At 40.4% G+C, this 55,250-nt stretch carries 57 protein-coding genes and 2 pseudogenes; 48 read left to right on the top strand and 11 right to left on the bottom strand.

Translation table 11 applies throughout. The features are described 5' to 3' along the window. Positions 1–142: 142 nt before the first annotated feature. From AC6CIF_RS30975 to AC6CIF_RS30900, 16 genes and pseudogenes are all read left to right on the top strand, one after another. Complete coding sequence (locus AC6CIF_RS30975; protein ID WP_498202662.1) at positions 143–778, top strand: chloramphenicol acetyltransferase; 636 nt, start codon at positions 143–145, stop codon at positions 776–778. Between the two features lie 105 nt (positions 779–883). Then, positions 884–1,258, top strand: a complete 375-nt coding sequence (locus tag AC6CIF_RS30970; RefSeq protein ID WP_498202661.1) for a hypothetical protein — start codon at positions 884–886, stop codon at positions 1,256–1,258. A 111-nt stretch (positions 1,259–1,369) separates the two neighbouring features. Beyond that, a complete protein-coding gene (locus tag AC6CIF_RS30965; RefSeq protein ID WP_498202660.1) occupies positions 1,370–3,169 on the top strand; it encodes a serine hydrolase domain-containing protein in 1,800 nt (599 codons plus the stop codon). Between the two features lie 128 nt (positions 3,170–3,297). Then, the gene (locus AC6CIF_RS30960; RefSeq protein WP_498202659.1) at positions 3,298–3,609 is read left to right on the top strand and encodes a hypothetical protein; all 312 of its coding nucleotides are present in this window, start codon (positions 3,298–3,300) and stop codon (positions 3,607–3,609) included. A 198-nt stretch (positions 3,610–3,807) separates the two neighbouring features. Continuing rightward, positions 3,808–3,939 carry a hypothetical protein gene (locus AC6CIF_RS30955; protein ID WP_283945719.1) on the top strand — a complete coding sequence of 44 codons (132 nt, stop codon included), beginning with the start codon at positions 3,808–3,810 and terminating at the stop codon, positions 3,937–3,939. Then, entirely contained in the window at positions 3,887–4,426 is a 540-nt protein-coding gene (locus AC6CIF_RS30950) for a tyrosine-type recombinase/integrase (protein ID WP_498202658.1), read from the top strand. Before AC6CIF_RS30955 ends, AC6CIF_RS30950 begins: the two co-directional genes overlap by 53 nt. A 190-nt stretch (positions 4,427–4,616) precedes the next feature. Continuing rightward, positions 4,617–5,165: an ATP-binding protein gene (locus AC6CIF_RS30945; protein WP_498202657.1), complete on the top strand. Its 549-nt coding sequence runs from the start codon at positions 4,617–4,619 to the stop codon at positions 5,163–5,165. A gap of 217 nt (positions 5,166–5,382) precedes the next feature. Beyond that, complete coding sequence (locus AC6CIF_RS30940; RefSeq protein WP_498202656.1) at positions 5,383–6,318, top strand: hypothetical protein; 936 nt, start codon at positions 5,383–5,385, stop codon at positions 6,316–6,318. A 167-nt stretch (positions 6,319–6,485) separates the two neighbouring features. Continuing rightward, positions 6,486–7,517 carry a DUF4917 family protein gene (locus AC6CIF_RS30935; RefSeq protein ID WP_498202655.1) on the top strand — a complete coding sequence of 344 codons (1,032 nt, stop codon included), beginning with the start codon at positions 6,486–6,488 and terminating at the stop codon, positions 7,515–7,517. 221 nt (positions 7,518–7,738) lie between these two features. After that, positions 7,739–8,200: pseudogene (locus AC6CIF_RS30930) on the top strand (NUDIX hydrolase); the annotation flags it as partial. Further along, positions 8,186–8,761, top strand: a complete 576-nt coding sequence (locus AC6CIF_RS30925; RefSeq protein WP_249911840.1) for a nucleoside-triphosphatase — start codon at positions 8,186–8,188, stop codon at positions 8,759–8,761. The pseudogene AC6CIF_RS30930 and the gene AC6CIF_RS30925, both read left to right, overlap by 15 nt. Positions 8,762–8,854: 93 nt before the next feature. After that, entirely contained in the window at positions 8,855–8,977 is a 123-nt protein-coding gene (locus tag AC6CIF_RS30920; RefSeq protein WP_498202654.1) for a hypothetical protein, read from the top strand. A gap of 40 nt (positions 8,978–9,017) precedes the next feature. Beyond that, positions 9,018–9,521: an NUDIX domain-containing protein gene (locus AC6CIF_RS30915; protein ID WP_498202653.1), complete on the top strand. Its 504-nt coding sequence runs from the start codon at positions 9,018–9,020 to the stop codon at positions 9,519–9,521. Between the two features lie 208 nt (positions 9,522–9,729). Beyond that, entirely contained in the window at positions 9,730–10,125 is a 396-nt protein-coding gene (locus AC6CIF_RS30910) for a contact-dependent growth inhibition system immunity protein (protein ID WP_498202652.1), read from the top strand. 164 nt (positions 10,126–10,289) lie between these two features. Next, positions 10,290–10,691 carry a DUF4279 domain-containing protein gene (locus AC6CIF_RS30905; RefSeq protein WP_498202651.1) on the top strand — a complete coding sequence of 134 codons (402 nt, stop codon included), beginning with the start codon at positions 10,290–10,292 and terminating at the stop codon, positions 10,689–10,691. A 208-nt stretch (positions 10,692–10,899) separates the two neighbouring features. Next, positions 10,900–12,705 carry a serine hydrolase domain-containing protein gene (locus AC6CIF_RS30900; RefSeq protein ID WP_498202650.1) on the top strand — a complete coding sequence of 602 codons (1,806 nt, stop codon included), beginning with the start codon at positions 10,900–10,902 and terminating at the stop codon, positions 12,703–12,705. Between the two features lie 193 nt (positions 12,706–12,898). Here AC6CIF_RS30900 and AC6CIF_RS30895 read toward each other — a convergent pair whose 3' ends face one another. Beyond that, positions 12,899–13,285 carry a hypothetical protein gene (locus AC6CIF_RS30895; RefSeq protein WP_498202649.1) on the bottom strand — a complete coding sequence of 129 codons (387 nt, stop codon included), beginning with the start codon at positions 13,283–13,285 and terminating at the stop codon, positions 12,899–12,901. A gap of 376 nt (positions 13,286–13,661) precedes the next feature. On the opposite strand from AC6CIF_RS30895, the gene AC6CIF_RS30890 reads away from it, so the two are divergent. The 6 genes from AC6CIF_RS30890 (at position 13,662) to AC6CIF_RS30865 (ending at position 19,905) form a co-directional block, all read left to right on the top strand. Then, positions 13,662–14,306 (top strand): GIY-YIG nuclease family protein, encoded by a 645-nt coding sequence (locus tag AC6CIF_RS30890; RefSeq protein WP_498202648.1) that lies wholly within the window; start codon positions 13,662–13,664, stop codon positions 14,304–14,306. Between the two features lie 192 nt (positions 14,307–14,498). Then, positions 14,499–15,143, top strand: coding sequence for a GIY-YIG nuclease family protein (locus tag AC6CIF_RS30885; RefSeq protein WP_498202647.1), 645 nt, complete (start codon positions 14,499–14,501; stop codon positions 15,141–15,143). Between the two features lie 171 nt (positions 15,144–15,314). After that, positions 15,315–16,337 (top strand): site-specific integrase, encoded by a 1,023-nt coding sequence (locus AC6CIF_RS30880; protein WP_498202646.1) that lies wholly within the window; start codon positions 15,315–15,317, stop codon positions 16,335–16,337. A 174-nt stretch (positions 16,338–16,511) separates the two neighbouring features. Then, entirely contained in the window at positions 16,512–17,234 is a 723-nt protein-coding gene (locus AC6CIF_RS30875; protein WP_498202645.1) for a hypothetical protein, read from the top strand. A 360-nt stretch (positions 17,235–17,594) separates the two neighbouring features. After that, a complete protein-coding gene (locus AC6CIF_RS30870) occupies positions 17,595–18,755 on the top strand; it encodes a hypothetical protein (protein WP_498202644.1) in 1,161 nt (386 codons plus the stop codon). A gap of 64 nt (positions 18,756–18,819) precedes the next feature. Then, on the top strand, positions 18,820–19,905 hold the full coding sequence (locus AC6CIF_RS30865; RefSeq protein WP_498202643.1) for a hypothetical protein: 1,086 nt from the start codon (positions 18,820–18,822) through the stop codon (positions 19,903–19,905). Positions 19,906–20,432: 527 nt separating this feature from the next. Here AC6CIF_RS30865 and AC6CIF_RS30860 read toward each other — a convergent pair. Both AC6CIF_RS30860 and AC6CIF_RS30855 read right to left on the bottom strand, forming a co-directional pair. Continuing rightward, positions 20,433–22,676: a restriction endonuclease gene (locus tag AC6CIF_RS30860; RefSeq protein WP_498202642.1), complete on the bottom strand. Its 2,244-nt coding sequence runs from the start codon at positions 22,674–22,676 to the stop codon at positions 20,433–20,435. A gap of 396 nt (positions 22,677–23,072) precedes the next feature. Beyond that, positions 23,073–23,324 carry a helix-turn-helix domain-containing protein gene (locus AC6CIF_RS30855; protein WP_498202641.1) on the bottom strand — a complete coding sequence of 84 codons (252 nt, stop codon included), beginning with the start codon at positions 23,322–23,324 and terminating at the stop codon, positions 23,073–23,075. 164 nt (positions 23,325–23,488) lie between these two features. On the opposite strand from AC6CIF_RS30855, the gene AC6CIF_RS30850 reads away from it, so the two are divergent. From AC6CIF_RS30850 to AC6CIF_RS30835, 4 genes are all read left to right on the top strand, one after another. Further along, positions 23,489–23,674, top strand: a complete 186-nt coding sequence (locus AC6CIF_RS30850) for a hypothetical protein (RefSeq protein ID WP_036610538.1) — start codon at positions 23,489–23,491, stop codon at positions 23,672–23,674. Between the two features lie 31 nt (positions 23,675–23,705). Continuing rightward, the gene (locus AC6CIF_RS30845) at positions 23,706–24,014 is read left to right on the top strand and encodes a hypothetical protein (RefSeq protein ID WP_498202640.1); all 309 of its coding nucleotides are present in this window, start codon (positions 23,706–23,708) and stop codon (positions 24,012–24,014) included. A 192-nt stretch (positions 24,015–24,206) separates the two neighbouring features. Continuing rightward, complete coding sequence (locus AC6CIF_RS30840) at positions 24,207–24,806, top strand: hypothetical protein (RefSeq protein WP_498202639.1); 600 nt, start codon at positions 24,207–24,209, stop codon at positions 24,804–24,806. Between the two features lie 322 nt (positions 24,807–25,128). Further along, positions 25,129–25,497 (top strand): hypothetical protein, encoded by a 369-nt coding sequence (locus AC6CIF_RS30835; RefSeq protein WP_498202638.1) that lies wholly within the window; start codon positions 25,129–25,131, stop codon positions 25,495–25,497. 126 nt (positions 25,498–25,623) lie between these two features. Here the strand turns inward: AC6CIF_RS30835 and AC6CIF_RS30830 are convergent, their stop codons facing one another. The 3 genes from AC6CIF_RS30830 to AC6CIF_RS30820 form a co-directional block, all read right to left on the bottom strand. After that, a complete protein-coding gene (locus AC6CIF_RS30830) occupies positions 25,624–27,303 on the bottom strand; it encodes a type 2 periplasmic-binding domain-containing protein (protein WP_340016232.1) in 1,680 nt (559 codons plus the stop codon). 287 nt (positions 27,304–27,590) lie between these two features. After that, positions 27,591–29,201 (bottom strand): response regulator transcription factor, encoded by a 1,611-nt coding sequence (locus tag AC6CIF_RS30825; protein ID WP_498202637.1) that lies wholly within the window; start codon positions 29,199–29,201, stop codon positions 27,591–27,593. 310 nt (positions 29,202–29,511) lie between these two features. Then, entirely contained in the window at positions 29,512–31,323 is a 1,812-nt protein-coding gene (locus tag AC6CIF_RS30820; protein WP_498202636.1) for a sensor histidine kinase, read from the bottom strand. Between the two features lie 169 nt (positions 31,324–31,492). Between AC6CIF_RS30820 and AC6CIF_RS30815 the strand changes: the two genes are divergently transcribed. The 4 genes from AC6CIF_RS30815 to AC6CIF_RS30800 all read left to right on the top strand — a co-directional run bounded on the left by AC6CIF_RS30815 (position 31,493) and on the right by AC6CIF_RS30800 (position 36,088). Further along, a complete protein-coding gene (locus AC6CIF_RS30815) occupies positions 31,493–32,455 on the top strand; it encodes an ABC transporter permease (protein ID WP_372238352.1) in 963 nt (320 codons plus the stop codon). 16 nt (positions 32,456–32,471) lie between these two features. Then, entirely contained in the window at positions 32,472–33,344 is an 873-nt protein-coding gene (locus tag AC6CIF_RS30810) for a carbohydrate ABC transporter permease (protein ID WP_149846479.1), read from the top strand. A 188-nt stretch (positions 33,345–33,532) separates the two neighbouring features. Continuing rightward, complete coding sequence (locus AC6CIF_RS30805; protein WP_498202635.1) at positions 33,533–35,152, top strand: xylulokinase; 1,620 nt, start codon at positions 33,533–33,535, stop codon at positions 35,150–35,152. A gap of 294 nt (positions 35,153–35,446) precedes the next feature. Beyond that, positions 35,447–36,088 carry a FusB/FusC family EF-G-binding protein gene (locus AC6CIF_RS30800; RefSeq protein ID WP_498202634.1) on the top strand — a complete coding sequence of 214 codons (642 nt, stop codon included), beginning with the start codon at positions 35,447–35,449 and terminating at the stop codon, positions 36,086–36,088. A gap of 128 nt (positions 36,089–36,216) precedes the next feature. On the opposite strand, the gene AC6CIF_RS30795 is transcribed toward AC6CIF_RS30800, so the two are convergent. Next, positions 36,217–36,804: an NAD(P)H oxidoreductase gene (locus AC6CIF_RS30795; RefSeq protein WP_498202664.1), complete on the bottom strand. Its 588-nt coding sequence runs from the start codon at positions 36,802–36,804 to the stop codon at positions 36,217–36,219. 247 nt (positions 36,805–37,051) lie between these two features. Here AC6CIF_RS30795 and AC6CIF_RS30790 point away from each other — a divergent pair, with 247 nt between their 5' ends. From AC6CIF_RS30790 to AC6CIF_RS30780, 3 genes are all read left to right on the top strand, one after another. After that, positions 37,052–37,450 (top strand): winged helix-turn-helix transcriptional regulator, encoded by a 399-nt coding sequence (locus AC6CIF_RS30790; protein ID WP_074094132.1) that lies wholly within the window; start codon positions 37,052–37,054, stop codon positions 37,448–37,450. Then, the gene (locus AC6CIF_RS30785) at positions 37,447–37,938 is read left to right on the top strand and encodes an NUDIX hydrolase (RefSeq protein ID WP_498202633.1); all 492 of its coding nucleotides are present in this window, start codon (positions 37,447–37,449) and stop codon (positions 37,936–37,938) included. The genes AC6CIF_RS30790 and AC6CIF_RS30785 overlap by 4 nt, the downstream gene beginning before the upstream one ends. Before the next feature lie 78 nt (positions 37,939–38,016). Next, the gene (locus AC6CIF_RS30780) at positions 38,017–39,138 is read left to right on the top strand and encodes a hypothetical protein (protein WP_498202632.1); all 1,122 of its coding nucleotides are present in this window, start codon (positions 38,017–38,019) and stop codon (positions 39,136–39,138) included. 194 nt (positions 39,139–39,332) lie between these two features. Here the strand turns inward: AC6CIF_RS30780 and AC6CIF_RS30775 are convergent, their stop codons facing one another. The 3 genes and pseudogenes from AC6CIF_RS30775 to AC6CIF_RS30765 all read right to left on the bottom strand — a co-directional run. After that, positions 39,333–39,761 carry a hypothetical protein gene (locus AC6CIF_RS30775; RefSeq protein WP_076209360.1) on the bottom strand — a complete coding sequence of 143 codons (429 nt, stop codon included), beginning with the start codon at positions 39,759–39,761 and terminating at the stop codon, positions 39,333–39,335. Positions 39,762–39,878: 117 nt separating this feature from the next. Then, positions 39,879–41,216, bottom strand: coding sequence for a SpoIID/LytB domain-containing protein (locus AC6CIF_RS30770; RefSeq protein WP_498202631.1), 1,338 nt, complete (start codon positions 41,214–41,216; stop codon positions 39,879–39,881). 318 nt (positions 41,217–41,534) lie between these two features. Then, positions 41,535–42,161, bottom strand: a pseudogene (locus AC6CIF_RS30765) (IS30 family transposase); the annotation flags it as partial. Positions 42,162–42,219: 58 nt separating this feature from the next. Here AC6CIF_RS30765 and AC6CIF_RS30760 point away from each other — a divergent pair. The 11 genes from AC6CIF_RS30760 to AC6CIF_RS30710 all read left to right on the top strand — a co-directional run bounded on the left by AC6CIF_RS30760 (position 42,220) and on the right by AC6CIF_RS30710 (position 49,774). Further along, a complete protein-coding gene (locus tag AC6CIF_RS30760; RefSeq protein ID WP_498202630.1) occupies positions 42,220–42,537 on the top strand; it encodes a hypothetical protein in 318 nt (105 codons plus the stop codon). Between the two features lie 60 nt (positions 42,538–42,597). Next, positions 42,598–42,987 carry a hypothetical protein gene (locus tag AC6CIF_RS30755; RefSeq protein ID WP_498202629.1) on the top strand — a complete coding sequence of 130 codons (390 nt, stop codon included), beginning with the start codon at positions 42,598–42,600 and terminating at the stop codon, positions 42,985–42,987. A gap of 152 nt (positions 42,988–43,139) precedes the next feature. Then, positions 43,140–44,003 carry a DUF4085 family protein gene (locus AC6CIF_RS30750; protein ID WP_498202628.1) on the top strand — a complete coding sequence of 288 codons (864 nt, stop codon included), beginning with the start codon at positions 43,140–43,142 and terminating at the stop codon, positions 44,001–44,003. Positions 44,004–44,017: 14 nt separating this feature from the next. Beyond that, positions 44,018–44,311, top strand: coding sequence for a hypothetical protein (locus AC6CIF_RS30745; protein WP_498202627.1), 294 nt, complete (start codon positions 44,018–44,020; stop codon positions 44,309–44,311). 281 nt (positions 44,312–44,592) lie between these two features. Then, positions 44,593–45,141 (top strand): HAD-IIIA family hydrolase, encoded by a 549-nt coding sequence (locus AC6CIF_RS30740; RefSeq protein WP_498202626.1) that lies wholly within the window; start codon positions 44,593–44,595, stop codon positions 45,139–45,141. 20 nt (positions 45,142–45,161) lie between these two features. Next, complete coding sequence (locus AC6CIF_RS30735; protein ID WP_498202625.1) at positions 45,162–45,635, top strand: NUDIX domain-containing protein; 474 nt, start codon at positions 45,162–45,164, stop codon at positions 45,633–45,635. Between the two features lie 179 nt (positions 45,636–45,814). Next, positions 45,815–46,369, top strand: a complete 555-nt coding sequence (locus tag AC6CIF_RS30730; protein WP_498202624.1) for a MepB family protein — start codon at positions 45,815–45,817, stop codon at positions 46,367–46,369. Positions 46,370–46,634: 265 nt separating this feature from the next. Further along, the gene (locus AC6CIF_RS30725; protein WP_498202623.1) at positions 46,635–47,051 is read left to right on the top strand and encodes a MerR family transcriptional regulator; all 417 of its coding nucleotides are present in this window, start codon (positions 46,635–46,637) and stop codon (positions 47,049–47,051) included. Positions 47,052–47,076: 25 nt separating this feature from the next. Further along, positions 47,077–48,048, top strand: a complete 972-nt coding sequence (locus AC6CIF_RS30720; RefSeq protein WP_498202622.1) for an aldo/keto reductase — start codon at positions 47,077–47,079, stop codon at positions 48,046–48,048. A gap of 163 nt (positions 48,049–48,211) precedes the next feature. After that, positions 48,212–48,595, top strand: coding sequence for a hypothetical protein (locus tag AC6CIF_RS30715; RefSeq protein ID WP_498202621.1), 384 nt, complete (start codon positions 48,212–48,214; stop codon positions 48,593–48,595). A gap of 141 nt (positions 48,596–48,736) precedes the next feature. Beyond that, positions 48,737–49,774 carry a UCP032817 domain-containing protein gene (locus AC6CIF_RS30710; RefSeq protein ID WP_498202620.1) on the top strand — a complete coding sequence of 346 codons (1,038 nt, stop codon included), beginning with the start codon at positions 48,737–48,739 and terminating at the stop codon, positions 49,772–49,774. Between the two features lie 196 nt (positions 49,775–49,970). On the opposite strand, the gene AC6CIF_RS30705 is transcribed toward AC6CIF_RS30710, so the two are convergent. Next, positions 49,971–50,954, bottom strand: coding sequence for a cation diffusion facilitator family transporter (locus tag AC6CIF_RS30705; protein WP_498202619.1), 984 nt, complete (start codon positions 50,952–50,954; stop codon positions 49,971–49,973). A 290-nt stretch (positions 50,955–51,244) separates the two neighbouring features. Here AC6CIF_RS30705 and AC6CIF_RS30700 point away from each other — a divergent pair, with 290 nt between their 5' ends. The 4 genes from AC6CIF_RS30700 (at position 51,245) to AC6CIF_RS30685 (ending at position 55,167) form a co-directional block, all read left to right on the top strand. Continuing rightward, positions 51,245–51,922 carry a response regulator transcription factor gene (locus tag AC6CIF_RS30700; RefSeq protein ID WP_498202663.1) on the top strand — a complete coding sequence of 226 codons (678 nt, stop codon included), beginning with the start codon at positions 51,245–51,247 and terminating at the stop codon, positions 51,920–51,922. Further along, positions 51,919–53,295 (top strand): sensor histidine kinase, encoded by a 1,377-nt coding sequence (locus AC6CIF_RS30695; protein ID WP_498202618.1) that lies wholly within the window; start codon positions 51,919–51,921, stop codon positions 53,293–53,295. The genes AC6CIF_RS30700 and AC6CIF_RS30695 overlap by 4 nt, the downstream gene beginning before the upstream one ends. Before the next feature lie 67 nt (positions 53,296–53,362). Continuing rightward, positions 53,363–54,493: an ABC transporter permease gene (locus AC6CIF_RS30690; RefSeq protein ID WP_498202617.1), complete on the top strand. Its 1,131-nt coding sequence runs from the start codon at positions 53,363–53,365 to the stop codon at positions 54,491–54,493. Then, positions 54,490–55,167 carry an ABC transporter ATP-binding protein gene (locus tag AC6CIF_RS30685; RefSeq protein WP_498202616.1) on the top strand — a complete coding sequence of 226 codons (678 nt, stop codon included), beginning with the start codon at positions 54,490–54,492 and terminating at the stop codon, positions 55,165–55,167. The genes AC6CIF_RS30690 and AC6CIF_RS30685 overlap by 4 nt, the downstream gene beginning before the upstream one ends. The last annotated feature ends 83 nt before the right edge of the window (positions 55,168–55,250 follow it).

Below are 55,250 nucleotides of genomic sequence, written 5' to 3'. Positions count from 1 at the left end.
TTAACGAAAAACATTCTGGTATGAAACTTGGCTAAAGATCAATGAAATCTACAGTACATAGTCTAATGAAATTCAACATGATCGCTTAAGAGCCAGTGAAGGTTGATTAATCATTTGGTGAGTAATATTTGGAGGTAATTGAATGACGATAATTTGTCTCGAAGGTGCCAGTTCTGTAGGTAAAAGTACCACTTGTCAGCAGTTCGCTACACAATATGATGCATTTATTGTTCCAGAAACAGGATTCCTTTTTGAAGCTCCTCAACTTGAAGGTAAGGAACTTATGATGTGGTTACTGGAGAGACAAATCGATAGATGGCATATAGCATATGAGAAGAATCAACAACATGAGTATGTGATTTTGGATGGCGATGTATTTAAGATTTGGTACAGCTGGATATATGGTTTTGAGCACTTATCTTTAGATGAAACAGCAAACTTCTTTAGAAAGAAATTATTGGAGAATGAAATATCATTACCTGATGCTTATGTACTATTCTGGGCTGAAGAAGATGAGCTGCGCAAGCGAAAGGAGATGGATCAGACACGATCCAGAAGAAATTTTGATAAACATCTGTGCATGATTGAACCTCAAATGAGATACTTCCATTATCTTAATGAACTGGTACCAGGATATGTGGGGATTCATAAAGCAGAGATTGTTGCAGATAATATACATCATATTGTAAAGCATTGCGAAACGTTACCACACATAAAAAAACGAGAGATCGAAATCTTTGATAGAGTAATTGATTTTTACAAGATTACTACTCCTTAAAATCAGTGTGACTTTTGATATCAAAATACCAAAGCTACTCTAGCTGTGTCTTGGATAACTGACCAAATACTGCGATCAAAGGAAAAGAAATATGCGAGGTGAGTTATGGGCGTAAGAAAAAAATATAAACGTAAAATCGTGCGCTCCAATCGATTGTTTTATTGGTATGTTGAACCGGATATTGACGATGAAGGGATAAGCAAATTACATATCGTTTCTGAGGATAAGAAGTTAATCGTCACTTATGAAGTGGGACAACACAGTATTAAGAACAAGCCCCCATTTATAGTCATCATCGGAGAAGCATTCGAAGGCTGGACCAAAGAATATATAGGATACAGAAGAGTATTAACACCGCAATGGAGCGATGAGATCATCACGCCAAAATGGATAGGTGAAATCATTGATTGGTGCCTCTTGAAAGATAAAGAAATAAACAGCGTTAATTGGAAAGGTGAAATTCTCCGACCTATCTCTTGAATGGAGTGTAATTGCATTTGAGAATAATTTAGATTCATGTGGACTCTTTTGAAAACGCATACGCGAAAACAAGAGATGTAATTAACATTTAATATAAAAGGAGAGAAGCTAATGCAGATGAATCGTGGATATCACACTGTAAACAAAGTAATCACTTGTGTTCTGACATTCATATTTATCATTATGGCAATAGCGGTACCTGCCCACGCTGAAGAGAAACAGGTGGAGACTACACCATCCAGGATTCCTTTATCCAAGTTAGAGGAAACGATTGATGCGTATGTTGCCTCGTATGAGAAGTATACCGCTGCCGTATCGGTTGTGGCTATTAAAGACGGTGAAACCATTGTGAATAAGGCATATGGTTACGCGGATATTGAGAATCAGCGAAAGGCGGATACCTCCACTGTGTTTGAATGGGCTTCAATCTCGAAACTGTTGGTCTATACGAGTGTGATGCAACTTGTCGAACAAGGAAAGCTTGATTTGGATACGGATATCCAAGAATATCTGCCAGAGGGATTTTTCAAAAAGCTGAAATACGATGATCCAATTACCCTAATGAACCTGATGCATCACAATGCGGGTTGGGAAGATCAAACAGCGGCCGAGGTGTTTTATTACTCCGAGGATGAAACGTTAGAATTAGGAGAAACGCTGCGTAGAAATGAGCCGAAACAGATCTATAAACCGAATAGCATAGTGGGTTATTCGAACTACGGTGTTGGTCTAGCCGGTTACATCGTGGAAGTGATAAGTGGCCAACCTTTTTATGAATATGTCAATCAACATATTTTTGAACCCCTTCATATGAACGACACTACGATTCATCCAACGGGGCAAGATCGTCCAGACATAGTGCAAAGAAGGAATGAGATTGAAGGGTATACGAAAGATTTGAAACTGATCCCTGAGAACAGAGTATACGTAACCTTTTATCCTACAGGGGCAGCCATGGGGACAGCAGAAGATTTAGGGAAATTCCTTGCAGCGCTGATGCCTGTCGATGATAGCAATGTATTATTTGCTAAGAGGGACACGTTAGACGAAATGTTGTCAACAAGTCTATATTATGACGGTACTTCTACTCCGCGATTTGCGCATGGGTTCGTTGAGATGGAATACTGGGTACCTACACTGTTGCACGAGGGGAATTTAAAAGGATTTTCAAGCAAAGTTGTCTTTGATCCAGAATCCAAATTTGGGATGGTGGTCATGACAAACCAGTCTTTTGAGGAAATTTATTATTATGGACTTATTAAAGAAATTTTCGGTGATAACGTCAATTCTAATATAATTACTTCGGAGGGAGGAGGATATTTTCAATCCGCACGACGGCCTGCCTCTAGATTTACCGATTTATTCAGGCAGCTTGATATAACAAAATTTTCAAAAGCTGAGTTAAGTAGTCTTTATAATGTGGTCGAGCATAATGGCGTTGTTGAGAAAATTTCCTTCACTCCTTACATGGATTACTTACCTGTATCGAATTTGAAGGTGAACTTGATTGTAATATCTTTTATTCCTGTCATACTAGCCATCCTTTTCAGTGTGACTGCTTTGCTCGTCTATTTTATCCGGATGCTACTTTACAAACTAAATAAACGAGGAAATCCTCGGATAGATTTTAATAAATATCATCTTGCAATTAATGTTGCAGGTGCGGTACTTCCTCTTAACCTTTTAATCATACACACGAGACTTCCAAATTATCCCGCTCATTCTTCGATACGGATCAATTTAATGTTTAACCTACTTTATGTGGTTCTAGCAGTCGCGTATCTTGGCTTGCTTATGTTCAAACTGCGGAAGAGCAGTTACAGCAAAAAGCAAAAGGTGATGTACATCATGTCTGGCATCTCGGCTTTCATCTTGGCTGCTTTTATTGTGGGATGGAATTTGTATGTTTAGAAGGGCAGAAGCTAAATGGATAACTTAAGCATATCGATAGATGCCATGGTTAGACTTCGTAATGCCGATCTCAGGGTAAAGATGTCAAAAGCGAGCTATTCATAGATCAGAGATAAGGTGGGCACAGAATGGAAGCTAAAATGCTGTTTGGCGTTGGCTTAGTCTTCGATACACCCGAATTCGGAACCATCGTTATGGGGGCCAATGAAGAGTTGGATGAACTACTTCCTTCAACAATCAAAGAGATGATCGGTGACCAGATTATCATCAAAAAAACGGATGGGGAAGAGCAAGTATTTGAAGTTGTTTCTACTCAAATTAACCATTCTATAGCTGGCAAGAAGAATATCGGTATATGTTTGGGAAAAGGGATCTCCCCAAACAAAATACCAGCTGGTTCAATCGTCTACTGTTATCCATCAGGACAAATTGATCAGTAGTGTATGCTTTGGTGAAGTTACATGGAGTAGAGGTTTGCTATTGAACTTGCTATGCTCATCTCTACTTTTACAACATCATAAATGTTCCGAAAGCATCGGAAGGTCATCTGATTCCCTATTTGGGATGTAGAGATCCTTCCTTTTTTATTTTTCAAAATTGCGGAGAAAGACGTAGACTCAAACAAAGGAGAGTTTCCTATGAACGATGATACTACAACCGAAGAGACGATCACCATAACAGTATATTCTTCCCAAGAAGCAGACCAAGCTTCCACAAGTGTTGTCCGAAAAGGAAGTTACTCGATTACTCAAATCCGTAACCAACCCTAAACATAAGGCTGTATTGTCTCTGACCTATTCTTCCGGGCTTCGTGTAGGTGAAGTTGTGCGTCTGCGTTGCAGCGATCTGGATATTGAAAGGAAAACACTCGTCGTGAGAGAGGGGGAGGGGCAAAAGGATCGGAGGACGCTTCTTTCAAGCCTCGCCTGGGATATGGTGCAGAAATACATAGCTGAATATAGACCCAATCGTTGCCTCTTTCCGGGGCAATCTTCTGATCGACATCTTACCGAGCGGAGCGTGCAGAAGGTTTTTGAAGAAGCCAGACAACGCGCAGGAATTATGAAAAAGGTAAGTATTCATGCGCTGAGGCATTCCTTTGCCACTCATTTGCTGGAAAACGGGACAGACCTGCGCTACATTCAGGAGTTACTTGGTCATACGAGTGCACGTACAACTCAGCGATATACGCATGTTAGTACGAAAAATATCCAGCGTATTCAAAGCCCGCTGGATCGGATGGATTTGGGAGATTGAGTACTATGCTACCCCTCCCTTTTTTTACGGAATTTTTCTTCGCAAATGTAACAATATGGGTTATCATATACGTAGTTCAGCTAATGGACAGGATGTGTGGTATTCACGAAGTACATAAATTAGATGTTATCTGAAAGATCGGCAAAAAACATTATAGAGATCATTATATCATTGACAGGAGAGTGTTTTTATGAGACGCCTGGTAATCATGACGGTTGGAAAAACGCATAGTGGAAAGACCACTTTCGCTAGAGAATTAGAATCTGTATTACAACAAGCCATTGTCATTGATCAGGATAATCATGCTGAATTTATTAATAGCCATTACAAGAAACTTCGCCCTATAGAGGGTCCTAACACTTTAAAGTTCTCTGTAACTAATGCGATTGTTAAGTATGCTATTGAGGAAAGCAATTTCCATATTATCTTGAGTAATTCAAATTTAAATAAATCTGGAAGAACAAATGTGCTCCGACACTTTCGGGACAAAGGATTTGAAAGCATTATAGTTTACTTTGATCTACCAACTGATTTACTGAAAGAACGTGTAATACAAAGTCAAAGAAGTAAAGCTATATTTAGAAGTGCTTCGAGCTTTTTGGAAGTATTGGAGAGACAAGAAAATTCGACAGAAATACAACCTAGTAAAGATGAAGCTAATTATCTATTTGACATTAAGGACCCCAATAATACCATGGATATTATTCAACAAATAAAAGTTATTAGTGAATTTAGATAATCCGAAGAAGGCCGATCCATCAGATAACAACGTATTCATGCTTCGAACCTGGCGGCTCTCGGTCCGGTAGGAGTGAATAAGCCAGGAAGCAAAATCACCCGGACACATCCATCTCCCTAAGATAAGAGCTATCTAAGGGAGATGGACGTCGTGAATACAAGAACGTTATAAGAAATTAGCGCGGAATTAAATCAAAAATGATAGGTAGGGAACTTTAATGGAACAGAAATCAACGCATAATGATGTTGAATTTGAATTATTTGAGAACGGCTTGAATTTTGTGGTTTCAGCACTAAAGCATTTAGATGAACCCATTAAAGCAACAGACTTGAAATATGCAATCCTGCATTTAAGTTCAGGGATTGAATTGATTCTAAAAGAGCGCTTGAGAAGAGAACACTGGACATTGTTATTTAGTAAAGTTGATAAAGCCAGTTTGCAAGATTATAAAAATGGCAAGTTTTTGAGCGCTACTTTTGATGATTGCATTAATAGATTAATTAATATTTGTGAAGTTGACATTAAGCAACAGGAACGAAAAATTTTAAATAGCCTTAGGGACAAGAGAAATAGGTTTGAGCATTTTGGTATTGTAGATAGCTCCGAAGCTTTAAAAGCTACAGTAGCAGAAGCAATAAATTTCTTGATTGATTTTGTGAATAATGAATTAAAAGATGAAATTGGTGAAGATGAAATGGCTGTTATTAGAGATGAAGCATTGAAATTTAAAGCATTTGTTGACACACGTTGGAAAATGATTGCTAATGACTTGGGACAAATGTCGCCTATTGTAACATGCCCTCGATGTTTACAAAATGCTGGATATGTCTCAGATGGATTTCATTGTTTGTTTTGTGGATATAAAAATGGCGATTCAGATTTGATTGCAAATGAGTACGTATCGGAAGTTTTACGAGAAAGCATGTACGAAGTTGTGACTCAAGGTGGAGAATGGCCGATTGATAGTTGTCCAAATTGCGGTTTAGAAACGTTGGTTAGAACAAAAGAAGAATACATTTGTTTTAACTGTGCGGAAGAATGGGAATTCGATGATATAGATTTATGTATGCGATGTGGAATTAATCTTGTTCAAGTAATTGAAGATAGAGTGTCTTTCTGCAGTACTTGTTTAGAAGACATACACAGTGAGTAGTTGAATCTTTTTGTTTAATCAGAGGAGACGCTAACATCTTATAACATAATATTCACGCTGCGGACATTCGTCCTTGGTCCGGCATACGCCTGACACCCAGCATGCGCTGGGTCGTGAATACAGGAACGTTATATGCAATCGACAAATCATACAGGAGTGATAGAAACATGGAGGAATTAAAAACATTCGAGGAATTAGTAGAGAACGATAAAACATATCTCTCTAACCTACTATTCGGAAATGGCTTTTCCATTAACTTCGGTAGTAGATTTATGTATAGCAATCTTTTTGAAGAAGCAAAAGAACTCTTCATAGATGAAGATATTAATTTATTTGGAGAACTAAATACGACAAATTTTGAGTATGCTCTTCGTGTTTTAGGTACTTCAATTAATACAAACAAAATATTTAATATAGATTTTGTAGGTGTTGCTGAAAGCTATGAGAGAATCAAAAGTGCATTAATAGAAACCGTACGAAAAGTACATCCTGAGCCGCAAGAACTTACTATAGATCAAGATAATGATCTTAAAACAACATTCAGGCTTTTTCAAGAGAAGGTCTTTACCAAGAATTATGATTTATTAGCCTATTGGGCATTGAATAAAGTTAATAAAGTTCGAGCAGTAGGAGACAGCTTTGGGTATGACAAAGACTCTGAAATGATAATTTTTGGTGCCGGGCCAGGAGTCTCGTCAGATAAAAACCCAGTAAGACTTTATTACCTTCATGGATCACTACATTTATATATGGATAAAGGGGAAATTATCAAAATAACTACTAAACGAAATCCAATTGGAAGAACTGATCTACCTTTACTAGATACAATTACGGAAACGTACGAGTCGGGGTACTTTCCTTTATACATATCAGAAGGCACTTGGAAGCAAAAGTTGAATAAGATTTTAAATAACAAATATTTAAGCTTTTGCTATAGTGCATTAATGAAGACGTCTAAAGCTTTAACCATATACGGACAGTCTCTTGATAAAGAGAGTGACAAACATATAATTGATGCGATCAAAAAATCGGATATTCAAAAAATTGCTTACGGTATATACGATGTGAGTAATAAAGAACGGATTATTCATGAGGTAATAGGAAATTTTCAAGGCACCTCAATTCAGGTGGATTTTTTTGACGCAAGGAGTTTTTTTGAATCATTAAAGAATATTGAAATGGAAGAATTATTTGAGTAGCTCTTTGAAGTGTCGACAACATATAACATAATATTCAAGCTACGTCTCCTTTTGAGCCTTGGTCTGCTCTGAATGAATCTCGGGGAGGCATTTCAGCAGACAACCCCTTCGGGGTTCGTGAATACAGGAACGTTATGTGAAATCAGCGCAAACTCTAAATGTTAAACTTCTTTTTTTGATATCGAACAGAATACAAAATACTTGATCGGTGGTGTTTGACAATGCAAGAACAGTCAAAACATTTAGTTGCTGTATCTGCATTTGTTCAGAATAAGATGGGGCATGTATTGATGGTTCGAACACATTTACGAGCTGATACTTGGGAATTGCCGGGAGGATTTGTTGATGCTGGGGAGTCATTAGAACTAGCGGTGTGTCGTGAATTCCTTGAAGAAACCGGAGTTGTCATCCGCCCCATCGGAGTGTCCGGCGTCTACTATAATGAAAGACTTCACGTATTGTCTGTGGTTTTTAATGCGGACTATGTGAGCGGTGAAATAACAATTCAACCCGAAGAGATACTAGATGCGAAGTTTTTACACTTGGATGAAACTACAATGGATGAATACATTAAACGGCCTCATTTAAAATCTCGCATTTTAGATACCCTACGTGTGCCACGCTCTGTCCCCTATGAGACGTGGAATTTGAATCCACCTGACTATAAGTTGTTGTCAAGAATAGACGGGGAACAGCAGAGCTCTAAAAGAGTATTTTTGCTCACGGGAAAGCCAAGAGCAGGGAAATCAACTTTGATAAAAAAACTTATAAATGAGATTGGATCAGAAACTTGGGGTGGATTTTACACTGAGGAAATAACTAATTCAATTAATGAGCGAATTGGTTTCAGATGCGTATCCGTTGATGGAGAGAGTGTGGAAATTGCGCATGTAGAGAGTCCCAGTCAAACTCGAATTGGAAGATACGGAATCGATATAGAAAAATTCGAAGAATTTGCTTTAAGAGTATTACAAGAGGCCATGACATTTAAAAAGATTGTTGTAATTGATGAAATTGGATTCATGCAGAATTTATCCTTATCTTTCCAAAGAAAAGTACAAGAAATCATTTATGATAATCGAATTGTTTTAGGGACAGTTCCGCTAGATAGTCATCCGGGAATTGACAAAATCAAATATAACAAGGAAGTACAGCTAGTAAGTATTAATGAATCTACACGTGATATGATAACAGAATTATTAGTGAAGGATATTTTGAAAGCTTTAGATTCAAATACATTGTAAGGATCTCGAAGAAGGTGCTGACATCCTATAACAACATATTCACGCATCTGGCATTCGCCCTTGGTCCGGCACGAAGTTAGATGAGGATTCGGAGTGGCATTTCAGTTTTCGAGGAAGCAGATTCAGCCGGACACATCCGCACCGAATAACCGCATCGCGGCCGCTCCCGTTGGTCGCTTAAGTCGGTGGGACGTCGTGGATACAGTAACGTTATGAGAAAGTGATGTAGACATTGTATGGAGGGAGATTATTCTAGATGATTCGAAATACAGTAAGAGCATTGATTATCAAGAATGACAATCTTCTATTAATAAAGAAAAGGAGAGCAACTATAGGTATTTATTATGTACTGCCTGGAGGAGCTCAAGAAGAGAACGAAACATTGGAACAGGCTTTAAGTCGCGAGTGTATGGAAGAACTGGGTATTGAAATATTGAGTAGTAGGTTAGTTTGTGTAAGAGAATACATGTCGCGCAATCATGAATACTCCTTCATAATGAAGGAAGTTCATTCTATTGATTTTATTTATGAGTGTAGTACTCAATTCCTAAATAATGAATTAAGAAGCCTACAAGCTGATGTTGGACAGGTTGGGATTGAATGGTTACCCATTAATGAAATTAAGAGGACAGTGTATAGGCTAGAAGAATCTTTAGAACATTATAAATTTCCTGGAACAACCAATGAATTCTTTAAAGAATATTTTTCGGATCAAGTAATAAAACCATATTCTAGCGTAATATTTGAAAGTAGTCTATAGAAGACATCACCATCTCATAACACCATATTCACGCATCGGACATTTGCCCTCGGTCGCCAGGAGGGATTTCGGGGAAGCTGAATCAGGCAGACAACTCTGTACTGGCTAAGTCCGTCTGATCCGCGCTTACGCGCTTAAGCCAGTGAGGGTTCGTGAATACACAACGTATGTGAAATGCCGGAAATCACTTATTTAAGAGGGGGAAGCTATGCAGCAAGTGGATGTAACCAAAACCCTTGAAGACCTAGAAGACGAAAAGTGGGATAAACCGAATTTTGCTTCTCGATTAGTTCTCCGAGCAAATGAATTAAGAAAGAAACCTCTCTGTGAATTGAATAATGAGGATTTAAGGCTTTTGATCGGGCAACAAATGAGTCTAGATCTTCTTTTACCTCTAGTCTTGGAGAAATTAGTGGAGAACCCATTAAGATCAGGAGATTTGTACATGGGGGATTTATTTTGTTCGGTGCTCAAGGTAGGGAAAAAATATTGGGAAGAACATAGAGAACTGAAGAACGAATTAGATGAAGTAATTAGAACATATGAAGAGGCGAGAAAGACATTAGAAGAGTACATAAATAAATACAGAAGTGATCCTATTTAAGGGTATTCAAGGAGGCTAAGTACTTTAGTTAACATTATTTATATTCATGCATCGGTCATACGCCCTTGGTCCGACAGTTGCCGGCCACCCAGCATAAGCTGGGTAGTGAATACAGAATCGTTAGGTGAAAACCTGCTAGACATATAAATTGAGGAGATTCCAAGATGGAAAGAACGAATGTAAAAGTAGAATTCAGTATATTTGGAGATCAATTTGACCTCAATATAATTACAAATACATTGTTAATTCCTCCCACAAGAGCTTGGCTCAAAGGTGATCCTATACAGAGAGATCTATTTCGTAAGGAAACGTGTTGGGAGCTAGCTACAGAGTACGAAGAATCTTTGGATATCAATGATCAGATCGATAAGGTTAAAATTCTAATTCAGGATCGAAAAGATCAAGTTGTAAAATTAATTAGGCAGTACAATCTCGAATGTAAGTTTGAAGTCGTAATTAATATAGAGAATAATGAAAAGCCAGCAATGTATTTAAACAAAGATACCATAAAGTTCATTTATGATTTAGGGGCGGAAATTGATATTGACTTATACATTTATAGCTAAGAATTGATGATAGAAGACTGAAGAAGAGCAGGACAGCGCCTAACATAATATTCACGCTGCGGGCAGTCGCCTGACACCTAGCAAACGCTGGGTTGTGAATATAGTAAACGAGAAAGTTGAATGATTTAGATTCATGTGGACTCTTTTGAAAACGCATACGTGAAAACAAGAGATGAAATTAACATTTCATATAAAAGGAGAGAAGCTAATGCAGATGAATCGTGGACATCACACGGTAAACAAAGTAATCGCTTGTGTTCTGTCATTCATATTTATCATTATGGCAATAGTGGTACCTGCCCACGCTGAAGAGAAACAGGTTGAGACTACACCATCCAGGATTCCTTTATCCAATTTAGAGGAGACGATTGATGCTTATGTAGCCTCGTATGAGAAGTATACCGCTGCCGTTTCGGTTGTAGCTATCAAAGATGGTGAAACCATTGTGAATAAGGCATATGGTTACGCAGATATTGAGAATCAGCGAAAGGCAGATACCTCTACAGTTTTTGAATGGGCTTCCATCTCGAAACTGTTGGTCTATACGAGTGTGATGCAGCTTGTCGAACAAGGAAAGCTTGATTTGGAGACGGATATCCAAGAATATCTGCCAGAGGGATTCTTCAAAAAGCTGAAATACGATGATCCAATTACCCTATTGAACCTGATGCATCACAATGCGGGTTGGGAAGATCAAACAGCGGCTGAGGTGTTATATTACTCTGAGAATGAAACGTTAGAATTAGGAGAAACGCTGCGTAAAAATGAGCCGAAACAGATATATAAACCCAATAATATAGTAGGTTATTCAAACTATGGCGTTGGTTTAGCCGCGTACATCGTGGAATTACAAAGTGGCCAACCTTTTTATGAGTATGTCAATCAACATATATTTAAACCGCTTCATATGAATGACACCTCGATTCATCCAACGGGGCAAGATCATCCAGACCTAGTACAAAGAAGGAATGAGATTGAAGGGTATACGAAAGATTTGAAACTGATCCCTGAGAACAGAGGATACGTAACCTTTTATCCTGCCGGGGCAGCGATTGGGACAGCAGAAGATTTAGGGAAATTCCTTGCAGCGTTGATGCCAGTAGATGATAGCAATGTATTATTTAAGAACAGGGATACGTTAAACGAAATGTTGTCAACAAGTCTATATTATGAAGGTACTTCTACTCCGCGATTTGCGCATGGGTTCGTTGAGATGGAATACTGGGTGCCTACACTGATGCACGAAGGGAATTTGAAAGCATTCTCCAGCAAAGTTGTCTTTGATCCCGAATCTAAATTTGGGGTGGTGGTCATGACAAATCAGTCTTTTGAAGAAGTTTATGGTTATGGACTTATTAAAGAAATTTTCGGTGATAACGTCAATTCTAATATAGTTACTGCGGAGGGGGGAGGATATTTTCAATCCGCACGACGGGCAGCTGCTAGATTTACTAATTTATTTACTGCCCTTGATATAAAGAAATTCACAAAAGCTGAGTTAAGTAGTTCTTATCATGTTGTCGAGCATAATGGTGTTGTTGAGAAAATTTCCGTCACCCCTTATATTGACTATTTGCCTGTATCGAATTTAAAGGTGAAGTTGATTTATATCTCGTATATTCCTGTTGTGCTTGCCATCATTTTCAGTTTAATTGCTTTGATCGGTTATTTAATCCGGATGCTTCTTAAGAAACTACATAAACGAGGGAATCCTCCAACCAGTTTTGATAAATATCATCTTGCAATTAACTTTGCAGGTGTGGCACTCCTTCTTAATCTTTTCATCCTACAAACGAAGTTGAGGTTTCCGAATTATCCTGCTTATTCTTCGTTACGGATCAATTTGATGTTTAACCTACTATATGTTGTTCTAGCAGTGGCGTATCTTGGCTTGCTTATTTACAAACTGCGGAAGAGCAGTTACAGCAAAAAGCAAAAGGTGATGTACATCATGTCTGGCATCTCGGCGTTCATCTTGGCTGCTTTTGTTGTGGGATGGAATTTGTATGTTTAGAAGATTAAACGCTGAATATAGATATTCAAAGCATTGCAATGACTCGCGGATGACTTCTATACATCATTGATATTATAAGTGGGGAAAATTATTATAAAGAGTAAAGGCAGCAGTTCTTTATGTGGGACTGCTGTCTTTGTGTTAGTATGCCCTTTGGCAACTTGTGCCTCGGCATATTGAAGGGAGATCAGGATTATCCTATTTTTTTGTCTCTCAAAATAAATAATTTAATAGAACTGTAAATGACCACTAGAATATTTAATAATAATAGACCTACATATCCATCCGTTAATTTTGTTCGTTCAATCCACTTGTTCACTAACTCTCCAGAGAGAGCTTGTTTTCCTAAATATTTATCTATATCATTCGGATGGATTTCATCCATATATATAAGTGGAAACTCCATGCTGTTGGAGGAAGCAGCTAGCGGCGGATAGAACTCTACCCATTTCTGATCTGCCCATCGATCATACTTATAATGAAAGTCTGCGCTGGACTCAAGATTGTCCCACCTCACTAAACCCAATATGAGTAAAATACAAAGTGTAACGACGCTAAATAATAACATTTTGTTATTCAAATAAACACCATCCTTATGTTGTACTACTGACAATACCGCTTCATGAGAACAACTTGATCATCCGTTATATTTTATCAGCATTTTCCGTTATCTGTAAGTAGATTGTTTCATTCCGTATGAATGGTGCACGATCAATTCAGCGATATACGCATGTTAGTACGAAAAATATTCAGCGTATTCAAAAGCTCATTGAATCGTATGGATATGGGAAATTGAAAGGACTAATAAATCTCCCTTTTTCGCCAATTTTTTCTTCGCAAATATCACGGCATAGGTTATCATATACGTAGTTCATATCTCTGGCAGGATGTGAGGTGTTTACGAAATACATAGATTAGATGTTATGTGAAATATCAGTAGAGAGTGGGTGTAATACATGTCTAATGGATATGTTTATGTACTTATAAATGAGAGTTTCAATGGTTTAATTAAAATTGGAAAGACTTCATTAAGTTCTAGTGAAAGGGCAAAGCAACTATCCAGCAATACTGGAATACCTACTCCTTTTAAAGTTGCATATGAAGTTTTTGCTATTGATTGTGATAGATTGGAAAAAGCAGTACATAATGAATTGAACGATTTTAGAGTGAATGCTAATAGAGAGTTTTTTAATTATCCACTTCATAAGGCGGTTGAATTAATTCAAAAGTTCGCTGAGAGAAAAACGGAATTTGATAGTTTTGAAGCGATAGAAATTTTGCCTAGGATGAAAGAACTGTTTGGAGAGTACATAAATCCTTCTGTTTCTTCTGTTAGGATTTATCAATTTAGCGACAGAGTCTATTTAGAAGTTACACAAGATCACTATATAGCTGATTACTTAAAGGACCAATTAATTAGAAGAACCGACTTAGGCTTTATAACTGATGGACCATATGAAGACGATAAATTATTCAAACCGGAAAGATCTATCAATTATAATGCTGAAGTTTTTCTATCTTCAGGTTTTAATACAATGGCTGTATGCAGTGATGATTTATTTACAGCAGAAGGAATAAATAAAAGGTACAACAAAGAATGAAAAGTTATGAAAGGATTTTTTAAGGAATTCGATGAAGACTGATACATCACATAACATCATATTCAAGCAGCGGCTCCTTTGGAGCCTTGGTCTGCGGATGAATTTCGGGAGGAATTTCAGCAGACAACCCCTGTGGGGTTCATGAATACAGAAAATGTTATGTGAAATATCAGGAGAGAGTAGGTGTAATATATGTCTAATGGGTATGTTTATGTACTTATAAACGAAAGTTTCAATGGATTAATTAAAATTGGAAAGACTTCATTAAGCTCCAGTGAAAGGGCAAAGCAGCTATCCAGCAACACTGGAATACCTACTCCTTTTAAAGTTGCTTATGAAGTTTTTGTTACTGACTGTGATAGATTGGAAAAAGCTGTACATAATGGATTGAACGATTTTAGAGTGAATGCTAATAGAGAGTTTTTTAATTATCCACTTCATAAGGCGGTTGAATTGATTCAAAAATTCGCTAAGAGAAAAACGGAATTTGATAGTTTTGAAGCAATAGAAATCTTGCCTAAGATGAGAGAGTTATTTGGAGAGTATATAAATTCTTTTGTTTCTTCTGTCAGAATCTATCAAATTAGCGACAGGGTCTATTTAGAAGTTACACAAGATCACTATATAGGCGGCTACTTAAAGGACCAATTAATTAGAAGAACTGACTTAGGCTTTATAACTGATGAACCATATGAAGATGATAAATTATTCAAACCGGAAAGATCGATTAATGATAATGCTGAAGTCTTTCTATCTTCAGGTTTTACTACAATGGCTGTATGCAGTGATGATTTATTTACAGCAGAAGGAATAAATAAAATGTACAACAAAGAATAAAAAGAGCAAAATAATTTTTTGAGGAATTCGGTGAAGACGGATACATCACATAACATAATATTCACGCTGCGGACATTCGTCCTCTGTCCGGCATTCGCCGGGGAGTGAATACGGGAACGTTATAAGAAATGGGACACGGATAAAAAAAATGAAAAAAGGAGCGTTGTAAGAATGAGAGAAGAGCTTCTGAGTTTAATTACTGTTTTTAGTTCTGGTTTAACAATTTCTGAAGGAAATCAGTACATTCCTAAAATAAGAGATTATTTTATTGAGTACATTATGCAGAGTAAATCTGGTTCCTCACTCGAGGATGTGTTAAAGTACGAAATCACAAAAAAAGATTTGATTAATTCGACGATTTACTATATTCAAAAGAACGATAATGTCAGAAGTAAATCTGCAATTGACGATTATTTAATCGCAATAAATAGATTCTTTTCCGAGACGATTTTTCACAAGTATCCTAATCAAAACTTGATTACAATTAGACCTTTTACAACGTTAAGCAAAGAAGTAGAACAAGGATTGATTGAACAAGAACAACTAATCAATCTTGAAGAAAGACAAACCTTTCCTCCAATTAATGAGGATCAATATAAATTCATTTTGAATCACATTAAGGAAGATCACAAGGCATCTTTCAAAGAAAAGCAAATTCATATAATAATTAAGCTCGCATTATTATTCGGATTTAGTCCTGAGCGTATTATAAATTTGAAGAGAAGTAATTACTATCATGAGGAGCGTGTACTGGAAATAATTTATTCTAAAAATCCATATAGAAGTCTGAAGCTGGACATACCTTACAAAATACATATAGAGATTACAGAATATTTGAAGAGTGATCTACATGGAAAATTAGAGCATAACAGTTTTTTTGTAAACAGAAATGGAGGACCAATAAAGCATGATTTTCCTGCAGGTTATCTAAAATCACTAAAAGAACAGTATTTTATTTTATATCCTAACGAAGGTGAATTAAGAAATCCATTTACGCCAACAGGATTAGCGAAATATGCAATTATTAAAATGATTTTAAATGGTATCAATCCATCTGTAATATCTGATTTAACTGGATATATGAACGATGTGATTTCAGACTGCCAAGACAAAGTAAATGAAATGAAGGCATTGAATAGAAATAGATACATAAATCACATGATTAGAGGAATACAAACCTATGAAGAGATTTAATCATTTGTGTGTAACTTAATGTAGGCCCAACATCTTATAACAATATATTCAAGCAGCGGCTCCTCGCGCAGCCTTGGTCTGTTGGATGAATTTCGGAGGGGCATTTAAGCAGACACATCCGATTTTGTCGGACGTCGTGAATACGGAAATGTTAAGCTGGAAGGGAAGGTAATCATGAAAGATATTTTCACAGAAGATAATATCAAATGGTTTATTGGAATCACAATACCTGTGATTGTTACAGTATCTGGTTGGATATATGTTTATAAGCTCGGGCAGAAAAACATTAAAAGAGATAAACAAATAACAACTTATATAAATACATTTAATTTCATGAAAGATCCAATAAACGATGTAATTCAAAAATATTCAAAACTATCTACATATTTATTCTTGACTTATACACGAATACAGCAGTTAAACAAAGATAATTTGCTATTAGAATCAGACAAAAAATTTCTTTTAGAATCGTTCAATACAAAGGAATTTGAAACATTAAAGAATGATGCAAGTGAAGCTTTTCTCAAGTTTACATATGCTTGGGAGCAATATGAAATTGTATTACTTCCTCTTGTTGAACAAAGACATGCACTACAAGATGAATTTCAAGAACTAATTCAAATTTCTAGTAACGCACATACAGAATATTTCACATATCTTTATCGCATGAATCAAGGAATAGAGGTCGTGGAAAAGTCAAAGGAACCTCTAATTAAAATTCTTCAAGAGTACCATGATAAGAGTTTAGATTTTTTCGCATGTATTAGGGATGTGAATTTAAACCTACAAAACTTTATTTTTAAAGACTTATTAGGACAAACAGTTGAAAAGAGAACAGTGACTGACTCCAGATACTTAACGATAGATACATTAATGACAAAGCATAACAAATCGTAGGTTGTTCGAGAAGAAGTGTCTTTCAGATAACAACATATCCAAGTATTGGGCATTCACTCCTCGTTCCGGCAGTCGGCGGGCACCCAGCATGGTGCAATCCAAGAAATAGATTTGTCGGAATATGAGTAAGCAGCTGGGTAAAGCGAATTTTAGCTGTAATATATAAAAAACAATAGTATAAGGAGACGTCAAGAAGTAATTCTGTTGTGTAACACAGCATTCAAGCTGCGACTCCTCACGGAGCCAAGGTCTGCGGGATGGATTTCAGAAAGGCAATTCGGCAGATACACCCAGTAATAAACTTGGCGTCATGAATATAGGAACGCTGTGAGAAAAGTCCAAACAAAAGGAGAAAAATAAATGAGTCAATCTAGTTCACAGAGGCTGTTATTAGAATTAAGACTTTACGATAACGCAGTAGATTTCTTAAACAGAAGTATAAATTCGTATTTAGTAGCAATTGAAGATGAAGATTATTTGGAATACAAATATGCAATTTTATTTTTAGCTACAGGAACTGAACTAATATTAAAGAGTCTTTTAGAGGACATACATCCTTTGTTCATTAAAGAGAACTTAGATAGAGACGAAAAAACTGTTTCGGCAGAAAATCTTGTTTCAAGAATTAATAAGGTATTCTCTTATGAAGCTACAAAGCGAACAATTTCAAATCACGATAGAGAAAACTTTGAAGCTATTAGAACCCTTCGAAATAATATTATACATAAAGAAGTGAAATTTGATGAAGGGATAAATCCAAAGAAACTATTTGCTGAAACACTATATTCTTTAGATCGAGTTGTTAAAGAGTTTAAAGAAAAGACATTATCATTAGTCCTTGAAAATTGGTCTTTAGTTGTGAATGTGGACGAAATCAAGAAAACTTATTATAGGCATGCAAAAGGAATTAAAATAGGATCAATTGCCTTGCCATGTGCATTATGTTCAATTGAGAAACTTGTGAGGGACGAAGAAGGTTTGAGGTGCCTTCACTGCGGACAAAAGTATAATACTATTTTTGAAGCAGTTCATACAATCGATGATGAAGATTTGAAAGAGAATTTATTCTTAGCCTTTGTGAATGAAAAGGAAAAAGAAAATTGTAACTTTTGTGATTGTCCTGAATGTGATACTACTGATTATGCATGGTATGATACTAAATCAAATGCTCTGGTGTGTTTTAAATGTGGTAATTTACAAAGTACGGAATGTTCGAAATGCTCTTGTAATTCAGTTATAGAGACTACTTATGACTATGGGAGTGGTATAGTGGAGCACGCCGAATACTGTGTGAATTGTAATGAGTATCTACATTCAGAAACATGTCCTGGTTGTTATAAAGATGATTATAGGCTGGAAATGAATATTACTATAGATGTTAGAAACAATAAGGTTTTCAGAGAATATTTCCCTGAACTAACCTCTAAGAAAGAGTCTGCATTTATTATTACTGATCTTTGCCCTGAGTGCTATAGAATGTCACTGCAATTAGAAGAAGAAGAGATTATCAATTTGGTTTGACCTAAGGTATATCCGATGAAGGCATGTTAACTTTCAAAACTTGAAATTAAAGAGGAGTAACACAATGCATAAATTTAGAAATAGCAATGATAGAAGTCTAAAAAATCAGTATGCTGACAAGTTAGAAAAACATAACGTTGATATCATAGCTAATATAAGAATGTCTTTTGATTCAACAGTAGAGTATATAAGGAAGTTGGCACAAAATATTGATGACGTTTCAAATTATAAAATGTTTATTTTATGTGTGAATAATGCATTAGAATTGCTCTTTAAATTTATGGTATTTAATAGAAATGAATTTCTACTTTATTCTAGTGATAATAGAGAGAATGTCTATAAAAAATATAAGCAAGCTAAACGAGGAGGGTATTCAAACCTAGAGAATTTTTTTGAAGCTGAACCGTTAGAGAATACATTGCACACAATAAGCTTTATCGAAGCATGCAAAATCTTGAACTATGTTTATCAAATTGAAGACTTTGACGAATTATTTCATGAAAGATGTTTAGAATTAGCAAAGGCCAGAAATAGTTTAACTCATTATTCTGCAATTATAAGAAAAGTTGATATTATTTCCTTTTGTGAAATGTTCCGCACTTCTGTCGAGTGGTTTAATCAAGATATAAAAGAATATTATATTGAAAAGACTTTGCCAATTATTTTAGGAGAGAAGCAACGAGAGGATTATTTGTATGATATCGATGGTTTTGAATTATGGTCGAAAATTTATACAATAAAAAATAACTTGATAGAGCAAGAAATTTTTGAAGATGACATGTGCAAGGAAATAATGGGATTTATAATTGATAATAGTTTTACGGATTTATTGTGTGTCAATTCAAGAGATTACAATAAAATCGAAGAATTATTTTTCAAGGAAAATAAAAAAAAGAAAAAAGAACTTGGAATTTATTTTTACCAAAGATATCACATGATGCACCTCGCGGATATGATAATCAATCGAGGTGTAAAAGTTGATTCGCATGATGATGCACCGGAAGTAATGGAGAGATTAGACTTAAGTGATATTACTTACGATATTATAAAAAAAAAGTGGAACAGCGAAGAAATTAAAGTGAACTTGAATATTTCGAGTGATATTTATAATCTCTATGAAAATGATTACGGGTACGAAGAAGAATATTAATTAACTATATTAAAAAAACTAGAGGTAAGAAAGGTGATTGCAAAATCAACCAAAAAGTTAGAAGTATCATTCAAGAATATCGTTATATATTGTGTAGAGCGATCTCATCAGACGGAAAAAAACAACTGGTTCAATCGTCTACTGGTATCAATCCGAAATGATCTGTAGTTTAAGCTTTCATAAAGTTAAATGGAGTGGAAGTTTGCTTGTAAATAGGCTGTGTTCAGCCCTACTTCAGGAACAGCATATATGTTTTATAAGCATCGGAAGATAGTCGAATTTGCTGTTTTTTAGTAAGTGTCTCACTTCATACTAAAATTTTTAATGTTCTTAGATCTAGATTTTTATTTTGTATTTAAGAACTAATAAATTTAATATGTAACAGTTAACTGCTTAGCTTATAGAATGATTTAATACAAAAGGTCTCAGTACCAGGACGAAAAGCAAATAAGTCACCGCTCATGTTTGCTGACGGTGACTTATTTGCTTTTTAGAGATTCGCGATATCTATTACATGTAATTTATATTTATGCATTTAATATATATGGTAATCCTATAGTGCTATCTAGGTTATAACAATCAGTAAAGATAGAGGTATAATCAATTTCGACCTCTGTAAGTTCCACTTGATCGAAGTCAGAACGTGTAACTAATGTGTGATTAAATTTAGAATAAGCGAGGGATGATTCATTGAAAATGCAATTTGTAATATCTGAGTCAGAAAAATCCGATCCTTCAATATCACATTGAATAAATTGGACATTGATTAATTTGCTATTACGGAATACCGAATCAGTTAGAGTACAATTTTGGAATTTTAAATTTTTCAAAGTCGCACTGTGGAAACTAACCCCTAATAAATTTCCTTTTTTAATTGAGCCATTTTCAAAAATAGCTCCACTAAGGTCTATCCCAGTAAAATCATCTATCTGGTTAATGAGATGTGTAATGTTTTCACCAAGCTTAGAATACAGTGAAACAATATTCTTTTTACATGTCAAATCCATAATGCTCAGGTTTATAGTTTTTAATATAGTCGCAATGGTATCTTTGTTGAATCTGTTTACTTCCACAAGATCTCTAATGAAAAAGCCTACTTCATTTGTTAAAAGAGTTTTACCTAAAACTTTTTTTATTTTATTACCGAATTGTTTATCTGTTACTTTTAAAGTCATTAGTTCGCTTAAAATGTATTGAGCAGTAAAGTACTCCATAAAAGATTTGTGAATAAACTTATAACCTTTATTATCATCGTTATGTAAAAAGGAGCAACTCTTTATATCATGACTGAAATGATCTACGTCGTCATAATCAGTAATATTAAAATATTCTTTTACTTCATTTGGGATCTGATTGTACGTTATAGATAGAGTGTTTTTATTAAACATTTTCCAAGATAGTTGTTTGGAAAATAGCATTTTTTGTTCAGATCTTATGAGGGTTTTACCTTTTGCATCCTCTCTTTCCAACCAAAAACCAGTATACTTTTCATATAGTAATGCAGCATTAATTTTTGTTCCTTCTTCAATCACAAGTTGTGGTATTGTCTCAACTATTACATTAAGTAGTACTGGACGTTTAGCTAGATCTGAAAGATCATGAATGCTATTCATTACAAAAATAAAATCATCAACATTATAGCCCTTTGACTTCAATACTGATCGGTAAGTTTGAATGTAGTCATAGATTTGATCTTCATTAAGCTGTTCAATTTCAACTTCTACAAAATCAACTGTGGATAAATTAGGCTCAAAATGTAACGGAGTAGATTTGAATATTTTTTCGAATTCTTCTCTGTGATTAAAGAAGTTTTTCCGACAGGTTACAATTATTTTAGAATTATAATCTGCGAATTTTGATATTTCCGCGAAAACTTTATATTTAGTAGCATAATCAACTCTTCTCGCTATTTCATCAAAACCATCAAATATTAGAACAATGTATCCCATTTGTAATAGTTCGATAAAGGTTTCAAAGTTACCATTTGGTATCTTCCATTTATTCACAAGAAAGCTTGTTATTAAATCTTGAAGGCTAACTGCTCTTTCGTAATCTCTAAGTTGAATAAGAATAGGAATCGGGGAGTCTTTGCCTTCTAATTTTTCATTTGCTAATCTATAACATAAATTAGTGCAGAATGAGGTTTTTCCGGTTCCATAATCACCTAAAATTACTAATGCAGAGTCATCGCTGCGTAAAAATGAATCCACCTCTTCTAACATCGTATTTTCTTTAATTGAATTTAGACTGATGAAATGGTCTTTAAGGTGACTACTTTCATACATTTTAATTGTAGATCTTAAATATGGTGTGAAGTCCATTAAATTTCTTATTAATTCAATTTCAGTAAATAATTCCATAGATAAAGACATGGCAGTTTCATAGGCTTGGGGAGCAAACTGAGCGTTTGTGATAATATAGGCTTTATCGATGTTCCCGTACTTTGCCTCTTTATGAAAAATTTCTTTAGACCCGTAAAACTTTCTTACATCCTCGCTATCCACTTTATGAGTTTCATCAAACTTAAATTTGCATTCAATTAAGATGTTTATGCTAGTTATTCCTATTTTAATTTGAGCTAATATATCATTTTGTGTTCCTGATAGTGAGATATTATTTATAACTTTGTATCCCTGAATTTCAAATAACCTAGAAATTTGATTTTCAAAACTTTTACCGGCACAATTTTTACAGTATGTACTTTTACTTAGATCAAAAGATAGGTTCTCACATATTCCTTCTTTATTTCCAAACCCTTTACAGACCGTCATAAAAATCCCTCCTTAAAATGATAAGAAAATACTAAAAATAATAACATGAAGTGTACTAAATACAAACAAAACCTAAAAGTTAATTTCTAAAAAAAATTGAAAATTAAGGTGTTTAAAACTTGCAATGAATAAAGAATGGCTTATGGTAACATTCAATTATATCTATGAAGAAAGTATTCCATAAGATACCCCAGAAGTCCTCAAGGTCTAATTCTTGAAATTATTACGTCAAATTTCAAACCAAGACATCATTACGGCATTACTGGATAATTATTTTTTAGCTTAATTCGTCAGGTAGAATTTACTCAATCCAATTGGATACCAAAAATTAAAAATAGCGAAACAAGACTACCTAGGTAATAAGCATATAATTATCAGGCTGATTGCTTATAGGTCTCATTCTGTTTCTTCCCCTAGCAAATACCCCACAGAGATTTCTAAAGCTTTCGCAATCATTAAGACTTCATAATCCTGAACAAGACGATATTGACCCTCCAATCGTGAAAGACTTGTCTGACTGATATCCAAACCTAATGTTTGCAATCTAGCGAGAAATTCTCTTTGTTTGATTCCTTTACTTTTACGAATAGCAACCACCCGAGAGCCAATAATATTTCTGTCGCCAGGTGGTTCTTGTCTATGCTTCATTATGTACACCCCTCATTTCAACCAAATTGTATGAGAAATAATGGTTGTTTTAATGCGGATATCGAATTAAAATAAAATAAACCGATATTCGCATTAAAAATGACTGCTCACGTCTAGCATTAACAGAACATGATGCAGTTTAGACCCATCAGAGAGGTGGATGTATGAGCCGGTTGCTTGACTTATTGGAAGAGGAACGGCGCAAGCTTAATCAGCTTGGTGAGGCATCCTTGAAGCAAGCGATTCCGTTGTGGGAGAACCCTGAGGTTCAGGAACAGAGCCGAAGGGTGGACGAACTGGTGGCACGAGTTAGTGAAATGAGGGCGAAGCATAGTCGAGTGGTACGGTGATGAGTACGGTACATATAGGGGAGGAGAAGCAATGAATTTTCCACCGTGGGTGCAACGAGCGATTCAAGCAAGGTTGGATGAGGTGACTGTCCGGATAGAACATGATCCTGAACTGAGTCGAGTACGTGGGAGAACAGACGAAGCGTTTGAAGTTTTGTTTGCAGGTAAAGATGTCGAGCAGACACCTGAATATATCGAGTGGGAGAATCGCTATATTGTCAGCAAAGGCATAGAAAATGAGCGGTTGTATATGCAGGGACTACGAGATGGCATTCAGCTCACAGTATCCTTGCTGGGTCAGTCGAAGTCGATGTCAGAGGAGACCGATACAGAGGCTTGATCCACTAAGGCGAACCCATAAGTCAGGGGAAGCTGCCTAGATTTTAACTTAAAAACCGGAGCCGAAGCGTGAATCCATCGCTTTGGCTCCGGTTTTAATGCTCTATTTTTCCAAATTCTAAATTAAGGAAAGGATGGATTTGAGTATGTGTTAAGCTTAAACAAACAAAGGCAGAAGTGAGGTATGGGTTATATGAAAAAAAGATCTAAATACTTAATCTTGCTTTTTATGTTTATTGCGATTGTGTTTGTTCTACTTTTTTTGAATACCAATATAAATGAAGCCAATGAGCCAGTGGTTAATGGCAATATCATTCACGTCAAAAACTTTGATCTGGATGCTAAATCAACGAAATTAAAGACAATGACAGAAGGATCGATATTTGTTGAAGGTAAGAACGAGCAAATTGATCATATCAAAATAGTAGCCCATGTAGAGATTGACCCCGTTGACTGGGGTGGTGTTGCATTTTATATCCCTGATCAATGGAGTGTCTCAAGTATCACCAGCAGTTACCCTGAACATCAATCGAAGTTAAAGCCTGCTGAGTATGTATCCACCTGGATGAACTCTTCTGATGACTCTTCATGGCGAACGATGATTGAGATTGGGAGAGAACGAAATTACATAGCAAATGGCGGAGGCACTGGAACGATTGTGATTGAGTTAAGTCCAGATCAAAAGGGTATGTTCCCCTCTGAGTCATTAAAAATTGGTATTGAGGTCGGATCAGAAGAGAAAAATGGAAACCGAATTATGGGTACGGATTCTGTTGAAGTTCCTGTATTTTGAAGTATTTAATCGTGATTGTTTTATTTGGGAAATGAAAACTGTACAGACCTATGATAAGTCAAATATAAAAGAGAAATATGGAAATTAAACTTTGGAGGTGCTGACATGAAAAAGTGGATAATAGCAGGAGTTATAGCTGTGATGGGGGTTAGCATTTTTTTTTGGATATAAGCATTTAAATGCACAAGAACTACGTCCAGATGCAGATTACCACAATTATGCTCTTTCTGAGATAGAATCATTAGCTACTGTAATTGTGGAGGCTGATTGGGAAGAGGAAACGAATTCAATCGTTGAATTAGATCAAAAGGATAAGTATCCATTGGACACACGTACATTTTCAAATATAAAAGTGAAGAAAGTATACAAGGGTGAAGTGAAGGAGGGGGAGGAACTAAACGTAGTTGAATACTATGCCAAGTGGAGAGATGTGGCAGGTGCATATGTAAAATATCCAAATGAATTGTATCAACCTTTAACGTCGGGCAAAAACTATCTATTGTTTTTATATCAAAGTCCAGAGGAACCTTCAGGTTCATATGAGATCATCGGCAACCATCAGGGTAAATATGTTTACCCGGAAAGTCAAAGTAATATGAGTATTCAATCCACTAGTGATCTGGATATTGCCGAAAAAGATGAACATTATTCTGCCTTATATAACGAGGTAAGTGAAAAGTATTTTAAGTAGCACAATGGATATTATTTGAATTACAGAGGGCAAGCGACCCTGATCTACACTTAAAAACCCGAGCCGAAGCGTGAATAACTCGCTTCGGCTCGGGTTTTAATGCTCTACTTTTCTAAAATCCAAATCTTACTTCGCACTTACCGATTTGAACCAATCATTCACTTCTTGCGTGATCTGATCTCCGCCATTGGATTTCCAGTTGGCGACGAATTGGTCAAAGGCATCAATTGGCAAATTGCCGTAGATGATTTTGTTGAAGGTTTCCATCTCGGACTGGCGGAGCAGGTTCCATTTGGACACCATGGTTGGTGTGGCTGCGCCAGTGAAATAGTTTTGTTTACGAACGTCGATCTGGGACATCACGACTTTACCTGCATACCAGTTTTCCGGTTTGCGGAATTCGGCCATTTGTTTCTCGTAAGGTGTTTCAGGCTTCTCGCCGTTGGCCAGCTTCACGAGTGTTTTCATGTACAGATCCGGGATACGTGCTGGGCCGGTCAGGAAAGGGAATTCGTTGGAGAAGTCTTTGATCTTCTCTTTGTCACTGGTCGGTTGTCCGTCAATGATATCCCAGTCGTACCCTTTGGCGAAGCCGTATTCATACTCGCTGCCCGCTTTCGGGTTAGCCAGGTTATCGAGCAAGTAGTTGTAGTACAGGAAGATGGCTTCCGGATGCTTCGCATCCTTGTTGATCATGATACTTGCGTTGACACCAGAGTTCTGCCACTTCGTACCGATCTTGCCGTCTGGGCCAGCTGGAACAGGGTAAGCTTTATACTTTGAGCCAGGTACGTTCTTCAGCAGGTCAGGTGCAGGCCAGTCCGGTACCCAGTTTGCGCCAGGCAGAATGCCCGCTTTGCCAGCTGTCCAGCTTTCAGCGGATTTGCCTTCGTCCCACAGAGCGGAGTCAGCGTGGATATAACCTTTATCCATCCATTCAGCCAGCTTGGCAAGGGCTTGTTTGGCACCCGGGTTAACGGAGCCGTACTCGAGGTTGCCGTTTGCGTCTTTGTTCCATTGCTCCTCGATTGTGCCGTATGCACCGAACAACCAGTCGAGCTGACCCATCCAGGTGTTAGTGTTATTTTTCAGCGAGATCGCCAGAGGGAATACTTTGTCTGGAGACAGACCGTCCGGGTTTTCGTTTTTGAATTTGTCCATGATGTTCTCAAGGTCTGCGATGGTTTTCGGAGCTTCCAGGTTCAGCTTCTCCATCCAGTCCTCGCGGAGCCAGAGCAGTGTATCATCGTTATCGGTGTACTCCATGATCGGCATATTGTATTTCTTGCCGTCCTTGGTGAACGGATACCAGAGTTCAGGATGTGCTGCTGCGTGATCTTTCAGGGTCTGACTCGCGTACTTGTCGAACAACTCATCGATGGCGATGAATTGACCAGAGTCGATCAGCTGATTAGTCAGTACCGCATTGGTGGGTACCGTTACGAAATCAGGCAGTTTCTCACCAGAGGCGATAGCCAGTTGCAGCTTTTGTCTGTATTGATCGTCATTGGCCGGATACCAGGTATCTTTATGCTTCATACCCAGCGTTTCGAGCATCCAGCGATCGTGCACGTTGTTTTCTTTGGTATCTCCTTGCACGTATTTCTTCGGCATTAATACCGAACTGAACTCGATGGGTGGGTCATATTTTCCTTTAGCAAAAGCAGCTTCTGCTTCAGCTGAGCCGACTGTTCCCGGCGTATTATTACCATTGTCACTGCCTGTCTCGCCACTGCCGCACGCAGTGATCGTGATGAGCGCGATAACCATGAGCAGTGACCACCATGTTTTTTTGAATTTGATCATTGTTCAATCCCCCTACGGTGTATGATCTTTACAAATGCGTGTTCAAAAAGGCCGGTTTTCAGTACCGAGAAGATGGGATGAAGCTAGAAATGGAGTAGCGGAGCGTAGATAGAGCTACGTGAGCAACGGACATTTCGGCTGAATTCCATATTCGATGCTGATGATGCCGCTAGGCATCCTTCGTAATCAAAAGCGGACTTTTTGAACAACCTCTACAATGTAACTGTACCAATTTGGGCGGGAGGGCATCTATATGAGTTTGTTAGTTTCGATAGGACTCTATTATGTTATTTATGCTGGTCGCGATACTCCTGCGGCGTAACGCCGAATTGACGCTTGAACACTTTGATAAAATAAGCCGGGTCCATATAACCAATCTCCATGCTGATTTCGTACACTTTTTTGGTGGTCGTGACCAGCTTGTGACAGGCCCGATCCATACGCAGGCGCGAGATATAATCACTGATGCCTTCGCCGGTTTCGATCTTATAGATTTTGGACAAATGGGTCGGGTGCAGATTGACATGGTCAGCCAGTACACGCAAAGACACATCCAGATGCAAGTTCTTATCTGTAAAATCCTGAATCTTCTTCACATACTCGGAACGGATGTCCTTGATCTCGTTGGACGTGCCTTCCTTGAGTTTGCTAAGCACGCTGAGCGACCATTTCCGCAATTTGCTGATGGTAGCGAAAACTTCCCCACTTTGCAAACCCTCGACATCATTTCCCATTAAAGTGGTCAGAGTCAGCTTGTTCCGGTGGGCAATATTGGTGAATGAAGCCGTAATAAGAAAACCTGCCTCCATGCAATGCTCCCATGATTCCGACCATTTCTCATCCAGTTCCGCGCAGACCGCGCGTATTTTCTCTTCGGCGGCATCCCACTGTCCGCTCTCTAGCAAACTAATAAAGGTGGGTGGGGTGTACAGTACATCCAAGGGACCTTGTGCCGCAGGTGTCTCGACATCGCTGACACGCATGACAAATTCGCGTTCATCGCCAACGATCTGCCGGAAGTAAGCGGAAGCCTGACGGAAACGATCATAGAGCTGATCCGGAAAGGTGAACCACTCGGTGATAACGATGGAGAGGGAGCCTTTCAGAAACTGTTTTACTTTGGATTGAAGCTGAATTGATAGCTTCTCCAGAATGGTTTCTTTCCCAATATCGCCTTTCCGATCTTTCAACTGAAGCAAAAACACCAGATATCCGTGCTCCTCCTTGACGCCCCACACTTCCATAAACTCACCCATAATCTCTTCCGCCATATTGATGATTGCATATTCGATCAGGGTCTGATCATTGCTGTCATAGTGTCCGAATTCTTCTTCCAAACGAACCAACATTAACGCGGCATCCCCGGTATGAAAGGGGAGATTGTAATTAGCGAGCTTCCGATCCCATTCCGCAGCGGCGATTCGTTGTCCTTGCAAAGCCCCAAGGAGCAGTCTTCCTCGCAAATGGGGGAGATTCTCCCGCAATGTAAACTGCGTTCGTGTCAGTGAACTGACGAGTTCCCATTCGTTGTTCAATTGATCGATGGCTTTCTGCACAGCGCCCATTAATTCCTCGTCTGTCGGGGGTTTGAGCAGATAGTCTACGGCTTCGAACTGGATGGCTTTTTTGGCGTAATCGAATTCGGAATACCCGGATAACAGAATACATTTTATTTTTTTGTCCCGGATGCGGATGCGTTCGATCAGTTCAATGCCTGTCATTTCGGGCATCTGAATGTCCGAGATCACGATATCGATGGGGTGAGTGTCGATCATTTGTAGTGCTTCGTGTGCCGAGTATGCTTTATGCACATGTTCGATCCCCAGTGTGTGCCAGGGCTTGGTCATGGACAGGTTATCGACCCAGTGTGCTTCATCGTCTACGATCATCATTTGCATTATAATGTCTCCCTTGGTGGTTGGTATATAAGGCCAATAATCAAAATCAAAGGATACGTGAAGTGAACAAAATCGCTACGGATTTGAAGGGTTCTTTCGATCGCTGTTCAAGCCCCATTTTCTGAATTGGAAGATTGGATGGTTAAAATGGTGCTTGAAAGGCGAACGCTTCGCTTCTCCAGAATCCCTTCAATCCTTCGCTTGAGTTCACGTAAATTCTAATCATTTATTTTAAACAAGGCCTTATATAAATGTTCACGTGTAAATGGTTCGTTCAAAATCAAATATCAACTTATCGTTAGTATCGAAATTAATTTGTATCGGTATTACCTTTATCGGAATCTGTATCCTCTTTTGGTATCTCCCAGATGATTTCGGTTCGGAATCCGCCAAGTGGGGATGGGCCGAATAGGAGGTAGGAGTGACTGCCGAACAGGTGCGTGATTCGTTGGTGCGTATTCCAAAGGCCGCAGCCCATTTCTTCTTGTAAAGGTTCCTGCATCTTCAAGTTCAGCGCTTCGTACTGTTCCGGGCTTAAGCCTGGGCCGTCGTCGTCGATGTATATTCTGCCAAAACCATTCAAGCGCTCCCCGGTAATTCGGATTTCCCCGGATGAATAGGACTTCGCCACGCCGTGAATTACGGAATTTTCAACCATTGGCTGAAGCATTAATCGTGGCACCGACTGGGAGAGCATATCCTCAGGGATATCGATATGATATTCAATGCGACTATTGCGCAGCTTCTGGATATCCAGATAGTTGATCAGCAGTTTGATCTCTTCTTGTAGCGACGACGTCTCCCGTTCCATACGGGTGGTATAGCGATAATATGCACTAAGGTTATGCGCCATGGAGACCACGGCTTGCTCGTCCTTCATCTGGGCCATGTTGATGATATAACCAAGACAATTATATAGGAAATGCGGATTGATCTGCGCTTGTAATTGCTTCAGCGTAGCTTCCCTGGCTCTAATTTTCTCATGGAATACATTCTCGATCAGATCCTGAATCTGATGGGACATATCGTTGAATCGGCGGAACAGGAATGAGAACTCATTCTGGTTTTTGCTATGCAGTCGGACAGAATAATCCCCTTGCTCGACGCGGCGTAAGCCTTTGATCAGCTTTTTGATCGGATATTGCACATTCCGGTACAGCAAGATTGAAGCAGAGATGCCCACCACTAACAGTAAAATCATACAGGTGTAGAACAGATTCTGACTCAGCGAGATGGGTTTCAAAATCTGATACAGTGGAATCACGTCAACCAGGTGCCAATCCAGATAAGTGGACTTCACAGAGCTAACCAGATAGTTTTTCCCGTTCAGCTCCACGACATCCTGCGTGGTATCTTCGGGAGAGTGCGTATCCAGATACTGAATGAGTTCTGCGGACAACTGCTTGTCCGCGCTACGATTCAGAATGGGTGCATTTCCTTTGTGATATAAGAAAGGATCACCTTGTCCGCCTGCTTTATACGTATCCAGCATATTCTGAATGTTCTCATAGCTGAAGCTGGCTTCAATCACCAGATTGCTTCCAGTGAGCATCCCCGGCTGTGCCAAGGAATCGGTATAGAACCAATAGAAGGAGTTCAGTTCGTCCTGTGATGCGGAACCCTGATCCCCATAGGTCCATCGTCCACTCATATTTTTTTTCAAATACTCTTCATCATATCCTGTCGTTTGGTTGTAGTTGGCGATGACATCCTTATTCTGCTGTGAATGCACCGCATATCGGGTGGGCCATATATCCGTAACGCCGGTTTGCAGCGTCATCTTCTCTTGTATCACATAACGGGTCTGCATCCGGTCATACCGATCATCCCACATGTTAAGGCCGTTGAATGCTCTGACATTTGGATCTCGGGAGAGAATTAGGCTGAAATCCATCATCTGGTTGATGCGGGAGTCGATCTGACTGGACAGAAACGTGAGCTGTTTGGTGTTGGAGATCTGCAGTTCTTTGCTGACGACATCATAGGTGACGTTATTCGAGTAGGTGTACATGATTAGAATGGGGATGAACAAGACCACAATTAACAAGTTTATTTTGGCAAAAAGACTGAATGGGGATCTGGTTTTACCTTGAAAAGGCATTAAGCGCTTCCATATATACATGAAAAGTCTCCTTCTAATTCGTGTGTAAACAACCTCTTCTGATGATACCCTAACAAAACACTATCAAGCCTAACAATGTTATATAGCAGACCTCAGAATGGCTTGATACTATTTATATCAGAGAACCCGATCACACACAAAAACTTTTTTTGGGAACAGGAGAAGCGCTATGGAGGCTAAATTGGAGGGTAAGCGGATCCCGCAGGCAAACGTTGGGAACAAGCTGGATAAAAAGAGAAAAAAACGCTACAAACAGCCATGGATTCTGCACTTTATGGTGTTGCCGGCGGCCATTATGGTCTTTATATTTTCATACATTCCGATGTCCGGGATTTTGATGGCATTTCAAGATTATAAACCTGCACTGGGATTTTTCAATTCCGAATGGGTAGGACTGAAACACTTTAGGTACATGTGGGAAAATGATTATTTCCTGCAAATTACGTGGAACACGTTGTTCTTTGCCTGTTCCAAGATTGTCATGAACCTGATCATTCCGTTTGTATTCGCCTTATTACTTAATGAGGTACGGAAGATGGCGCTGAAAAGAACGATTCAAACGCTCGTGTATCTTCCTCACTTTTTGTCCTGGGTTACGCTATCAGGCATTTTGATCGACATTCTGGCCCAGACGGGTATTGTCAATCAGTTCCTGGTTTCGGTATTCGGCATCAAACCGATCTTCTTCCTGGGGGATGGCAGCTGGTTCCGATTCACGATTATTGCGAGTGATGTCTGGAAAGAGTTTGGATTCAACACGATCATCTTCCTCGCGGCGTTGTCCGGCATTAACCCGGCACTGTATGAGGCGGCTGAAGTGGACGGCGCAGGACGCTGGAAGCAAACGATGTATATTACCATCCCGGCACTTATTCCGATTGGGATCGTCATCGCCACCCTGGCACTGGGGAATGTGCTTAACGCCAACTTTGACCAGATCTTTAACTTATATAGTCCGCTGATTTACCAACAAGGAGATATTATCGATACGTTTGTGTATCGAGAAGGTCTGCTTAGTGGGCAGTTCAGTTTTGCTACCGCTGTGAATCTGTTCAAATCGGTCATCAGCCTGATCCTGATTGTGATCTCGTACCGACTGGCTTACCGATTCGCCGGATACCGAATTTTCTAGAAAGGAGGACGAACAAATGTATCATAAAACGATGCCTTACCGCATATTCAGCATATTCAACAATGTGTTACTGACCCTGCTTTCACTGCTCTGCTTGCTACCTTTGTATCACTTGCTCATGGTATCTCTTAGCGCATCTGCACCTGCAAATGCTGGTCTCGTAACGTTCTGGCCAATTGGATTTACACTGGAGGCGTATGCGAAAACATTCGCCAATACCAACTTCCTCTCCTCCTTATGGGTATCTGTGGAGCGGACGGTACTGGGTACTGGACTTGCGTTAATCGTTAATACGATTGCAGCCTATGCGCTTTCCAAGGAGACGCGGGTGTTCCGCGCACGTAACATCTATCTATGGTATTTTGTCATCACGATGCTGTTCAGCGGTGGCCTCATTCCGGGGTATATCCTGATTCTGAAGCTGGGACTGATGAACACATTGCTGGCCTTGATCCTGCCAGGATTGGTTGCGGTGTTCAACATCATTCTGTTGCTGAATTTCTTCCGTACCGTTCCGAAGGATCTGGAAGAAGCGGCATTTATCGATGGCGCAGGGCACTTTAAGACGTTTATCAAAATCTATCTGCCTGTCTCGGTACCCGTTATTGCAACGGTTTCGCTCTTCATGATGGTTGGGCATTGGAATGCATATTTTGACGGAATCATCTACATCCGTGATGCGGAAAAACTGCCACTCGCGACATTCATGCAGACGATCATCGTGCAGGCCGATATGTCGAAGCTTGATCCAGAAGCGGTGAAGAACCTGTCCCAACGGACCATTCGGGCTTCACAGATCTTTATTAGCGCGCTGCCGATCCTGCTTGTGTATCCGTTCCTGCAACGGTACTTTGTTACTGGGATCGTGGTTGGTGCTGTTAAGGAGTAGTTAAATGTAGGGAATGAATAGGATTGTAAAATGGAGTCACTGAACTGGGGAAGGCCAGGGAGGTGGCTTCTTTTTGGTGTATGGATAAAGAACGTTGCATATATGTAGTGTATTACCTTTATTTGAATAAAATGGTACATTGGAAGTTGATGAAAGAGTTGTTTTATTAAGCCGAGAGGATGAATACGATGGTGAATCAAAACTTGAAACAAGCAATAATCAGGGGAGAAACTTCGCTAGGCATTGAATTTGGATCCACACGAATCAAAGCTGTACTCATGGATCACCATTTTAATACCATCTGTTCCAGCAGTTATGAGTGGGAAAATCAATTGATTGGCGGTTACTGGACTTACCCTATGGATGAAATGATTCATGGGTTGCAACAAACCTATCATCAATTAAAGCAAGAGATTGAAAAAAATTATGGTGTAACGATACAAAAAATTGGCTCAATCGGATGTTCTGCTATGATGCAGGGTTACATTGCACTCGATCAAACAGGGGAGTTATTGGTTCCGTTCCGTACATGGCGCAATGCCACAACGGGTAAGGCTGCATCAGAGCTAACCGAGAAATTCCAGTTTAAAATTCCAGAGCGTTGGAGCATCGCACATTTGTATCAAGCGATTTTGAACGGAGAAGAGCATGTCACTAACATCAATTATATTACGACACTATCAGGTTACATACATCAGCTGTTGACTGGCAGTAAAGCTATGGGTATAGGGGATGCCTCAGGTATGTTCCCAATTGATGAATCCACACTGGGATATCATGAAAAAATGTTGAAGAAGTTTGACGATTTAATTGCCGACAAAGGCTACCCGTGGAATCTTAAAGATATTTTACCTAAAGTGTACACTGCCGGTGAACATGCCGGATATCTTAGTGAAGCTGGTGCCCGACTGTTAGATCCATCAGGTAACTTGGAATCCAATATACCACTGTGCCCTCCGGAAGGCGATGCTGGAACAGGCATGGTCGCTACGAATAGTGTCCAAAAACGTACGGGTAACATTTCCGTAGGTACATCGATTTATGCCATGATTGTATTAGATAAAAACCTGTCTACGGTATACCCTGAGATTGACATCGTGACTACACCTGAAGGCAACCCTGTGGCTATGGTTCTTGCGAATAACTGCTCCAGCGATATTAATGCCTGGGTCGACTTGTTCCGTGAGTTTTATGAGGCTATGGGACAGAAGCCCGATATGAACCAGTTATTCAGTGTGTTGTTTAATGAAGCACTGAAAGCTGACGCTGATGGCGGTGGCTTACTGAGCTATGGCTACTATTCAGGAGAGAACATTACAGGAATTGCAAAAGGTCGTCCGTTGTTCGTACGTTCTCCAGAGAGCCGCTTCAATCTGGCAAACTTTATGAGAGTCCATCTATTTGCTGCGTTTGCTGCACTAAGGCTCGGGCTGGATATTCTCACACAGAAGGAGCACGTAACGATTGAGCACATTTGGGCGCATGGCGGATTGTTCAAAACCCCACTAGTCGCTCAAAAAATGTGCGCATCCGCACTGAATATTCCCGTGTCGGTCATGTCTACCGCTGGTGAAGGTGGCGCATGGGGAATGGCTATTTTGGCTTCCTACATGGTTAATAAGCAGCAGCACGAGGGTTTGGCGGAGTACCTTACTACCAAGGTGTTTATTGATGCAGAAGGACAAGAGGTTTCTCCAAATAGCGCGGATGTGAATGGATTTGCCTTGTTCATGGAGCGTTACACGGAAGGACTGGCCATTGAGCAGTCAGCAATAGATCATTTCGTGGAGAATGGGAAGAAAGCCTGAGATGTAATAATTTCTTGAACAGAGGAGATTGGAACGAAGCCCGTTGCCTACACTATGCTGCCCTGCTATAATTTCGATATATCTATCGTATTGGGGGTTATGACGTGGCAATATGGATGATGCCGGATTGCTCGTTCGCTAGAAAGCCTTACGCAAAGCCTGAATAGGGGCGGACTTTGTGTAGGGCGCGACAAAAATGAGATTGTTGCCCTGGAATCAATATCAACATAATGTTACATCCCGCAGGCTTTGCACCTTATTTGTTCTTCCAATAAAAATAAGGGGCTGAACGCCATGCAAACACCATTTATTCAGAATCATCAATTCAATTATATTCAAAAACAAGCTGATTTCCTGCTCAAAACGCTACGCTCGGTTGTGGATCCCAAAGTATTGGAAACCGTCCGTTATACGGTCGGCACAAATGCGGTGAGCATCTTCGATGAACTCACTTCGGAGCAGAAGCAACTGCTGGAGCAGTTATCCACGTATGAGACGACACATGAATTGCAGACGTATCTGAACCAGCTCGAATCATATCTGATTCTATTTCCGCAAGTATCAGCGAAGCAGATTCAGAAGCTGTTTCCTAAGGCGAAGAAGCTTAAATTGCCGGATCTGGAGTTAGTCGATTACGCACGTACTACCTATCTGAGATGGACTGACATTGCGACGAGCCGTTTGTTCATCGTGTACCCGTACGAAGGCAGATTCCTCGGTATTGAGGGACGGATTACACCCACGAACAAAAAAGGGTACTGCATGTTCTGTCATCGTCATCAGGAGCTTGGATTCTTCAACGTGAAGACGAAGGCTCATTCGCCAGATAACTTTTCTTCCATTGCCCAGTACGTATGCATGGATAACACAGCTTGCAACCATAGCATTACTGATATCACTATGTTGGAGAAGTTTCTTCTCTCGACAGTAAAATAATGCAAGACACACAGGCAGGGTCGCTCTTCGGAGCGACCTTTTTGCCCTGTTCAAGCGTAGTGATTCGCCATTGAACGTACTACAAAACTTCAGAATTCATATTCTGTCATACCTTTTTTCTCATACGATCATGGAGTCGGAATATCGTTGACATAGTTCAGTCCCAAGTGATGTGCATGGTTCAGCAGTGCCTCATAATGCTCAGGCTTGGATTCCAACGTTTCATAGATAAACTCAACCCTTGATTGGGACACACCGCAATAATCGGCAATCCCCACATTGAGCAGGTTGGCGATCGATTGACCATAGTTGCGCTTCTGCATCTGTTCTTCCGTCACACCCGAAAGAGCGATCCACAATATCTGCTTATGAGAGAGCTTGTTCGCGCCGTAAGCAAATCCGTTGTTCATGACTCGATCCACATAACCTTTCAACATGGCTGGCAGATGCCACCACCAGAGAGGAAACACAAAAGCCACAGCATCGTGTTTCTTCAACCGCTTCATCTCGGTTTCAACCTCAGGTGAGAATACCTGATTTTCTTGGGTATAGTCTGGTTCATCCATCTCACGAAGAATCGGGTCGAATCCAATCCCATGCAAATCCAATATCTCATAACCGTGACCGGCATCGGTAAGACCCTGTGCAAAACGTTGAGCTACCTGAAAGGTCAGGGAGTCTTTTCTTGGATGGGATACTACAACGAGTACGTTCATCTTATCTTTCACTACCTTTCTGGATTGCAGTCTTGTAGCCATGAATCAGTGGCTGATGCTATTATAAACAGGTATGAAAACATCTGGAAGTACGCACTTTGATGTTCTATAGGAAGAATGAAGTGCCATAGGAACATTAAAGTACCCTAAATGGATGCCTCGAAATGGGCTTAAATAATAGAAAGAAGAGCAGCAAAAAGTTTATATTTTCACTTGGGATACAGCCTGATTATGGAGGGGTTCAAAAATGACAGAACATGGAGAAACGAGTGCTCCAAAAAAATATAAAGTAGGCGTGGAAGCGGCCTTGGAAGTTATGGGCGGAAAGTGGAAGCCTTTGATTATTTATCATTTGATGACCGGGCGGAAACGTACGTCGGAGCTTCGAAGATTGATACCGGACATTACGCAGAAGATGCTGACAACACAGCTCAGAGGTCTGGAAAAGGACGAGATTGTGCAGCGCAAGGTATATTCGGAGGTTCCTCCCAAAGTGGAATATGAGTTGACGGACTACGGCTGGGGACTCAAGCCTGCCCTGGATCATCTATGTTATTGGGGAGAAGAGCATCTGGACAAAATCCACGGGGATAAGTTTAAAGTATTGGAGGATTTCGATTCTGAAGAGAAGGGGGCGAGAAATTGAATGGTGCAGAGCACGTGAAACAGGCAGTCCCTATTCGTTGTGAAGGCGTGGCTGTAGTTCTGTTGAAGAAAAGCCTCGATCAATACCGTGTACTGATGCTAAAGCGGGCTGGTCGTATGTTGCATAACGAGTGGTGTTATGTTGGCGGCGGGATAGAAAAGGGCGAGAAGGCTTGGGAAACTGCACTCAGAGAAGTTCATGAGGAAACAGGTATTACAGAAGTCCGGTTGTATTCTGCCAATCAATTCGAACAATATTATTCACCCATGGGGGAGTATATCTATATTGCTCCCGTATTCGTAGGATATGTGGATGAAGACCAGCCCGTCCGGTTAAATCATGAACATACCGAGTACCGATGGATGACGTTTGACGAAGCCAAAGAAAATGCGGCATTGCCCGGAATTGAAGATATTTTGGATTTTGTTGAAAAGCATTTTGCCAAGAAGGCTCCGTCGAAATGGCTGCGGATTGATGGGAAGATGTAATTCGAGATCAGAAGATATGAAGGTTTTTAGAGAAATTCAGAAGTTTAGAGGCATAATAATGAAAGAGGTGTGAGACAAATGATTAACGAAGAATATTATGTGAAGCTTAATCGAGATGCACAAGAACAGTATCAATCTTACAAACAAGAAGCAGAAGCACGGGTACATAGAAGAGAATATACGACAAGTAAACGGTATGACATTTCTCCGTACTGGTATGCGCGCCAAGGTGAAATTCCTGGAGATATCTCGTATGAAGTGACAGATACCTATTATGAGTTTGATGATGAAGGTAGAATACGGATTTTGGCCTGTGACGATTTAATTGATGGCTACACGTATGTTTCATATGATGAAAGTCATATAACGACAAGAACGTATGTCGATGGCGAATTGGACTCAGTCAAGGAATATTTGATACAAGACGGGTTAATCTGTCGGTCAGTTGAGTATTTTACTCGATTCAATAAATTAGAGTATGAGGATTATATCTATGAAAGCAACAGACTTGTAGAAGTATATCAACCTCAATACGAAAATAATGCTCTTTTTGATCACCTTCTTCTCACCTATTTCAAATATGATGAGCAAGGAATTCTCCAGCGAGTGTTAGATGGAACCAAAGGTGTGATCTATGTGAAGATGCCACCTGAAGAAGTTCTAATACTCCGGGAAACGGTGAAAAAGGAACTCATTCTGGCCGTGAAAGACATTATTGATGTTCTCTGTGAAAATCAATCGGACAAAAGATATTGTTTTCTGTCCATCTACTTACACGATGAAGTTGATACGGTATATTCACCTATTTTTGATCCAGGTTTGCAAGAAATAAGAGAAGAACAAATTGAAGAGAAAGATGAAAACGAAGATTACTATTACAACATTTGGAATTCAGGAGAGCATCCTGGAATTGATCAACAAGAACTTACAAATCATGATTTAATTGAGAAGCTTAGAACTCTTATTATGTATTGGCGTAGCAACGGAGATTGGTGGGAGGAAGGAATGAGATTGTGGAAGGAAGTCGCGTATGACCTCAATGAAACGACGAATTGGTCCGATTACTCCCGACTTACGGAAAACTTTGTTGTATTCGTCGAATGGGAGGCGATGGATGTTATGAGTGGAGATTTGCAAGAAAGCATCCCACCTGCCAAGTTAGAAGTTTTACAATCAGAAGGCTTAGCACCAATCATTTAAAGTCCATCAAACTCACAAGTAGAAATTTGAGAGAAAAAATATCATTACTGAATATGAATTTGAGCAAAATAAGGAGAAGCTGCTTACCAAGATTAAATGGTTCAGAGACAACTGCATAATTAACAATGGACGATCACCTAAAGTGGGCATCCATTGTTAATTTTATCTTCGTAAATTAATTATCTAAGTCAAACTTACTCATTCGTAATATTTATCGTTTCATCAGTGATCGTTTTTCCATCACTCCCCAATGCTTGAACCACTAAACGATTGTGTAAGGACTTACCCGCAATATTCCACGTTATTTTCCAACCATCATTCCCACTGGTATCGTATCCGATTAGTTCTCTTTCTCCCCATGTCTCTGTCCCAGTTGGAACGGACCAGAAAAGAAGTGTTTCCGCGTTGGTCGTCTCTACAGTGACAGTTAAATCAGAACTGTTTGCAGGGACTACAACCCAACCTTCTTTTTCAGGGAAGTTAGTCTTAATACTCATGATCATAGGTGCAGACTCTTTTCTTTGCACATCCTCAGACTCATGATTTTTCGCAGAGTCTTCTGAAGTGCACGCAGTGAGAAGAAGAAGGAAAAAAAGAAGCAGATAGAATGCTTTTTTTGTCATTATTATCACCTCCTTCTATAATTTTGAATGAATAATCTATATTATAGAAAAAAATTAAATAAAATTCCAAAAAAACGCCAAACTTTACGTTTGACGTTTTTAATCTGAACTAAATGATTAATAGTTCCCAGTTTGGATGTATCCACTACTTTTATCAGAAAAACTGTAATAATAGCTTAGTATAGTGTAGTAGTTATACTCTGGATAATTTTGTGCAATATATTGTGTGCCCCATTGACTTAACACTCCACCCCAAACTGTACCAATATCCCCTTCTGATCCTGCTCTATATTGAGCGTCAAAAACTTTGCCATCAGAATTGACCATGAAAATTCCTGATACAGCATTAACGGCATTATTTGTAGCTGTTTGTCCAGAATTTGGAACATAATGTTGGTAATTTTGCCAGCGGTCTGTCAAGTGTGCCCCATAATCTGTTGCAGGTTTTCTTGGGTAAGTGGCGTTATACCATGCATATGTCTTAATTGTTACTGCTCCAGCTTTCAATGACTCTGATTTCCATGATCCATACCACTCGTTTGGCAATACATTCTTAGCGTAAGTGTCAAAGCCGATATTGGTGATTGTTCCGGAACCAGTAATATACAATTTGAATGTTGATGGCGTACTAGTAGCACTTAGAGGTTGTATATCGCCCGAATTACCCTGAGCGTTAACTCCGTTCTTAGCTTTTTCCAAATTTAATTGTTCTCTAGGTTTCTTAATCGTAGTCGTTTCGGGAAAATCCTGATTTAGATCTATACTATTTTCATCTACTATTTGATTCAATTCTTCATGTTGTGCATCTTCTTTAATAGTAGTTTGCTGGATAGATTTATTTTCAAAGTTTACTATATGCCCTTGTTCTCTTTCTTTAACTACGTTATTTGCTTGTTGCTCAGCTGCTGAATTAAATGCATAACCAAGAGCTACAAGTTCATCAATGTTATAAACATTTTCATGACCAATAATATATTCTTGTCCGTTTAGTTTCCCTGTTGCAATTAACTCATATTTAACACCATTGTAGAAGAATTCACTTTCTTTATTGACTGTATAATTAAAACCAACATAGTAATATCCGATATCCGTATATGCTGAGCTAATGTCAGCAAAATAGGGCTCTACTTTTAGTATATTATTGGAAGGAAGTTTTTTAGCCTCAAATACACTTATAGATTCTACAGATAGAATACCAGTTTTATTTTCTTTTTGTTCTTTATTTGGGAATCCTTGATAAAATTGTTGACGATCAGGTGAATAAGTTTGAACAAATGAATTCCAGTCTCTATTATTGATTGAATCGACATAATCAGAGACAACGGTAGGCAATATGCTGTTAGATGCACTGATGGTTTCAACCGATTCAGTTGCAAAGGCGTTACTTGCAAGTGGAATTGTTAGAATCGATACCATGCAACAAGACACAAATACTGATTTGAACATTTTCAACATGAGTGTTACTCCTCCTAGTTATATAGAATGGATAAACTATGATACAGCGTTAAATGAACTTTCATTTATCACCACCTATGAATTCAAGCTACTCCCGATCATAGATCTCTATAAATCTTAGTTCTCTAAAGGTTGTAATTAGCGGAAGTATCAATGAATATTTTTCTAATATCTTCCTTATATTGAATCTTGATACAATTACTATTTTTACCTATTGAACTCTATATTGTCAATGATGTTTTTGTGATATTTTCGAATTTTAGACGGATTGTCAAACCGAGTGCGACAGTTCCTCTGTGAAAGACTCGTGAGCTTCCCATTTTCGTTGGAACCACGTTGCCAGGATGAATACGGGCCAGCAAAATAAACGTGCAGGCCATGGGTCGTCTCCAGATTGGTATAGCAAGTAAACTCCTTCCCACGACCTGATACGACGGTATCCAGTTCCCAGTGCCCAAAGGTTTCACGGGAGCGGACTTCTTTCGGACGATCTGAAATGGTTCTGCCAATGGCGAATTTACCGCGAGTTTCTGCGGGTTTCTGACGCTTCCCTTTGTGACGTAAGACCTGCAATGTACCTTGAACCAGACGTCCTGCGTAGATCCAGCGATAGATAGTTTTGAAGGAGACTACAGGCAGGCCATCTGCACGAAAACGTTCGGTGATTTGTTCTGGAGACCATGTGGCCGCAAGTTTTACTTCCAGCGAAGTAGCCAAGGTATCCGACCATTTCCCTGAAGGAACCGAGGCGTGACGACGTTCCTGATATGCATTCTGAGCTTGTTCTGCTTCGTAGGCTTCGGATGAAGCTGTGCGCGCTAATTCACGACAAATGGTCGAGGGATGTCTGCCCAGTTCCTTTGCGATCGCTCGTGAGCTTTTGCCCTGCTGGTGGAGGATTTCTAGCTTGCTGCGTTCGATTATGCTAAGATGTGTGTAGCTTATGGTGGATTCTCCTTGTGTGAATGGGGTGTGAGAACTTTCATTCTACACGAATCCGGCCATGGGCCCTTTTTTATTTATTTCCAGTAGGTGTCGCACTTCATATTACAATCCGTCGTATTCTGCCAATCAATTCGAACAATATTATTCACCCATGGGGGAGTATATCTATACTGCTACCGTATTCGTAGGATATGTGGATGAAAGCCAGCCTGTCCGGTTAAATCATGAACATACCGAGTACCAATGGATGACGTTTGACGAAGCTAAAGAAAATGCAGCATTACCCGGCATTGATGATATTTTGGATTTTGTTGAAAAGCATTTTGCCAGAAAAGCCTCTTCCGAGTGGCTTCGGATTAATGAAGAGAATAATTAGGAGGTGGAACTCATCACGTACAAGACGATTTATCCAAGAGCATGGTTGAGCCTACTATGTATGTTGGTCATTGAAGCTATACTTTTCAAGGATGGTATATACGATAAAAATGGTATTCTGAAGTACTCCCTGGTCATTATATTGACCTTTATTCTGAGTTATATTGTTTTCCTGATCTGGCGTTTGTTTTTCACTAAACCCAGTATTACGCTGGAAAGCGATCATGTGATTTCTATGAAACATCAGAGATATGATGCATCTCAGATTGAGTGTATTTATATGAATTACAGACGGATTGGCATCAAACTCTATGGTAAACGCTTAGTGCCGATGGATCTATGTTTTTATTTTCAACGAGGTCAGGAGTCCGCAGGCGTAGAAGCAGTGCATGAATGGGCGGCGCGAAACAACAAAGAGATAAAACACAAGTTTTTTCAAACCTTGGGGTAGACCAGTACGTTTGTTGAGTATAAGTAATCGTTAGGGCTGAAGATTTTGGAGGAGTAGCGATGCAAACAATAGAGCAGTTTCTAACGAGATCAGGTCTATGCTTCAATAGCAAAGTAGATTTAGATTTCTAAAAATTAGCAGGAGAGATGCATATGAGATATCGAACGAAAGAATGGTATGAGCTGTGTCAGCGGACAGGGCTTCATTTTGGGATGAGGGTACATAGAGGAGCTTACGAATTTGACGAAGCACTTTTCCTACGACGTTATAAAAGAAAAGAAAAAGAGTATATAGAGCTTCAACGTGAGATGTACAATATAGATCCTCGTTTTTTGCTGAAGCAAAATGGCCATGTTTTTGTACCTGCCGAAAAGTTTCTTAGTGGGAATGAGATATCGGAAGACGATAAAAGAGTATACCAGATGCCTGCTGAAGAAAGAGAGCGAATCGAAAAATTAATCGCGGATTATGATGTGAGGCCTCCTTTTGACAAGCTACAGCATAGAATTGCATTTAAAGAGATGCAGGAATGGGATTACAAACACCAGAAAGAACGATTACCAAAGGAAATATATGAGCAAATTGCGGATATCCGTGTATTTACGTTGGGTTATTGCACGAGAGAAGTTATGCTCCAGCTGAAGAAACAGAGTGCAGAAAATAGGAGAGAGATGGAGCGTGTATCGAATGAATACAGGGAAGCCATTTTAGCGCAGGATATTCCCGATGAAATCCGTAGTCGGGTTCAATTTCATGATTGTACAGTGATGGAACTACTGACAGGGGATGAAGTGCTCATTCGTTTTGACACACGTGGGGGCTTCACCAATATAAATAAACTCACGCTCGTTGCGCCGGAAATCCTTAAGCAAGATGGTGAGATTGTCGGCAGTTATTGGTTATATCAAGAGCTGTATCGGATCGATAATGGATATGAACTTCATGTTCTATTTGATGGAGAGAATATGCCTGAGCTGATTGTTCGCTGTGCTGACATTCTCGTAGAGGTAGAATGAGAGAGGCCAAGAGGATGAATATGAAGGAAATAGAGATGGAATGGACCACCAGTACCTTTGGGTATTTATCTACTCCCGTATTTGTCGTGGGCATTGCATGTTACTTCTTTCCTGATTTTCTATACAAAATATTTGTTCTGATAAGATATCGAGAAATAAAACCTAATCACGAGTTTGAAGATAACCCACCTAATAGTGATATCCCTAAACATATCGAAATAATATTAAAAGTACTAGGCACCATTATGGTGATCCTGGGGATTATATGGTTTTGGTTTTCAGAAGAGTTGTACGACTTATTATTTTGACAGCAAGGAGTTGGACACCATTTCGGAATTTATCTGGGCTTTAGTGATCTCAATTATAAGTTTAATTGTCGTTCTTATCTTGGCTGCAATTGTACGTTATGCGATAGATTCATCCAAAACATCGAAAAAGCTGGATATATTGATCAAAGAAGTGCACTATCTGAAAACTGAAATAAAAAAATTGCAACACCATAAGCAGCAAGATGGTAGCAAGCATATTATTGACGAGAAAGTATAGATGAACGACAAGACTTGAAATTTTTCTAAGAAAGGAACAGACCATGATGAAACCACAGGGAAACGTACAAGCTGTTTTTATAGACAGAGATGGAACTATCGGTGGTACAGGTCATTTTATTCATCCGAGAGATTTCAGATTATACCCAAATGCTCAAGAAGCAATTATGCTTTTGAAACGAGAAGGAATTATGGTACTGGCTTTTACGAATCAATATCGAATCTCACGTGGAGAAGCAAGTGTTGAGGATTTTGAAGAGCAATTTCGCGAGTACGGATTCGATCACTCCTATATATGTCCGCATGAGCAAGAATGCAGCTGCAGAAAGCCTAAACCCGGAATGTTATTACGGGCATCAGAGGAACTCGGTCTGGATTTATCCAAATGCATCGTTATTGGAGATGTAGGAGACACAGACATGCTTGCTGCCCATGCCGTAGGAGCGACCAAGATCATGGTGAGAACAGGCTGGGGGGAATCTTCATTAACCAAATTCAGAGACAAATGGATGGAGACCGAACCTGATTATATCGCAGAGGATATTTGGGATGCCGTACAATGGATCCTTCATGGAAGAGAATTCAGTAAATAAAAGACAGGAGGTAACGGTGTATGGGCATGTCAGACTATTACAAAAACCACAGGGAAAAGATCGGCAACGAGCTTATTTTTATGCCGGGTGTGGCTGGGATTATCCGAAATGAACAAGGGAAGATCCTGTTCGGTCGTAAACATAACGAATCAACCTGGGGGTTGATTGCTGGAGCAATTGAGCTTGGTGAGACACCGGCTCAAGCGATGGCTAGAGAGGCACTGGAAGAGACAGGTCTAGTTGTTGAACCCGAGAAGATTATCGGAGTATACGGGGGTGAAGCAAGACGGTTTACATACAGTAATGGTCATCAGGTTGAATATTTGACTATCGTATTTGAATGCAGGATCAAATCTGGGCAACTCACGCCCGATAACGAAGAGATGAAGGATCTACAGTTTTTCCCCAAGGATCAGCTTCCACCCATGGCAAACCAGTATCCAGATTATATTTTTAGTTCCAATCAAGAAGAACGTGCCCATTTTGAAAGGTAAGCCAACCCACTGTGCCGAATTGGGCTGAGTAACAAGCATCATCCTGATGATCTTCCTGAGTATTTGAAGGCTTGGCATGAATGGAAGCGATTATGTCAGGAACTTTGAACTAACAAACTTTTTACAGCTATCGTAAATGCCTTAGTTCAGACTATACAAGACAGGAGAGATATCACAAGTTGGATAACAAAAATAGTTTGCATAGTCCGAATGCATGGACCTTCGATATGCTTCATGGTGACTTACTTGCCAGTAAAGAACTTATCTATGACAAGTGTGGCTTTGTATGCTCACAATCACATGAAGAAGCACAAAATGCTGAATATGGGGCATATGTGTTTACCTTAAATTCTCTCTCCATTCGATTCCGCGTCGCCAAAACCACGCCAACCAAGATCGGACAATTTGTTACCCTATGGCAGCGGAGTGAGGATGGTTCGACACAGCCATATGATGGATCAGATCCAGCAGATGTGTATGTCATTAGTACGCGCACAGGTAGCAACTTTGGTCAATTTGTATTTCCGAAGCATGTATTGTTGCAACGAGATATCCTATCGGATCAAGGCAAAGGTGGCAAGCGTGCCATACGTGTATATCCGCCTTGGGATAAACCAACAAGTAAACAGGCTCTAAAAACGCAGCAATGGCAGCTGGAATACTTCCTGGAAGTACCTTTTAACGAACCGTTGAACTGTGATCAAGCCCGGGTACTTTATGGCCCCAGCGATTAAAGTAAGCGAAACAGTAGCCCAGCATCTCCAAACTCTCCTCCTCTGAATATCAGCTTTTCACCGATCTTTTTGGCATATCTCCTCTAATCGTTACTTCCCAGTACTGAAGCGTGTGTTATGTCATCCATTTGTTAAAAAATAGTGAACGTTAGTTCATTTCATTTTTTTGAAATTTGTGCTTGCCTTAATGTGAACATTAAGCCTTAGGATGTAAAAGAACCAGCCAAATGCATCCAAAAATGAACATAAAGGAGGAGTCAGCATTATGGCTTTCTCGATAAAAGAAGCTTCGGAGCGGCTGGGTTGTCCTGCACATAAAATTCGTTACTACGAGAAGGAGGGACTGCTCCCTTACATTCAACGGGATCAGCATGGAAATCGGATGTTCGAGGAAGAACATCTGGATTGGATGAGACTGATGTCTTGTTTCCGGGCAACAGGTATGAAGGTAGCTACCCTGAAACATATGGTTAGTCTGGCGCTGGATGGTGATTCAACGATTCCACAACGGAAAGCGATCCTTCACGAATACAAAGAGGAGTTACATCGCCGCCAACTTGAAATTGCCGAAGCACTTGCAGCGGTGAATAACAAATTGACCATCTATGAAGACATAGAAACAGGAAAGTTTCCTTCAGAGAGCAAGTTGCTAGATCAAATGGAAAGCATCGGCAAAAACTAATATTAACGGATGGAGAGATGGAGATATGAAGCAAAGAGTGCTGGGAAATAGCGATATCGTCGTATCTTCAATTGGACTGGGAATTATGGGCATGTCTCCGGGGATGTACGGCGAAACCAATGATGAGGAGTCAATAAAGACCATCCATCACGCGCTGGAGATTGGCGTTACACTGCTGGATACAGCTGATGTGTATGGTAATGGTCATAATGAAGAACTACTGGGGAAAGCGCTGAGGGGACGTCGCGATCAGGCCATTATTGCTACCAAATTTGCGTATACCCCAAACTATGAGACGTTGAATGGTCATCCGGATTACGTGAAAAAGGCTGTAGAAGCAAGTCTTCACAGGCTGGACACCGACTATATTGATCTGTACTACCAACATAGGGTAGATCCTCAGATTCCGATTGAGGAAACGGTTGGCGCGATGGCTGACTTGGTTAAAGAGGGGAAAGTCCGCTGCCTTGGCTTGTCGGAAGCATCGGCTTCCACTTTACGCCGTGCACACGCCGTTCATCCAATCTCTGCGTTGCAGAGCGAATACTCCCTGTGGAGCAGGGATATTGAGGACGAGATTCTACCAACTGCTAGAGAACTGAGTATTACCCATATTGCATACAGTCCATTAAGCAGAGGGTTTATCACAGGTGAGATACGGAAATTCGAAGATTTGGATGTTAATGATCTGCGCAGATATATGCCGAGGTTCCAAGGAGACAATTTCGCCAAAAATATAGAAGTTGTGGATAAAATCAAAGAGATCGCAATGGAGAAGAGTTGCACGCCTGCACAATTGGCTTTAGCTTGGACAATGGCTAATAACGCATTGCCGATTCCGGGAACGAAACGAATCAAATATTTGGAGGAAAACGCGAACGTTGCAACGATTGAACTTACACCAGATGACTTAGCTCGCATTGAAAAGGTAAGTCCCCAAAACAAGGTCCATGGAACACGTTATATGAAAGAAATGATGACTCAGCTTAACGGGTAAAAATGAGGCGAAAAAGGAAGTATGATTTAGTGGCATATCCTGTATAATTTAGAGAACAATCAGGTTTGTATTTCTGTAGAGAGTGAAGGATATACGATTGGAAAATAAGGTATCCCTATTATGGGAGTGATTCTACTGTCACTTTGAATACTGGAGTGTGGTCATGATTGTATTGACATCAGCAATCGTATTCACTGTCTTGATTCTGATCGTTATTCTGTTTCAGGTTACGTTGGCAGTAGGTGTGCCATGGGGAGAGTACGCCATGGGTGGGAAGTTTCCCGGGAAATACCCCATCTCCATGCGTTTTGCCTGCATAGTTCAGATTGCAATTTTGGCATTCATGGGTATCGTTGTCCTGAGTAAATCAGGATTGCTTTTGCCTGGATGGTCTTCGTTCTCAGATATAGCAATTTGGTTTATCGTTGGGTATTTGGTGTTGGGGACGATTTTGAATCTGATCACGAGAAGTGTATGGGAACGAAGAATCTGGGCGCCCGTAACGTTGTTGATGTTGATAACGGGTATAATCATTGCCATTTCATAACAATGAGCAACAATAGAATATACTAAACTAGAGCCCTGGCATGTATGCCAAAGGGCTCTATGAATTACTGCTGTTCCTCATTTATACTAATGATAGTTTAACCCTACATAGAGAAGATCAACGGAGAGGAGCGGTTTTATTATGCCGATCTACTACTACCTTGCAGCAGTTTTATTAGTTGTAACAGCCTATTTGGTTCGACGTAAGCTCAAGATTTTCCGTCCAGCAGGAAGACGCAGAAAACAGACGAAAGTTACGTACAGACGAAAAAAAGCACCATTGAATCTTGGACTTCGAGAAGAAGTCTCCTATCAGCAAACCATTCTTCAATTGGAGAAGAGTTACAATAAGCATTTTGCCAACAAACTCAAGATCCGAATTCAACAGGAATATCCTCACATGAAAACGCTGGAGTATCGGTGGAAATTGATAGAGCTTAAGCGATATTTCATTATGGCTTCATTACTTAAGCAGGTGCCCATGTTCAGTGATGAAGTTGATGATTTGTGGCATGAGATGCTGATGTTTACGAAATCTTACGCTGATTTTTGTGCAGAATTAATGGGTTCCACGGTACACCATGAGCCGGCAATCAACCGCCGCGAAACGCCAGGAGCACGTGCATGGTTTGACTGGGTGTACTGTCAATTATTCGAGTTCACTCCCTACAGTGCTGCAATCTGGGGTGATTTTTTCACTTACCCATTATCAAGTGATGTACAGAAGCTGATCGCACAGGGAAGTCAATCCGAACTGGTGAATGAACTGTTTCATGCCAGACGCATGCAGGAGGATCCTGAAGCTGCTCAGGTGATTGCCTACTTGATTGATCAACTACGTAGATGCGCAACTCTAAGTGAAGAAGAGCTATCTCCAGCATCTTCCGGAAGTAGCGATGTAGCTCTCGTCATGGCTAGCGCCATGGTGTATTACTCCATGCATAACGAGGCAACATATGGGCTACACATGGGCCGGCTAGAGCAGGAAATTCTTCCACAGGAAAAGGCAGCCTATGGTTCCTCGTCAAGCAGTGGTTGCACGAGCAGTTCCAGCTGTTATACGGATCAATGTACCGACAGTAGTAGTTCCTCGGGAGGATCCGGATCATCCTCGGGATCATCTTCCGACTCTTCTTGCAGCTCATCCAGCTGTTCATCTTGTGGTGGTGGCGGAGATTAATGAAGTATGAAGCTAGCGAATGAATGGAAAAAGAGAAGATGTCGATGATACAGCGGAATAACCTGTCAGAAAAGAAGGCAGGGATGTGTTCATCAAGCCGTAGGACATACCAAAAAATTATAAAAATCAAAAACAGGGCTTTCCCAGTGATGGGAATCAGCCCTGTTTTCATTTAGCAGTTATGCTTAGTAAACATTCAATGGTGATGATGCGCATGGGCATCTGGTGCGTCGCCTTTGACCGTACATAGTACCGATGTGTCGTGCAGATGTTTTTCGGACTCCACTTGGAGCGTCACATGTTTGATTTCTTTATGCTCCAGCATATGTTCAATCTTCTGAACCAGGATCTCAGATGCATAAACATCCATCGTTCCATCCACCACGATATGTGCGGTCAGCGCGTTCAAGTTACTGGTGATGGACCAGACGTGCACATCGTGAACGCCTTTGACGCCATCAACTTGTTTAATAGTCTGCACCAGTTCATTCACATCCACATTGGCTGGAGTGCCTTCCATCAAGATATGGAGGGAGGATTTGGTGACATAGAAACCACTTCGCAATACCAGTGCCGCGACAATCACACTCGCCAGTGGATCGGCCCAACCCCAACCAAAGAACATCATGAGCAGTGCCGCCGCAATGGCCCCAACCGATCCCAACATGTCGCTGATGACATGGAGATAAGCCCCGCGCATATTCAGGTTATTCTCTGTATCGCTACCACGCATCATGATCCAGGCCACCAGAATATTGATGAGCAATCCAATGACGCTGATGATTAACATACCTACGGTTGCGACTTCTGGCGGGTTGATAAAACGCCCAATCGCTTCGTAGAAAATGTAGAGTGCAATGGCGATTAACGTAATTCCGTTTAACGTAGCGGCCAAAATTTCAAATCTTCTGTAGCCGTAGGTTTTGCCGGTATTTACTGCTTTTTCACCAAAGGTGAACGCCAGTAAAGCGATCCCGAGTGCAATGGAGTCAGACAGCATATGGCCTGCATCTGAGATAAGCGCGAGACTGTTGGTGATGAATCCACCAACGGCTTCAACGATCATATAGATGGTAATAATAATGAAGGAAAACAACAGGACTTTCTTGTTATTGGGGGTGTGAGCGTGGTTGTGTCCATGATCGTGCCCATGGTTGTGACTGTGATGATGTCCGGACATTTATATCCTCTCCTTTGGAGCGAGGCTCCTTTATGTAATATGATTTCTAGTGTGACTATAAATGAGACTAAGCAATGTTTAATCGCCTACAAATGAATATATGAGCGCTTATTCATATGTTATGGTTTTATTATAGTTGCGCCACATAATAGTGTCAACCAGATTCAAGAAAATATAAACATGCCCAAGGTGTCTCCATGCATGTGCTGGCGAATGAGATTGCTTTTATGCTACCATCTGTGCAGGATCAAAGTGAGATGTACTCGCTACATAGAAGGGCGGACAACGATATGAAACATCTGCTGCTAGCAGACGATGATGCCAATATTCGAGCACTCCTGCGGCATGTCATGACCAAGGAAGGGTATCGGGTCCATGAAGCGCAGGATGGATTGGAAGCGGTCAGACTGATGCAAGAAACGCCGATTGATCTGGCGATCCTCGATGTGATGATGCCGGGCATGGACGGACTGGAGTTATGTGATTACATTCGGCAGCACTACGATATTCCCATTATGCTACTGACGGCACGTGATCAGCTATCCGATAAGAGAGATGGTTATTTGAGAGGAACAGATGAATATGTGACCAAGCCGTTTGAACCTGAAGAATTGGTCTATCGGGTAAAAGCGTTGTTTCGTCGGTACCATCGCACATCCAGCGATATTATCCGTATGAACCGGATCGTCATTGACCGAAACAATGTGGAGGTTACCGATGGGCAATCCATTCTCTTTTTGCCAATGAAAGAATTTGAATTACTTTCACAGCTGGCCCAGTTTCCGGGCCGTTTGTTCTCGCGGGATGAACTCATTCGGCTCGTCTGGGGAGCAGATTACGAAGGAGATGACCGTACCGTTGATGTGCACATCAAGCGGCTTCGTGATCGTTTTGCCGATTATACGGAAGATTTTGTCATTCAGACTGTGCGGGGTATTGGTTACAAGATGGAGGTGAAAGCACCTTGAGAACCTTGTACGTCCGGGTATTCCTCATTACAATTGCCGTGATTATGGTCAGCGGCATGCTCGGTTTTCTTTTGTCCAACATCTACTATCATACGAAACTCAAGGATTTCAATGATGAGAAGCTGGTGGGCATCGCGACGCAAATGAAGCAATTTGTGGAGCAGCAACCCGGCACGATGGAGGATTATCTGAACAATGCTGCCGCACTCGGGTACGAAATCTATGTGACGGATGGAAAAGGCACTGACCAATTCTACGGCCGCGAATTCCGTGAGAAAGATCTGGACAAGCAAGCTGTTGAAATGGTGCTGAATGGTGAGGTGTACCATGGCGTCGCCCAGTTTCCGAGTAAACCATTCATTACCGGGTTCTTCGATAATCAATTAAGCAATACCGTGGGTGTTCATCTACAGCTGGACAATGCAAATTACGCTCTCTTTATGCGTCCGGATGTAATTCTGCAATTCGGTGAGCTACGGATCTTTTTTGCACTGATTGGAGCATTGACGATAGGCATTAGTATCCTGATCTTTCTGATCAGTACCCGTTATCTGGTCAATCCGATTGAACGTCTGTCCGAGGCAACCAAACGGATTGCGCAAGGAAAATATAATCTGAAATTGCCTACCGCACGGCGGGATGAGATTGGACAGCTGGCCCAGCATTTCATGACCATGAGTCGTGAATTGGAAAGGGTAGATCAGGCGCGACAGCAGTTTGTATCCAACGTATCGCATGAGATTCAATCACCGCTGACCTCGATTCAGGGTTTTGCCCAATTGGTGGCGGATCGGGATCTGCCTGAACAGGAACGGGAGCACTATGCATCAATCATAGAGGAGGAGAGTCGTCATCTCTCTTTGCTCAGCAAACAACTGCTTCTCCTGTCTTCCCTTGAACAAGGCAACGAAGATCTGTCCAAAGTAAAGTTCTCTCTGCGAGATCAATTCCGGCAAGCCGTTCAGGTGCTGCAATGGCAATTGGAAGAAAAAGAACTGTTGCTTCGGATTTCGGTACCCGAATCCATCCAGCTGGTTGGCAATGAAGTGCTGCTCATGCAAGTTTGGATGAATCTACTGGGCAATGCGGTGAACCATCTACCACAGGGAAGAAGCATTGAGATTCATGCCCAGCAGACAGATAACCAGTGTGTGATTCAGATTCGGGATACAGGAGACGGAATTGCTGCGGAGCATCTGCCTTTCCTGTTCGATCGATTCTATCGGGTGGATCGTGCGCGGGAACGTTCTTCTGGACGAACCGGGCTTGGACTTGCCATTGTGCAGAAAATTATCCGAATTCATGACGGTACAATCGAGGTTTCCAGTTCGCCTGAGGGTACGGTCTTTATCGTGACACTTCCGCAGATGTAATCTGTTATTCATTTGCCGTTCATTTTCGCCTCCTATACTTGGGTTATCAAGAGGGAGGTCACAGAACATGTACTTGGCTATTCGGGAAATGAGGTATGCCAAAGGGCGCTATGCCTTAATCGCTACAATCATGGTACTGGTTTCATTTCTGGTACTGTTTGTTACAGGTCTTGCACAGGGGCTGGCGTATGATAACGCAGCTTCGGTCAAAAATATGGCAGCAACCCACTTTGTGCTGGAGCAGGATTCGAATCATCGATTTACCCGGTCACAAGTGGATCAGGATCAACTTAATCAAGCTCGCGCCGTAGTGGGGCAAGAGAACGCTGAGCCACTCGGTGTGAAAATGACAACCGTCAGTCCAACCGGCGACACAAAAAAGATCGATGTCACGCTGTTCATGGTTAACCCGGAAGGTTGGCTTGCTCCAACCATTACCGAAGGAACTCCGATTACGGATCAGACAAAAGGGCAGGTTGTGGTAGATCATAAGTTGTCTGAATCTGGAGTAACGATTGGCACCGTCCTGGTCGATCAAGCTTCGGGTACGGAGTGGACCGTGGGTGGATTTGTACAAGATGAGTCCTTCAGTCACTCCCCGGTCGTATTCCTGAATGAACAGGAATGGCTCGCACTCCAGGGAAGTTCACGGACTTCTCAAGCTTCAGCAGACACCAAGGCCAATGCTCCGATATACAATGCTATTGCGATCAAGGATGGGGGCGATCAGCTAGACCGCGTGAGTACTACATTGCCTAATACGGAAGTTATTACGAAATCGGAGGCCGTATCGGCCATTCCTGGATATAAGGAAGAGCAGGGATCGTTACTCATGATGATCGCATTTCTATATGTCATCTCAGCGTTTGTGCTTGCAGTATTCTTCTACGTCATCACGATTCAGAAAACAAGTCAGTTCGGCATATTAAAAGCCATCGGAACGCGGAATGGTTATCTGGCGGGTAGTGTTTCGTTGCAAGTGTTGGTTCTGTCGATTGGCAGTCTGGTGATCAGCGTGTTGTTGGTTCGACTGTTCGAGTCCATATTGCCAGCATCGATGCCGTTTCAATTAGGCTTATCCACCCTCGCACTGACCTGTGTGTTATTCATACTCATGTCTGTGGCTGGTTCATTATTCTCAGTGTGGAAGGTTACCAAAATTGATGCACTTGATGCGATTGGGAGGACTGCAGCATGAGAAACCGATTGGTATTGCAGGGAATTACACAGACCTTTGAAGATGGCGGCAGCAAACGCGTGATTCTGGACAAACTGGACCTTGAAGTAGCAGAAGGGGAACTAGTGGCTGTGATGGGGCCTTCCGGCTCGGGCAAAAGTACATTCTTGTCCATTGCTGGTGCACTTCTTGAACCGACCGAAGGGCAGGTTCTACTGGACGGTGCTTCTATTATGGGCAAAAGCAAACAGGATATATCGGATATGCGGCTTCAGCAGCTTGGTTTTATATTTCAAAGTGCGAACCTCATTCCGTATCTGAAAGTAGAAGAACAACTGATGGTGGTCGCGAAACTCGCCGGAACGGATAAAAACAAAGCGGAGAAACGAGTGAATGAGCTGTTGGATACGGTAGGCTTGACCCATCGGCGGAAGGCATATGCGGAGAAGCTGTCAGGCGGAGAACGTCAGCGGGTCGCCATTGCAAGGGCGTTGATGAACGATCCGGCTGTCCTGCTCGCGGATGAACCGACAGCCAGCCTGGATGCGGAACGTGGGCTGGATATTGTCCGCATGATTGCACGGCTTATGAAAGAGCAGGGCAAGAGTGCAGTGATGGTTACACATGATGAGCGGGTTTTGCCGCTCTGTAGCCGGGTTCTTTTTTTGGAAAATGGGAAACTGGTGCAGCATTAGAAGGAGTATAGTCTGAGAGTCTGGAGAGAACATTGATTCAAGGCTTAAGGGCAGAGAGTATAAGAAGAGGGTCACGTATTCCC

The sequence above is a fragment of the Paenibacillus sp. GQ49 genome, from assembly GCF_059759055.1.
This window is presented reverse-complemented; position numbering and strand designations above follow the sequence as displayed.

Bases quoted from the DNA above. Each gene is read 5' to 3' on its own strand.
- AC6CIF_RS30975 (WP_498202662.1), top strand. From the start codon at position 143: ATGACGATAATTTGTCTCGAAGGTGCCAGTTCTGTAGGTAAAAGTACC.
- AC6CIF_RS30970 (WP_498202661.1), top strand. From the start codon at position 884: ATGGGCGTAAGAAAAAAATATAAACGTAAAATCGTGCGCTCCAATCGA.
- AC6CIF_RS30965 (WP_498202660.1), top strand. From the start codon at position 1,370: ATGCAGATGAATCGTGGATATCACACTGTAAACAAAGTAATCACTTGT.
- AC6CIF_RS30960 (WP_498202659.1), top strand. From the start codon at position 3,298: ATGGAAGCTAAAATGCTGTTTGGCGTTGGCTTAGTCTTCGATACACCC.
- AC6CIF_RS30955 (WP_283945719.1), top strand. From the start codon at position 3,808: ATGAACGATGATACTACAACCGAAGAGACGATCACCATAACAGTATAT.
- AC6CIF_RS30945 (WP_498202657.1), top strand. From the start codon at position 4,617: ATGAGACGCCTGGTAATCATGACGGTTGGAAAAACGCATAGTGGAAAG.
- AC6CIF_RS30940 (WP_498202656.1), top strand. From the start codon at position 5,383: ATGGAACAGAAATCAACGCATAATGATGTTGAATTTGAATTATTTGAG.
- AC6CIF_RS30935 (WP_498202655.1), top strand. From the start codon at position 6,486: ATGGAGGAATTAAAAACATTCGAGGAATTAGTAGAGAACGATAAAACA.
- AC6CIF_RS30915 (WP_498202653.1), top strand. From the start codon at position 9,018: ATGATTCGAAATACAGTAAGAGCATTGATTATCAAGAATGACAATCTT.
- AC6CIF_RS30910 (WP_498202652.1), top strand. From the start codon at position 9,730: ATGCAGCAAGTGGATGTAACCAAAACCCTTGAAGACCTAGAAGACGAA.
- AC6CIF_RS30905 (WP_498202651.1), top strand. From the start codon at position 10,290: ATGGAAAGAACGAATGTAAAAGTAGAATTCAGTATATTTGGAGATCAA.
- AC6CIF_RS30900 (WP_498202650.1), top strand. From the start codon at position 10,900: ATGCAGATGAATCGTGGACATCACACGGTAAACAAAGTAATCGCTTGT.
- AC6CIF_RS30890 (WP_498202648.1), top strand. From the start codon at position 13,662: ATGTCTAATGGATATGTTTATGTACTTATAAATGAGAGTTTCAATGGT.
- AC6CIF_RS30885 (WP_498202647.1), top strand. From the start codon at position 14,499: ATGTCTAATGGGTATGTTTATGTACTTATAAACGAAAGTTTCAATGGA.
- AC6CIF_RS30880 (WP_498202646.1), top strand. From the start codon at position 15,315: ATGAGAGAAGAGCTTCTGAGTTTAATTACTGTTTTTAGTTCTGGTTTA.
- AC6CIF_RS30875 (WP_498202645.1), top strand. From the start codon at position 16,512: ATGAAAGATATTTTCACAGAAGATAATATCAAATGGTTTATTGGAATC.
- AC6CIF_RS30870 (WP_498202644.1), top strand. From the start codon at position 17,595: ATGAGTCAATCTAGTTCACAGAGGCTGTTATTAGAATTAAGACTTTAC.
- AC6CIF_RS30865 (WP_498202643.1), top strand. From the start codon at position 18,820: ATGCATAAATTTAGAAATAGCAATGATAGAAGTCTAAAAAATCAGTAT.
- AC6CIF_RS30860 (WP_498202642.1), bottom strand. From the start codon at position 22,676: ATGACGGTCTGTAAAGGGTTTGGAAATAAAGAAGGAATATGTGAGAAC.
- AC6CIF_RS30855 (WP_498202641.1), bottom strand. From the start codon at position 23,324: ATGAAGCATAGACAAGAACCACCTGGCGACAGAAATATTATTGGCTCT.
- AC6CIF_RS30850 (WP_036610538.1), top strand. From the start codon at position 23,489: ATGAGCCGGTTGCTTGACTTATTGGAAGAGGAACGGCGCAAGCTTAAT.
- AC6CIF_RS30845 (WP_498202640.1), top strand. From the start codon at position 23,706: ATGAATTTTCCACCGTGGGTGCAACGAGCGATTCAAGCAAGGTTGGAT.
- AC6CIF_RS30840 (WP_498202639.1), top strand. From the start codon at position 24,207: ATGAAAAAAAGATCTAAATACTTAATCTTGCTTTTTATGTTTATTGCG.
- AC6CIF_RS30830 (WP_340016232.1), bottom strand. From the start codon at position 27,303: ATGATCAAATTCAAAAAAACATGGTGGTCACTGCTCATGGTTATCGCG.
- AC6CIF_RS30825 (WP_498202637.1), bottom strand. From the start codon at position 29,201: ATGCAAATGATGATCGTAGACGATGAAGCACACTGGGTCGATAACCTG.
- AC6CIF_RS30820 (WP_498202636.1), bottom strand. From the start codon at position 31,323: ATGTATATATGGAAGCGCTTAATGCCTTTTCAAGGTAAAACCAGATCC.
- AC6CIF_RS30815 (WP_372238352.1), top strand. From the start codon at position 31,493: ATGGAGGCTAAATTGGAGGGTAAGCGGATCCCGCAGGCAAACGTTGGG.
- AC6CIF_RS30810 (WP_149846479.1), top strand. From the start codon at position 32,472: ATGTATCATAAAACGATGCCTTACCGCATATTCAGCATATTCAACAAT.
- AC6CIF_RS30805 (WP_498202635.1), top strand. From the start codon at position 33,533: ATGGTGAATCAAAACTTGAAACAAGCAATAATCAGGGGAGAAACTTCG.
- AC6CIF_RS30800 (WP_498202634.1), top strand. From the start codon at position 35,447: ATGCAAACACCATTTATTCAGAATCATCAATTCAATTATATTCAAAAA.
- AC6CIF_RS30795 (WP_498202664.1), bottom strand. From the start codon at position 36,804: ATGAACGTACTCGTTGTAGTATCCCATCCAAGAAAAGACTCCCTGACC.
- AC6CIF_RS30790 (WP_074094132.1), top strand. From the start codon at position 37,052: ATGACAGAACATGGAGAAACGAGTGCTCCAAAAAAATATAAAGTAGGC.
- AC6CIF_RS30780 (WP_498202632.1), top strand. From the start codon at position 38,017: ATGATTAACGAAGAATATTATGTGAAGCTTAATCGAGATGCACAAGAA.
- AC6CIF_RS30775 (WP_076209360.1), bottom strand. From the start codon at position 39,761: ATGACAAAAAAAGCATTCTATCTGCTTCTTTTTTTCCTTCTTCTTCTC.
- AC6CIF_RS30770 (WP_498202631.1), bottom strand. From the start codon at position 41,216: ATGTTGAAAATGTTCAAATCAGTATTTGTGTCTTGTTGCATGGTATCG.
- AC6CIF_RS30760 (WP_498202630.1), top strand. From the start codon at position 42,220: ATGGGCCCTTTTTTATTTATTTCCAGTAGGTGTCGCACTTCATATTAC.
- AC6CIF_RS30755 (WP_498202629.1), top strand. From the start codon at position 42,598: ATGTTGGTCATTGAAGCTATACTTTTCAAGGATGGTATATACGATAAA.
- AC6CIF_RS30750 (WP_498202628.1), top strand. From the start codon at position 43,140: ATGAGATATCGAACGAAAGAATGGTATGAGCTGTGTCAGCGGACAGGG.
- AC6CIF_RS30745 (WP_498202627.1), top strand. From the start codon at position 44,018: ATGAATATGAAGGAAATAGAGATGGAATGGACCACCAGTACCTTTGGG.
- AC6CIF_RS30740 (WP_498202626.1), top strand. From the start codon at position 44,593: ATGATGAAACCACAGGGAAACGTACAAGCTGTTTTTATAGACAGAGAT.
- AC6CIF_RS30735 (WP_498202625.1), top strand. From the start codon at position 45,162: ATGGGCATGTCAGACTATTACAAAAACCACAGGGAAAAGATCGGCAAC.
- AC6CIF_RS30725 (WP_498202623.1), top strand. From the start codon at position 46,635: ATGGCTTTCTCGATAAAAGAAGCTTCGGAGCGGCTGGGTTGTCCTGCA.
- AC6CIF_RS30720 (WP_498202622.1), top strand. From the start codon at position 47,077: ATGAAGCAAAGAGTGCTGGGAAATAGCGATATCGTCGTATCTTCAATT.
- AC6CIF_RS30715 (WP_498202621.1), top strand. From the start codon at position 48,212: ATGATTGTATTGACATCAGCAATCGTATTCACTGTCTTGATTCTGATC.
- AC6CIF_RS30710 (WP_498202620.1), top strand. From the start codon at position 48,737: ATGCCGATCTACTACTACCTTGCAGCAGTTTTATTAGTTGTAACAGCC.
- AC6CIF_RS30705 (WP_498202619.1), bottom strand. From the start codon at position 50,954: ATGTCCGGACATCATCACAGTCACAACCATGGGCACGATCATGGACAC.
- AC6CIF_RS30700 (WP_498202663.1), top strand. From the start codon at position 51,245: ATGAAACATCTGCTGCTAGCAGACGATGATGCCAATATTCGAGCACTC.
- AC6CIF_RS30690 (WP_498202617.1), top strand. From the start codon at position 53,363: ATGTACTTGGCTATTCGGGAAATGAGGTATGCCAAAGGGCGCTATGCC.
- AC6CIF_RS30685 (WP_498202616.1), top strand. From the start codon at position 54,490: ATGAGAAACCGATTGGTATTGCAGGGAATTACACAGACCTTTGAAGAT.